57 protein-coding genes and 1 other RNA gene (2 of these 58 running past the window's edge) are annotated in these 57671 nt (G+C 49.9%); 28 read left to right on the forward strand and 30 right to left on the reverse strand.

Features of this window, described 5'->3' with window-relative positions; translation table 11 throughout:
• A protein-coding gene (gene secD / locus JK216_RS05160; RefSeq protein ID WP_212711070.1) for a protein translocase subunit SecD crosses the window boundary here: on the forward strand, positions 1-1581 show its 3' portion. 267 nt of this gene lie to the left of the window's left edge; only the last 1581 of its 1848 coding nucleotides appear in the window; the start codon falls outside the window, past its left edge; it ends in the stop codon at positions 1579-1581.
• A 9-nt stretch (positions 1582-1590) separates the two neighbouring features.
• On the forward strand, positions 1591-2559 hold the full coding sequence (secF, locus tag JK216_RS05165) for a protein translocase subunit SecF (RefSeq protein ID WP_212707910.1): 969 nt from the start codon (positions 1591-1593) through the stop codon (positions 2557-2559).
• Between the two features lie 569 nt (positions 2560-3128).
• On the opposite strand, the gene JK216_RS05170 is transcribed toward secF, so the two are convergent.
• The 7 genes from JK216_RS05170 to lysM all read right to left on the reverse strand — a co-directional run bounded on the left by JK216_RS05170 (position 3129) and on the right by lysM (position 8517).
• The gene (locus JK216_RS05170; RefSeq protein WP_212707911.1) at positions 3129-3968 is read right to left on the reverse strand and encodes a transporter substrate-binding domain-containing protein; all 840 of its coding nucleotides are present in this window, start codon (positions 3966-3968) and stop codon (positions 3129-3131) included.
• 11 nt (positions 3969-3979) lie between these two features.
• Positions 3980-4681, reverse strand: a complete 702-nt coding sequence (locus JK216_RS05175; protein WP_212710683.1) for an ABC transporter permease subunit — start codon at positions 4679-4681, stop codon at positions 3980-3982.
• 1 nt (position 4682) lies between these two features.
• On the reverse strand, positions 4683-5357 hold the full coding sequence (locus JK216_RS05180; protein ID WP_212707913.1) for an ABC transporter permease subunit: 675 nt from the start codon (positions 5355-5357) through the stop codon (positions 4683-4685).
• 1 nt (position 5358) lies between these two features.
• Positions 5359-6111: an amino acid ABC transporter ATP-binding protein gene (locus tag JK216_RS05185; protein WP_212707914.1), complete on the reverse strand. Its 753-nt coding sequence runs from the start codon at positions 6109-6111 to the stop codon at positions 5359-5361.
• A complete protein-coding gene (locus tag JK216_RS05190; RefSeq protein WP_212707915.1) occupies positions 6111-7100 on the reverse strand; it encodes an LLM class flavin-dependent oxidoreductase in 990 nt (329 codons plus the stop codon). Before JK216_RS05190 ends, JK216_RS05185 begins: the two co-directional genes overlap by 1 nt.
• Positions 7101-7530: 430 nt before the next feature.
• Positions 7531-8046, reverse strand: coding sequence for a DUF3251 domain-containing protein (locus tag JK216_RS05195; protein WP_212710680.1), 516 nt, complete (start codon positions 8044-8046; stop codon positions 7531-7533).
• Between the two features lie 36 nt (positions 8047-8082).
• Positions 8083-8517 (reverse strand): peptidoglycan-binding protein LysM, encoded by a 435-nt coding sequence (lysM, locus tag JK216_RS05200; RefSeq protein WP_212707971.1) that lies wholly within the window; start codon positions 8515-8517, stop codon positions 8083-8085.
• Positions 8518-8701: 184 nt separating this feature from the next.
• On the opposite strand from lysM, the gene nrdR reads away from it, so the two are divergent.
• The 6 genes from nrdR to pgpA all read left to right on the forward strand — a co-directional run bounded on the left by nrdR (position 8702) and on the right by pgpA (position 12802).
• Positions 8702-9151, forward strand: a complete 450-nt coding sequence (nrdR, locus tag JK216_RS05205; RefSeq protein WP_212707917.1) for a transcriptional regulator NrdR — start codon at positions 8702-8704, stop codon at positions 9149-9151.
• Between the two features lie 4 nt (positions 9152-9155).
• Complete coding sequence (ribD, locus tag JK216_RS05210; RefSeq protein WP_212707918.1) at positions 9156-10259, forward strand: bifunctional diaminohydroxyphosphoribosylaminopyrimidine deaminase/5-amino-6-(5-phosphoribosylamino)uracil reductase RibD; 1104 nt, start codon at positions 9156-9158, stop codon at positions 10257-10259.
• A gap of 93 nt (positions 10260-10352) precedes the next feature.
• On the forward strand, positions 10353-10823 hold the full coding sequence (gene ribE, locus JK216_RS05215) for a 6,7-dimethyl-8-ribityllumazine synthase (protein WP_212707919.1): 471 nt from the start codon (positions 10353-10355) through the stop codon (positions 10821-10823).
• A gap of 16 nt (positions 10824-10839) precedes the next feature.
• The gene (gene nusB / locus JK216_RS05220; RefSeq protein ID WP_212707920.1) at positions 10840-11259 is read left to right on the forward strand and encodes a transcription antitermination factor NusB; all 420 of its coding nucleotides are present in this window, start codon (positions 10840-10842) and stop codon (positions 11257-11259) included.
• A 69-nt stretch (positions 11260-11328) separates the two neighbouring features.
• Positions 11329-12306: a thiamine-phosphate kinase gene (thiL, locus tag JK216_RS05225; protein WP_212707921.1), complete on the forward strand. Its 978-nt coding sequence runs from the start codon at positions 11329-11331 to the stop codon at positions 12304-12306.
• Positions 12284-12802 carry a phosphatidylglycerophosphatase A gene (gene pgpA, locus JK216_RS05230; protein WP_212707922.1) on the forward strand — a complete coding sequence of 173 codons (519 nt, stop codon included), beginning with the start codon at positions 12284-12286 and terminating at the stop codon, positions 12800-12802. The genes thiL and pgpA overlap by 23 nt, the downstream gene beginning before the upstream one ends.
• A gap of 65 nt (positions 12803-12867) precedes the next feature.
• Here the strand turns inward: pgpA and dxs are convergent, their stop codons facing one another.
• The 3 genes from dxs to xseB are packed head-to-tail and all read right to left on the reverse strand — an operon-like array spanning position 12868 to position 15894.
• Positions 12868-14733: a 1-deoxy-D-xylulose-5-phosphate synthase gene (gene dxs, locus JK216_RS05235; RefSeq protein WP_212707923.1), complete on the reverse strand. Its 1866-nt coding sequence runs from the start codon at positions 14731-14733 to the stop codon at positions 12868-12870.
• Between the two features lie 19 nt (positions 14734-14752).
• Positions 14753-15652, reverse strand: a complete 900-nt coding sequence (gene ispA / locus JK216_RS05240) for a (2E,6E)-farnesyl diphosphate synthase (protein WP_212707924.1) — start codon at positions 15650-15652, stop codon at positions 14753-14755.
• Positions 15652-15894: an exodeoxyribonuclease VII small subunit gene (gene xseB / locus JK216_RS05245; RefSeq protein WP_212707925.1), complete on the reverse strand. Its 243-nt coding sequence runs from the start codon at positions 15892-15894 to the stop codon at positions 15652-15654. The genes ispA and xseB overlap by 1 nt, the downstream gene beginning before the upstream one ends.
• Positions 15895-16129: 235 nt before the next feature.
• Between xseB and thiI the strand changes: the two genes are divergently transcribed.
• Positions 16130-17578, forward strand: a complete 1449-nt coding sequence (gene thiI, locus JK216_RS05250; protein WP_212711071.1) for a tRNA uracil 4-sulfurtransferase ThiI — start codon at positions 16130-16132, stop codon at positions 17576-17578.
• 52 nt (positions 17579-17630) lie between these two features.
• On the opposite strand, the gene yajL is transcribed toward thiI, so the two are convergent.
• Both yajL and panE read right to left on the reverse strand, forming a co-directional pair.
• Positions 17631-18236, reverse strand: a complete 606-nt coding sequence (gene yajL, locus JK216_RS05255; RefSeq protein WP_212707927.1) for a protein deglycase YajL — start codon at positions 18234-18236, stop codon at positions 17631-17633.
• Positions 18193-19110, reverse strand: coding sequence for a 2-dehydropantoate 2-reductase (panE, locus tag JK216_RS05260; protein WP_212711072.1), 918 nt, complete (start codon positions 19108-19110; stop codon positions 18193-18195). Before panE ends, yajL begins: the two co-directional genes overlap by 44 nt.
• 130 nt (positions 19111-19240) lie before the next feature.
• Here panE and JK216_RS05265 point away from each other — a divergent pair, with 130 nt between their 5' ends.
• Positions 19241-19732 (forward strand): YajQ family cyclic di-GMP-binding protein, encoded by a 492-nt coding sequence (locus JK216_RS05265; protein WP_212707929.1) that lies wholly within the window; start codon positions 19241-19243, stop codon positions 19730-19732.
• Between the two features lie 77 nt (positions 19733-19809).
• Here the strand turns inward: JK216_RS05265 and JK216_RS05270 are convergent, their stop codons facing one another.
• From JK216_RS05270 to JK216_RS05305, 8 genes are all read right to left on the reverse strand, one after another.
• Positions 19810-21186 carry an MFS transporter gene (locus JK216_RS05270; RefSeq protein WP_212707930.1) on the reverse strand — a complete coding sequence of 459 codons (1377 nt, stop codon included), beginning with the start codon at positions 21184-21186 and terminating at the stop codon, positions 19810-19812.
• A gap of 136 nt (positions 21187-21322) precedes the next feature.
• Complete coding sequence (gene cyoE / locus JK216_RS05275; RefSeq protein ID WP_212707931.1) at positions 21323-22213, reverse strand: heme o synthase; 891 nt, start codon at positions 22211-22213, stop codon at positions 21323-21325.
• 14 nt (positions 22214-22227) lie between these two features.
• Positions 22228-22557, reverse strand: a complete 330-nt coding sequence (locus JK216_RS05280; RefSeq protein WP_212707932.1) for a cytochrome o ubiquinol oxidase subunit IV — start codon at positions 22555-22557, stop codon at positions 22228-22230.
• A complete protein-coding gene (locus JK216_RS05285; protein WP_212707933.1) occupies positions 22557-23171 on the reverse strand; it encodes a cytochrome o ubiquinol oxidase subunit III in 615 nt (204 codons plus the stop codon). The genes JK216_RS05280 and JK216_RS05285 overlap by 1 nt, the downstream gene beginning before the upstream one ends.
• Entirely contained in the window at positions 23171-25153 is a 1983-nt protein-coding gene (gene cyoB, locus JK216_RS05290; RefSeq protein WP_212707934.1) for a cytochrome o ubiquinol oxidase subunit I, read from the reverse strand. The genes JK216_RS05285 and cyoB overlap by 1 nt, the downstream gene beginning before the upstream one ends.
• Positions 25154-25157: 4 nt before the next feature.
• Positions 25158-26084, reverse strand: a complete 927-nt coding sequence (cyoA, locus tag JK216_RS05295; RefSeq protein WP_212707935.1) for a cytochrome o ubiquinol oxidase subunit II — start codon at positions 26082-26084, stop codon at positions 25158-25160.
• 388 nt (positions 26085-26472) lie between these two features.
• Complete coding sequence (gene ampG / locus JK216_RS05300; RefSeq protein ID WP_212711073.1) at positions 26473-27942, reverse strand: muropeptide MFS transporter AmpG; 1470 nt, start codon at positions 27940-27942, stop codon at positions 26473-26475.
• A gap of 45 nt (positions 27943-27987) precedes the next feature.
• Positions 27988-28566 carry a lipoprotein gene (locus JK216_RS05305; protein WP_212707937.1) on the reverse strand — a complete coding sequence of 193 codons (579 nt, stop codon included), beginning with the start codon at positions 28564-28566 and terminating at the stop codon, positions 27988-27990.
• Positions 28567-28837: 271 nt separating this feature from the next.
• Between JK216_RS05305 and bolA the strand changes: the two genes are divergently transcribed.
• From bolA to JK216_RS05345, 8 genes are all read left to right on the forward strand, one after another.
• Positions 28838-29152 (forward strand): transcriptional regulator BolA, encoded by a 315-nt coding sequence (gene bolA / locus JK216_RS05310; RefSeq protein WP_212707938.1) that lies wholly within the window; start codon positions 28838-28840, stop codon positions 29150-29152.
• Positions 29153-29446: 294 nt separating this feature from the next.
• Entirely contained in the window at positions 29447-30751 is a 1305-nt protein-coding gene (gene tig, locus JK216_RS05315; RefSeq protein ID WP_212711074.1) for a trigger factor, read from the forward strand.
• Between the two features lie 341 nt (positions 30752-31092).
• Positions 31093-31716 (forward strand): ATP-dependent Clp endopeptidase proteolytic subunit ClpP, encoded by a 624-nt coding sequence (gene clpP / locus JK216_RS05320; RefSeq protein ID WP_212707940.1) that lies wholly within the window; start codon positions 31093-31095, stop codon positions 31714-31716.
• Between the two features lie 121 nt (positions 31717-31837).
• Positions 31838-33109 carry an ATP-dependent protease ATP-binding subunit ClpX gene (gene clpX, locus JK216_RS05325; protein WP_212707941.1) on the forward strand — a complete coding sequence of 424 codons (1272 nt, stop codon included), beginning with the start codon at positions 31838-31840 and terminating at the stop codon, positions 33107-33109.
• Positions 33110-33303: 194 nt separating this feature from the next.
• Positions 33304-35658 carry an endopeptidase La gene (gene lon, locus JK216_RS05330; protein WP_212709855.1) on the forward strand — a complete coding sequence of 785 codons (2355 nt, stop codon included), beginning with the start codon at positions 33304-33306 and terminating at the stop codon, positions 35656-35658.
• Positions 35659-35847: 189 nt separating this feature from the next.
• On the forward strand, positions 35848-36120 hold the full coding sequence (gene hupB / locus JK216_RS05335; RefSeq protein ID WP_212707943.1) for a nucleoid-associated protein HU-beta: 273 nt from the start codon (positions 35848-35850) through the stop codon (positions 36118-36120).
• Between the two features lie 235 nt (positions 36121-36355).
• The gene (gene ppiD / locus JK216_RS05340) at positions 36356-38224 is read left to right on the forward strand and encodes a peptidylprolyl isomerase (RefSeq protein WP_212711075.1); all 1869 of its coding nucleotides are present in this window, start codon (positions 36356-36358) and stop codon (positions 38222-38224) included.
• Between the two features lie 138 nt (positions 38225-38362).
• Positions 38363-38689, forward strand: coding sequence for a helix-hairpin-helix domain-containing protein (locus JK216_RS05345; RefSeq protein WP_212707945.1), 327 nt, complete (start codon positions 38363-38365; stop codon positions 38687-38689).
• A 74-nt stretch (positions 38690-38763) separates the two neighbouring features.
• On the opposite strand, the gene queC is transcribed toward JK216_RS05345, so the two are convergent.
• A complete protein-coding gene (queC, locus tag JK216_RS05350; RefSeq protein ID WP_212707946.1) occupies positions 38764-39459 on the reverse strand; it encodes a 7-cyano-7-deazaguanine synthase QueC in 696 nt (231 codons plus the stop codon).
• A 93-nt stretch (positions 39460-39552) separates the two neighbouring features.
• Positions 39553-40590: a PLP-dependent cysteine synthase family protein gene (locus tag JK216_RS05355; RefSeq protein ID WP_212707947.1), complete on the reverse strand. Its 1038-nt coding sequence runs from the start codon at positions 40588-40590 to the stop codon at positions 39553-39555.
• A 115-nt stretch (positions 40591-40705) separates the two neighbouring features.
• Between JK216_RS05355 and JK216_RS05360 the strand changes: the two genes are divergently transcribed.
• From JK216_RS05360 to amtB, 5 genes are all read left to right on the forward strand, one after another.
• Positions 40706-41167 (forward strand): Lrp/AsnC family transcriptional regulator, encoded by a 462-nt coding sequence (locus JK216_RS05360; protein WP_212707948.1) that lies wholly within the window; start codon positions 40706-40708, stop codon positions 41165-41167.
• 21 nt (positions 41168-41188) lie between these two features.
• Entirely contained in the window at positions 41189-42958 is a 1770-nt protein-coding gene (locus JK216_RS05365) for a SmdA family multidrug ABC transporter permease/ATP-binding protein (RefSeq protein WP_212711076.1), read from the forward strand.
• Between the two features lie 21 nt (positions 42959-42979).
• Entirely contained in the window at positions 42980-44728 is a 1749-nt protein-coding gene (locus tag JK216_RS05370) for a SmdB family multidrug efflux ABC transporter permease/ATP-binding protein (RefSeq protein WP_212711077.1), read from the forward strand.
• Positions 44729-44986: 258 nt separating this feature from the next.
• Positions 44987-45325, forward strand: coding sequence for a P-II family nitrogen regulator (gene glnK / locus JK216_RS05375; protein ID WP_038018716.1), 339 nt, complete (start codon positions 44987-44989; stop codon positions 45323-45325).
• Between the two features lie 31 nt (positions 45326-45356).
• Complete coding sequence (gene amtB / locus JK216_RS05380; RefSeq protein ID WP_212707951.1) at positions 45357-46643, forward strand: ammonium transporter AmtB; 1287 nt, start codon at positions 45357-45359, stop codon at positions 46641-46643.
• 40 nt (positions 46644-46683) lie between these two features.
• Here amtB and JK216_RS05385 read toward each other — a convergent pair whose 3' ends face one another.
• Positions 46684-47562 (reverse strand): acyl-CoA thioesterase domain-containing protein, encoded by an 879-nt coding sequence (locus JK216_RS05385; protein WP_212711078.1) that lies wholly within the window; start codon positions 47560-47562, stop codon positions 46684-46686.
• A gap of 191 nt (positions 47563-47753) precedes the next feature.
• Here JK216_RS05385 and JK216_RS05390 point away from each other — a divergent pair, with 191 nt between their 5' ends.
• Positions 47754-48236, forward strand: a complete 483-nt coding sequence (locus JK216_RS05390; RefSeq protein ID WP_212711079.1) for a YbaY family lipoprotein — start codon at positions 47754-47756, stop codon at positions 48234-48236.
• A 20-nt stretch (positions 48237-48256) separates the two neighbouring features.
• Here JK216_RS05390 and JK216_RS05395 read toward each other — a convergent pair whose 3' ends face one another.
• Positions 48257-48571: an MGMT family protein gene (locus JK216_RS05395; RefSeq protein WP_212711080.1), complete on the reverse strand. Its 315-nt coding sequence runs from the start codon at positions 48569-48571 to the stop codon at positions 48257-48259.
• Between the two features lie 153 nt (positions 48572-48724).
• Here JK216_RS05395 and ffs point away from each other — a divergent pair.
• An RNA gene (gene ffs / locus JK216_RS05400) (signal recognition particle sRNA small type) lies at positions 48725-48821 on the forward strand.
• 370 nt (positions 48822-49191) lie between these two features.
• Here the strand turns inward: ffs and JK216_RS05405 are convergent.
• Entirely contained in the window at positions 49192-49410 is a 219-nt protein-coding gene (locus tag JK216_RS05405; RefSeq protein ID WP_212707955.1) for an HHA domain-containing protein, read from the reverse strand.
• A gap of 17 nt (positions 49411-49427) precedes the next feature.
• Positions 49428-49808, reverse strand: a complete 381-nt coding sequence (tomB, locus tag JK216_RS05410; RefSeq protein WP_212707956.1) for an Hha toxicity modulator TomB — start codon at positions 49806-49808, stop codon at positions 49428-49430.
• A gap of 768 nt (positions 49809-50576) precedes the next feature.
• Between tomB and JK216_RS05415 the strand changes: the two genes are divergently transcribed.
• From JK216_RS05415 to JK216_RS05425, 3 genes are read left to right on the forward strand one after another with little or no spacing between them, the layout of a single operon-like run.
• On the forward strand, positions 50577-51251 hold the full coding sequence (locus tag JK216_RS05415; protein ID WP_212707972.1) for an ABC transporter ATP-binding protein: 675 nt from the start codon (positions 50577-50579) through the stop codon (positions 51249-51251).
• Positions 51242-52087 (forward strand): metal ABC transporter permease, encoded by an 846-nt coding sequence (locus JK216_RS05420; protein ID WP_212707957.1) that lies wholly within the window; start codon positions 51242-51244, stop codon positions 52085-52087. Before JK216_RS05415 ends, JK216_RS05420 begins: the two co-directional genes overlap by 10 nt.
• An 18-nt stretch (positions 52088-52105) precedes the next feature.
• Positions 52106-52984, forward strand: coding sequence for a zinc ABC transporter substrate-binding protein (locus tag JK216_RS05425; RefSeq protein WP_212711081.1), 879 nt, complete (start codon positions 52106-52108; stop codon positions 52982-52984).
• 47 nt (positions 52985-53031) lie between these two features.
• Here JK216_RS05425 and ykgO read toward each other — a convergent pair whose 3' ends face one another.
• The 4 genes from ykgO to JK216_RS05445 all read right to left on the reverse strand — a co-directional run.
• Positions 53032-53172 (reverse strand): type B 50S ribosomal protein L36, encoded by a 141-nt coding sequence (gene ykgO / locus JK216_RS05430; RefSeq protein WP_212707959.1) that lies wholly within the window; start codon positions 53170-53172, stop codon positions 53032-53034.
• Between the two features lie 5 nt (positions 53173-53177).
• Positions 53178-53441: a type B 50S ribosomal protein L31 gene (locus tag JK216_RS05435; protein ID WP_212707960.1), complete on the reverse strand. Its 264-nt coding sequence runs from the start codon at positions 53439-53441 to the stop codon at positions 53178-53180.
• A gap of 169 nt (positions 53442-53610) precedes the next feature.
• A complete protein-coding gene (locus JK216_RS05440; RefSeq protein WP_212711082.1) occupies positions 53611-56745 on the reverse strand; it encodes an efflux RND transporter permease subunit in 3135 nt (1044 codons plus the stop codon).
• 40 nt (positions 56746-56785) lie between these two features.
• On the reverse strand, positions 56786-57671 hold the 3' portion of the coding sequence (locus tag JK216_RS05445) for an efflux RND transporter periplasmic adaptor subunit (RefSeq protein ID WP_212707962.1). 284 nt of this gene lie beyond the right edge of the window; the window shows 886 of its 1170 coding nt (coding positions 285-1170); the start codon falls outside the window, past its right edge; it ends in the stop codon at positions 56786-56788.

Here is a 57671-nt window from a genome sequence, read left to right on the forward strand (position 1 = left end):
GCACTGGTCAGCGGATTAGGCGAAAACTATGTTGTCGCCCTGAACCTGGCTCCGGCGACACCGCCATGGTTAGCCATGCTGTCTGCCGAACCGATGAAACTGGGGCTGGATTTACGGGGCGGTGTTCACTTCCTGATGGAAGTTGATATGGATACTGCACTGGGCAAGCTGCAGGAACAGAACTCAGACAGCCTGCGCAGCGAGTTGCGTGACCAGAAAATCCCTTATACCACCATTGGTAAAGCCGATAACTATGGTGTCACGATCAGTTTTGCTAACCAGACTGACCGTGACCGTGCCATCAGTTATCTGAGCCCGCGCCATAATGACTTAGTGATTAAGAGCAACGGCAGCACTGGTTTAAGTGCCGTGATGACCGATGCCCGGATGAGCGAAGCCCGTGAGTATGCGGTACAGCAAAATATTAATATTTTGCGTAACCGTGTGAACCAACTGGGTGTTGCCGAACCTCTGGTTCAGCGTCAGGGTTCTGATCGGATTGTGGTCGAACTGCCGGGTATTCAGGATACGGCCCGTGCTAAAGAAATTCTTGGTGCGACGGCTACCCTGGAATTCCGTCCGGTCAATACCAGTGTCGATGCGGCTTCTGCGGCGCAGGGACGTATTCCCGGCGACTCAGAAGTGAAAATGACCCGTGATGGCCAGCCGGTTGTGCTGTACAAACGAGTGATTCTGACCGGTGACCATATCACTGACTCTACCTCCAGCATGGATGAGTACAATCAGCCTCAGGTAAATATTTCCCTCGACAGTGCCGGTGGAAACATGATGTCTGATTATACCAAAGATAATATCGGCAAACCGATGGCGACCCTGTTTGTGCAGTATAAAGACAGTGGTAAGAAAGATGCCAAAGGCCGTGCGATTCTGGAGAAAGAAGAAGAAGTGATTAACGTGGCGAATATTCAGTCACGTCTTGGAAACAGCTTCCGTATCACCGGTATCAATAATCCGAACGAAGCCCGCCAGTTATCTTTACTGTTGCGTGCCGGTGCGCTGATTGCACCGATTCAGATTGTTGAAGAAAGGACCATTGGCCCGACGATGGGACAACAGAATATCAACCAGGGTCTGCATGCCTGCCTGTGGGGACTGATTGCATCCATTCTGTTTATGGTTATCTACTACAAAAAATTCGGTGTTATTGCCACCTCGGCGTTAATTGTAAACCTGATACTGATTGTCGGTATCATGTCCCTGCTGCCGGGTGCGACACTCACTATGCCGGGTATTGCAGGGATTGTATTGACCCTTGCGGTGGCAGTAGATGCTAACGTATTGATTAATGAACGTATTAAAGAAGAACTCAGAAATGGCCGCAGTGTTCAGCAGGCGATTCATGAGGGATACCGTGGTGCGTTCTCCAGTATCGTTGATGCCAATGTCACAACCCTGATCACCGCGATTATCCTGTATGCAGTCGGTACCGGATCAATCAAAGGATTTGCGATTACGACGGCCATTGGTGTGGCGACCTCCATGTTTACAGCGATTGTGGGCACACGTGCTATCGTGAACCTGCTGTATGGCGGCAAACGTATCAATAAGCTGTCAATTTAGGAGTGGGTAATGGCACAGCAATATGATGTTGAGCAACTAAATTATGGCCGTAAAGTGTATGACTTCATGCGCTGGGATTATCTGGCCTTCGCCATTTCCGGGTTACTGCTGGTAGCTTCTGTGATTGTTATGGGCGTCCGTGGCTTTAACTGGGGCCTGGACTTCACCGGTGGTACTGTTATTGAGATCACTCTCGAAAACCCCGGTGAACTGGATACTATGCGCCAGGCGTTGCAACACGCCGGCTTTATGGAGCCCCAGGTCCAGAACTTTGGCAGCAGCCGTGATGTCCTGGTGCGGTTATCGCCAAACGCCGGTAATTCCGGCCAGGAATTAGGCAATAAAGTGGTGTCTGTGATTAATCAGGCAACCCATCAGACGGCGGTGGTCAAACGGATTGAGTTTGTCGGTCCGAGTGTCGGCAGTGACCTGGCGCAGGCCGGGGCAATGGCGCTGCTGGTGGCACTGATTTGTATCCTGGTGTATGTCGGTTTCCGTTTTGAATGGCGTCTGGCGCTGGGGGCGGTACTGGCCCTTGCCCATGATGTCATCATTACTATGGGGATACTGTCTCTGTTCCATATTGAGATTGACCTGACGATTATCGCGTCTCTGATGTCGGTGATCGGTTACTCTCTGAATGACAGTATTGTGGTATCGGACCGTATCCGTGAGAACTTCCGTAAAATCCGTCGCGGAACGCCTTACGATATCGTCAACGTATCACTCACCCAGACCCTGAGTCGTACCATTATGACGTCGGCGACCACCCTGGTGGTTGTTCTGATGTTGTTCCTGTTTGGTGGTGAGTTGCTGAGAGGCTTCTCTCTGACCATGCTGATTGGTATTACTATCGGTACTGTGTCCTCTATTTATGTGGCTTCCGCGCTGGCGCTGAAGCTGGGCATGAAACGTGAACATATGCTGGTGCAGAAGGTCGAAAAAGAAGGTGCTGATCAGAAATCGCTGCTTCCTTAGTCGCGGTTTCCAGCGGTTCTGATAAAAAAGGCAGCCTGATGCTGGTCACTTAAGGTGACCAGCATTGTTTTTAAAGGGGGCCCCCCGGGTTGCCTGTTCGTGTTCCGGCTGACGTCCCGGCGGCAGTTTCAGCATTCCCGGATGGCGGTACATGTGTTTCAGATGCTCCGGAACACCCCGATGAAACAGCCGTAATATCACTCTGCTGATACTCAGTTGGCAGGCCAGACAGTCCCCCTGACAGTTTTTATCTGGCCATTTCCGGTAATTTACTTCGCTGCGTTCACCGGTTACCAGACTCTGTCTGCTGTGCCAACGCTGACTAAACATGAAACCCTTTTATACCAGACAGTGGATCGTTTAACCGCTCGTTAAACGATCGGCATGGGTCTGTGCTGGCTGAACTGATGAGCAGGTTAATAAATCAGTAACGGAGTTTCTGTATAAGACTGAATCAGAGAGTGAGGATCCGCCGGTTTCGGTAACCCACAGTAAACAGTGATGTGAATAGTGATAAACAGGGCACTGACGGTGCCCTGATCGTTTTTTTAAAGAATGACTGACAGACTCTAAAGATCGTTTTTCACGACCACCTTATCCGCACCCGGCAAAGAATACACATTTTCCTGATACCACTTCTCAGACAATTTCGCCAGCGTACCATCTTGTTTTAGCGACCGGAGGATATTATCAATCTTACTGATCAGTACCGGGTCTTCCCCTTTTTTGTACAGAACAATGGTCGGAAACAGACCGACACTGGCTGAAGCTTTGATATTTAAAGGTACTTTCCTGATCAGTGACAGGTAGCCACCGATAGGATAGACAGCAGCGTCATATTCACCTGAATCGACCGAGCGGAACATATCTAAAGCGGATTCTTCACCTGAAGGTGTCAGCGTAATCGGGGTTGCCGGATGCGCACGGTTGTACTGCTCAATGACAGTATAACGGGCATCATTAACATTAATCGGGTTTAGTTTTTTATGCTTTTTGGCAATATCGTCCAGCGAGTTGATACTGTTATCATCTTTTCTTACAATCAGCCTTAAATCACTGATGCCGGTAGGCTGATGTGAATAATCAAAACTTTTTGCACGATCTTTATTCAGATAAAAATGGTTTGATGAAAGATCGTAAGCGCCCGTTTTGAGTCCGGTCAGAATAGCATCCTGAGACACGGTGCTGTAGGTGAATTTATATTCCGGCAATTTCTTCTGAATAATTTTCAGCAGATCACCATCATAACCTGAAATGACTCCGTTCTCATCCACATAAGAGAATGGATAGTTATTGCTATCCATAGCGACATTTATCTGTTGCGTAGCTGCCTGAGCAAAAGAGTAAAACGATGATAATGCCAGCCCTGAAACTATCAGAGCGCTTGCAAGTGACTTTTTAAATGACATGAGTATTCCTTTTAATATTTTGCCAGTGTTTTTTTAATAATAAGATCGATAGCGTTTGAAAAAAACAAACCCAGGACAACAAACACAATATAAACAATCAGGTAGGAGCCGACATAATTAAATGTCCGGGCTGAAATGATATTCGATTTAGCAACCACATCAATGACCCCGATGGTGGAAGCTAATGCCGAGTCTTTAATCAAATCCATTATAACGTTACAAAATGCCGGACTATTCGTGGCCATCATTTGTGGAAAAATAATTCGCCGAAAACTGCTGAACTGGGGAAGATTAACGGTTCTGGCAGCTTCTGATTGCCCGCTGTCTACTGAAAACCAGGCAGAACGAAAAAACTCAGAAAAATAACCAGAGTATACAAATACCAGTGAAGCAATTGCCGCCACATCCGCGGGTAATTTCAGTTTCCAGGCAGATACTCCGTGAATACCCATCATGTTAAATACCGCAACCAGCAGATAAGGCAGGGTATAAAATACCATATACATCAGAACAATAACCGGGATGGAACGGGTCAGTGACAGGTAAAGGAAAATAATATTCTGCCAGCGACGGTGTTTTACCTTCAGACTTATAAGGCAAACCACTCCGCCGGCAATCAGTGAGAATAACAATGATAACAGAATAATTTGCAGCGTTTCGCCTAATCCGCTAAGGATAAATGGCGTGGCGCTGAATAAAAATGACATATTCATACTATTTACCCGTAATGATCTGGTATTTATTTTCCAGAATCTTCAGCAGACCAGCAATGATCATACTGAGTAACCAGTAAATCAGTAGCGTGCTTATAAATGACTGAATTTGTAGCATTCCATAACTGGCATTAGAAATTCGCTTCGCCAGACCGAACACATCATTAATCCCCACCAGATTCACCACGGAAGTCATTTTTACAATGGTAATCAAAAGATTGGCAAAGCTTGCCACCGAAATTACACAAGCCTGCGGTAAAATGATTCTAAGAAACCCGGTCAGTGGCGGAATATTACTGGCAGTAATAGCTTCTGCCTGCCCGCTATCAACCGACCGAATTCCCGAGCGGATAATTTCAGAAAAATAAGCCCCGGCAATCGCCGCAATTGCCCCGATGGCATACCAGATGTCACGGACAGCAGTGATGTCAGCGCCGGCTTTCTGCAACAGGAATTTGCCGCCAAAATAAAACAGCAGGATAACGATCGGTATAGGCGAAGCTCTCATCACTCCGGTATACAGGCCATACAGAGTTCTGCCCGCCACACCGCATGACCTCAGCGCCAGCAGCAGCAGTCCAGTCACAAAACCAGTCAGCACCGAAAACAGGATAATTTCCAGCGTGGTTCCCAACCCGAGCAATAATTTAATAAAAACTTCGCTGAAGATTTCCATATTAGTAATGCGTTACTTTATCAACAAAGTTACGGGTACGTTGATTTTTCGCCCCATGAAAAATTACCTGCGGCGTGTCAGATTCAATAATTTTCCCGTTTTCCATAAACACCACCTTACCGGAGACTTTTTCGGCAAAGGAAAATTCATGAGTCGAGATGATCATGGTCTGACCCGCAGCGGCAATCTTGCGGATAAGCTGTAAAACACCACCAATATTTTCAGGATCCAGCGCCGATGTGGGTTCATCAAGCAGTAAGATTTCTGGTTGCAAAGCCAGTGCTCTGGCGATACCTACCCGCTGTTTCTGGCCACCGGATAAATTTCGAGGGTATTCGTCGGCTTTGTCAGTCAGCCCCACTTCTTTTAAATAATTAACCGCAATTTCTTGTGCCTTGCGTGCTGCAATTTTCTTGCCGTAAATAATACCTTCGGTAATATTTTTCAAAGCGGTTAGATTATTAAATAAGTTATAGTTTTGAAAGACCATACCCGTTTTCTTCCGGATCTGTCCTTCCTGTTTTTTATTTTTAACCTCAAAGTCAATAGTAGTTCCTGATATTTCAAGGATCCCGCTATCGGCCGGTGATAATAAGTTAAGTGTTCTTAGGAGAGTTGTTTTCCCCGAACCACTCGGGCCAATCAGTGTGATTATTTCTCCCCGCTTTGCTTCCAGTGATACCTGACTGAGAATCTCTTTATTAGCTATTTTTTTCGTAAGGTTACGGGCAGAAAAAATTGTTTCCTGCGACATTATTCGTCTCTCCAGCCAAGATCTTTTGCCACCACGTCGATCAGTAGTTCCAGTGAACGGTTACTTAATCGGTAATCAGGCTCAATAGTGTGTGACTGGAAGGCGATATGAGTCGCACGCTCCAGCACACTGTCTTCCGCCAGTAAACGACCTACCTGGTCCGGGGTACCGTAATAAGCATCTTTAATGGTGGAAAATTCATTCAGGGCACAGTAATCCTGGCTGGCCGGATCGGTATATTTCTCTTCGAATTTTTTGATAAATCTTTCCAGCCATTGCTGGCCCTGACTGTGCTCATCGACGACCAGTACGGTGCGGGACACCATAATTCGCGGTTCCGTCCCTGCGGGTAATGCAGCCAGATAGCTGTCAATAATCCGATGCTGGATAGCCAGTAACGACATCTCTCCTCCGGCCACACGTGGCTGGGTCCGGGATAGCATCAGACCATATCCCGCGGCTCCTGCCTGAGCAGCGCCTTGCTCAGAAAACGTTGCCAGCCAGGTTTTCTGCTGCAAATTTTCCGGCGCCGGATAGAGTTGCTGTTTATTACGCAAAATTTCCTGAAACCGGGCAAAGTTATCACCAAAGATTTTCCGGCGATTCGCGGCCTGTAAACCGAAACCGTTAAACGTGGCATCGGTGGCTCCGCTACCCAGGCCCAGCTCCAGACGCTGGTTATGCAGTAAATTGAGTACGGTAGCGTCTTCAATCACCCGCAGAGGGTTTTCAAAGGACAGGGTAATTACTGCGGTACCGAGAGTAATGTTATTTGTGACCTGACCAGCGGCTGACAGCAGGACAAACGGTGACGGTAAACCACCTTCTTCACGGTCAAAATGGTGCTGTGCTATCCAGGCATTATCGTATCCCAGCTTTTCCGCGAGTATAATTTGTTGCAGTGCAATCAGATAACGTTGCTGTGCAGAGGTATCATCCAGCAGACGGGTAAGAAAGCCTAACTGTTTTTTTTTGCTGACTAAAGACATAACCATACCATTAATTATTTCATTATTTATTTTCCTTTTTTAAATTATCAGTATTAAAAACCTGCCGCAATCCACTGCTAAATAACCTATTTTTCTATTGTTATGTGTTTTTTTGCTTTAGAGGTTTTTTTGATTTTGCTGATTTGTTTTTATGAGCTATTTGGTTTATTCCGTCATTGAATGTGTATTTATTTCACGAAGGATTTGATGCCGGATAAAGATAAAAAATCACCCCGCATTGTTTTTAAAGGGGGGCGCGGATTACTCCGGCTGACGTCCCGGCGGCAGTTTCAGCATTCCCGGATGGCGGAATGTCAGTTCCATTTAAAAAGGGCTCCATGATAAACATGGAACCCTTTTATACCAGTCAGTGGATTTTTTAACCGATAGTTGAATGATTGGCAGTAGTCTGTGCGGGCGGCTTTTTTAATCAGCGGGCCGGCGGATAATCGGGCCGGAACTGATGCACATTGACCAGCAGAGATTGCTGTGACCGGAGTGCTACCCCGTGCAGAGTAAAACGGACTTCACTGCCGGGAGGCAGCCTTTCCGGCTGGTACAATTCCTGCGGTGCCTGTTTCTGTGGCTGTGGGGTGCGGTAGTCCTGTGCCGAAGAGACTACCGACACGATTGCGCTGAGCTGAAAGGGCGGTAATACCTGCGTTCCGCTATTTTTCACCTGCAGCACCGGCTGGCTGCTGTCACTGTCAGACGTCAGTTGCAGTAACAACCTCGCCCTGTCAGCTTCCAGCACTACCGGGCTGCCGGCGGCCGGTAACAGCCAGGCTCCGTGGGTCGATTGTGCATTCAGCCGGTGCTGAAAGGCCAGGGCTGCTGATTGCTCAGACAAATGGCTCAGGGACTGGTTAAGCTGTCCGACCGTTGTGCCCAGCGTCTCTGCCGGACGGACGTTATGACTGCATCCGGCCAGCAGAAGTGAGGACATCACTACACCCGGTAGCGTTTTTTTCATCATCCGGGGTTAATCGCGCGGAATACGCAGTGCCTGGCCGGGGTAGATTTTGTCCGGGCTGGAGAGCATTGGCTTATTCGCGTCAAAGATTTTGTTATATTTACCGGCATCCCCGTAACAGTGCCTGGCAATTGCACTCAGAGTATCGCCGGATTTGACCGTATAAAACTCCGGTGCAGTTTCCGTATCGCTGCTGCTGATTTTGTCATCAACATGGGTGATACCCGCAACATTACCCACCGCAACCAGAATTTTTTCTTTCAGCTCCTGGCTCAGGCCGTCGCCGGAAACAGTGGCTGTGCCGTCGTTTACGGTCACTTTTACTTTGTCGCTGTCCGGTATTCCCAGTTTAGTCAGGTGATCCTGGATTTTAGTCCCTGCATCTGCAGAGACTGCATCCCATAGTTTCTCGCCTGCTTCTTTAACAAAACTAAATAATCCCATCATTCCTCCTCAGGTTTCACGGTCTGTAAAATCGGGCTGCTACTCGTTAAGCATAGCGACTTATGGTTATAAGTAACAATAAGATGATTAGCCAAAAACAATATTACAGTCGCTGAATACATTTAGTTAACCCTGACTTCGCGTTACACTAGCGCTATTCAATATCAGTCTCCGGGAATATGCCATGCATTGTCCGTTTTGTGCCGCAGTGGACACCAAAGTTATAGACTCACGTCTGGTCAGCGAAGGATCATCTGTCCGGCGTCGCCGCCAGTGTCTGGTTTGTCACGAACGTTTTACCACTTTTGAAGTGGCTGAACTGGTGATGCCCAGAATTGTAAAAAGTGATGATGTCCGCGAACCTTTTGATGAAGAAAAACTGTTGCGCGGCATGATGAAGGCGCTGGAAAAACGGCCGGTCAGTGCTGATGATTTGGACAGTGCAGTTCACCGGATCAAAGCTCATTTACGGGCAACCGGCGAACGTGAGGTACCCAGTAAGATGCTGGGTAACCTGGTCATGGATGAATTAAAAATGCTGGATAAAGTCGCGTATATTCGTTTTGCTTCTGTATATCGCAGTTTTGAAGATATTCGTGAATTTGGTGAAGAGATTGCCAGACTACAGGACTGACAGCATGTCTGATGAAAAATATATGGCCCGGGCCCTTGAGCTGGCCAGCCGGGGACGTTTCACCACCGCACCTAACCCGAATGTAGGTTGTGTGATTGTCCGTGAAGGTAAGGTCGTGGGAGAGGGCTGGCACCAGCGTGCCGGTGGTCCTCATGCGGAAGTGCACGCTCTGCGTGCCGCCGGCGAACAGGCAAAAGGGGCAACCGCCTATGTGACCCTGGAGCCCTGCAGCCATTTTGGCCGTACGCCGCCGTGCTGTGATGCCCTGATTGCTGCCGGGGTCTCGCGGGTCGTTGCCGCTATGCAGGATCCGAATCCTCAGGTCGCTGGCCGTGGGTTGTACCGCTTACAGCAGGCGGGGGTTGAGGTCCGCCATGGCGTCATGTCACAGGCGGCAGAGGACATTAATCGCGGCTTTCTGAAACGGATGCGTACCGGTTTTCCCTGGCTGCAACTGAAATTAGGCGCCTCTCTGGACGGACGCACGGCGATGGCCAGTGGCGAAAGCCAGTGGATTACGTCTGCGGAATCCCGTCGTGATGTACAGCGTTTCCGTGCTGCCAGCCATGCGATCCTCAGCACCAGTGCCACAGTGATTGCCGATGACCCGGCACTGACCGTCCGGGCTCAGCAACTGGACAGTGACAGTCTGGCTCTGATGGGCGATAGCCGGGATATTCGTCAGCCAGTCCGGGTGATTATTGACCGTCAGCAGCAGTTATCTCCGGCATTACAGGTATTTTCTCAGCCGGGGGAAAGCTGGCTGATGCGCTCACAACCTGCCGGAGAATGGCCTGAGGACGTGCGACAGTTTGTTGTGCCTCAGCACCAGGGGGGCACCGACCTGGTAGCAATGATGATGCTGCTGGGACAACAACAGATAAACAGTGTCTGGACTGAAGCCGGGCCGACCCTGGCCGGAGCATTGCTGCGTGCCGGGCTGGTAGATGAAGTGATTGTTTATCTTGCCCCGAAGCTGTTGGGGAATGAGGCCAGAGGGCTGTGTGCTTTACCCGGCATGACCGCGTTAAAGGATGCGCCGGCCTTCCGTTTTGAAGATGTGCGCCGTATTGGCCCTGATTTGCGGGTTATTTTACGTCCTGATTAAGAGTTTGCGCAAAAGCGAGAGCAGAGCGCTAAAGAGTATGCTAAAATTCGCCCCCCTTGCCGGGCGACCCAACTAATACCTGAAAGGAAACCTATGAAAATTATTGAAGCTGCAGTAGCAACACCCGACGCAAATATTGCCATTGTGATTGCCCGTTTTAATAACTTTATTAATGACAGCCTGCTGGAAGGTGCGATTGATGCGCTGAAACGTATTGGTCAGGTGAAGGCTGATAACATTACTGTGGTCTGGGTTCCGGGCGCTTATGAATTACCACTGGCAGCCCGTGCGCTGAGTAAAACCGGCAAATATGATGCGGTGATCGCACTGGGAACGGTAATCCGTGGTGGTACGGCTCACTTTGAATTTGTCGCCGGTGAAGCCAGTTCAGGTATCGCCAGTGTGGCAATGAACAGTGATATTCCGGTGGCATTCGGAGTATTAACAACCGAAAATATCGAGCAGGCTATTGAGCGTGCTGGTACTAAAGCGGGTAATAAAGGTGCCGAAGCGGCACTGACCGCACTTGAAATGATTAATGTATTAAAAGCTATTAACGCCTGATTTTAAGGGGAATTTTGTGAAACCTGCTGCTCGCCGCCGTGCCAGGGAGTGTGCCCTTCAGGCACTGTACTCCTGGCAGTTATCCAACAATGACATTGCCGATGTGGAATACCAGTTTCTGGCGGAACAGGACGTCAAAGATGTTGATGTTAACTACTTCCGTGAATTACTGGCAGGTGTCGCGACCAACAGCGCCTATCTTGATGATTTGATGAAACCTTACCTGTCCCGTCGTCTTGACGAGCTGGGGCAGGTGGAAAAAGCGGCCCTGCGTATCGCGCTCTATGAGTTAAGCAAACGCTCGGATGTGCCTTATAAAGTTGCTATCAATGAGGCTATTGAACTGGCGAAAGTGTTCGGTGCGGAAGACAGCCACAAATTTGTAAATGGTGTTCTGGATAAAGCAGCGCCACAAATTCGTCCTAATCGCAAGTAACGATCTTAAGGCCGGTTCTCCGGCCTTTTTTATACCTGTTTTTAACTTACCTGCTGAGTGAACCCGCTTATGTCCTGTGGCGAATTTGAGCTCATTGCTCGTTATTTTAATCGTGTCACCAGTTCCCGTCGCGATGTGGTTAAAGGCATCGGTGATGACTGTGCTTTGCTGGCAGTCCCTGAAAAAAAGGTACTTGCTATCAGTACTGATACTCTGGTGGAAGGTATACATTTTTTACGGGATATTCATCCGTCAGATCTGGGTTACAAAGCGCTGGCTGTTAATCTGAGTGATCTGGCGGCGATGGGGGCTGACCCGGCGTGGCTGACTCTGGCACTGACCCTGCCATCCGCGGATGAAGACTGGCTGCAGGCCTTCAGTGACAGCTTATTTGAGCTGCTGGATTACTACGATATGCAGCTGATTGGCGGGGATACCACCCGAGGTCCGCTGAGCATGACGCTGGGGATCCATGGGCTGGTACCGACAGGACGGGCACTGAAACGCTCAGGTGCTAAACCCGGCGACTGGATTTTTGTTACCGGAACCCTGGGAGACAGTGCTGCCGGACTGTCCCTGTTACAACACCATCATAAAATAGCCGATCCTGCTATCCATGAAGCCCTGATCAAACGCCATCTGCGCCCGGTGCCGCGCATCCTTCAGGGCCAGGCCTTGCGTGACCTGGCAACATCAGCAGTCGACATTTCTGACGGCCTGTTATCTGACCTCGGTCATATTCTCAGAGCCAGCCGCGTCGGTGCCAGGCTGAATATTGATGCTATTCCGCTTTCATCGGCGCTGCTGGACGGTTTTGATAAACCGCAGGCCTTGCGCTGGGCACTGAATGGCGGAGAAGATTATGAGCTATGCTTCACCGTGCCGGAAGTTAACCGCGGTGCACTGGCCGTCGCCCTTGACCATCTGGGGACGGGGTATCATTGTATCGGGCAGATAGCCCCTGAAGCGGACGGGCTGGTATTGCTGGAACAGGGCAAGCCGGTTAAAGCTGACCTGAAAGGATATGATCATTTTGGCAGAAAATAGACGACAAATACTTTCACGTATTCATCTGAGTAATCCCTGGCACTTGCTGGCTACCGGTTTTGGCAGCGGACTGAGTCCGGTCATGCCAGGTACTGCGGGGTCACTGGCAGCCCTGCCATTCTGGTATTTGCTGATCCTACTGCCTCAGGATATTTATTATCTGGTGGTCCTGTTCGGGATTTGTGTGGGTGTTTACCTGTGTCACCGTACCGCGAAGGATATGGGGGTCCATGATCATGGCAGTATTGTCTGGGATGAGTTTATCGGGATGTGGATCACCCTGATGGCGATCCCTAATCATCACTGGCAATGGGTGGCGGCTGGCTTTGTCGTTTTCCGGGTGCTGGATATGTGGAAACCCTGGCCTATTCGCTGGTTTGACCGAAATGTCGGTGGCGGGATGGGGATTATGATTGATGATATTGTGGCGGGGATACTCTCTGCTGCGCTGCTGTTTGTCGTGGCCCGTTATTTTCCGACGCTGTTACCGGTCTGACGCTGTCCTCTTGTGTACCGGAAACTGTACGGACAGGGCAGTCAGCCCTGTCCGCCATCAGGCGGTTACTGGTTCAGCCACTCAGTAATTGCTGACTGAATGCCTTCGGCATCCAGGCCCAGATCCTGACGGATTTCTTCCTGAGTTCCCTGAGGAATAAATTTATCCGGCAGACCCAGATTTAAAACCGGTATCATACGCCGGGCAGCCATCAATACTTCATTCACTCCACTGCCAGCACCGCCACTGATTGCACCTTCTTCCAGCGTCACAATACTTTCATGCTGTCCGGCGATTTGCAGGATCAGAGCATTATCCAGCGGTTTCACAAAACGCATATCCACCAGGGTGGCATTCAGGGCCTCTGCTGCGGCTTCTGCTTCCGGTAACAGGGTACCGAAGTTAAGAATAGCCAGTTTCTCGCCCTGGCGTTTAATCACCCCTTTACCCAGCGGCAGTAATTCGGCAGCACGGCTATCCAGCCCGCGACCAGTCCCCCGCGGATAACGGACCGCGGCCGGCCCCTGCTGATAGTGGTAGCCCGTATGCAGCATATCCCGGCATTCATTCTCATCACTGGGTGTCATGATCAAAAGCCCGGGGATACAACGCAGGAAAGCAATATCAAATGCGCCCTGGTGAGTCTGACCGTCAGCACCGACAATGCCGCCACGATCGATAGCAAACAACACCGGCAGTTTCTGGATCACCACATCATGGATCAACTGGTCATAAGCACGTTGCAGGAAAGTTGAGTAGATAGCGACTACCGGCTTATATCCACCCACAGCCAGACCGGCAGCAAAGGTCACCGCATGTTGTTCAGCAATCGCAACATCAAAATATTGCCGCGGATATTCCCGTGAAAAACGCACCATTCCGGACCCTTCACGCATCGCCGGAGTCACAGCCATCAGCTTACTGTCTGTCGCCGCAGTTTCGCATAACCAGTCACCGAAAACCTGCGAGTAGGTTGGCGTGCCACCCTTGCTCTTGGGTAACTCCCCCCTCGCCGGGTCAAATTTAGGCACAGCATGCCATGCAATAGGATCTTCTTCTGCCGGGGCGTAGCCTTTGCCTTTTTTAGTAATGATATGCAGGAACTGTGGTCCTTTCAGGCTGCGCATATTGGTTAATGCGCTAACCAGTCCTGTGACATCGTGCCCGTCCACCGGACCAATATAGTTAAAGCCCAGTTCTTCAAATAACGTCCCCGGAGAAACCATCCCTTTCAGGTGCTCTTCGGTGCGTTTTACCAGTTCTTTAATCGGGGGCAGGCCGGTCAGTACCCGTTTCCCGCTTTCACGCAACCATGAATAAGTTTTACCGGACAGGATCTGTGCGACACGGTTATTCAGTGCGCCGACATTTTCTGAGATAGACATGTCGTTATCGTTCAACACAACTAACATATCAGGCTTGATATCACCCGCATGGTTCATGGCCTCAAACGCCATTCCGGCGGTCAGGGCTCCATCGCCAATCACACAGACAGTACGGCGCCCGGCGGCTTCTTTTTCTGCGGCAACCGCCATTCCCAGCCCGGCACTGATGGAGGTGGAAGAGTGTCCGACACTCAGCACGTCATGCTCACTTTCTTCACGCCACGGAAACGGATGCAGGCCATTTTTCTTACGGATAGTCCCGATGCGGTCACGGCGACCGGTCAGAATTTTATGCGGATATGCCTGATGCCCTACGTCCCAGATCAGGTGATCAAAAGGGGTGTTATAGACATAATGCAAAGCCACCGTCAGTTCCACGACCCCCAGGCCTGAGGCAAAATGTCCGCTGGACTGGCTGACACTGTCAAGCAGGTACTGGCGTAACTCATTGCACAGGGCCGGGAGTTTCTCTTTTGGCAATAGACGTAATTCCTGCACTGTGCCTGCCAGCGCCAGTGTCGGGTATTGGGTGGTATCAAAACTCATCAGTGACTCATTATAGATGTTATTTATCACGTTCAATTATATAACCCGCCAGGGCCCTTAATAAGGCCGTATCTAAAGATTGTGCGGCGAGTCGATCCAACGCTTCTATGGCTTCCTGGTGTAAAAGCCGGGCTTTCGCCCGCGCACCGTCCAGCCCCAGTAATGCCGGATACGTGCTTTTTCCCAGCGCCAGATCAGCGCCCTGGCGTTTACCGATAACGTCTGTATCGCCGACAACATCCAGAATGTCATCCTGCACCTGAAAGGCAAGGCCGATGGCATTGGCGTAACAGTCGAGGTCCGGCAGCAGGGCTCTGCCGCGTTCACCGGCAGATAAAGCCCCGAGCCGGACGGCGGCGCGGATCAATGCGCCGGTTTTATGGCGGTGGATAGTTTCCAGCGCCTCTAAAGAAACGGACTGACCTTCGGCGGCCAAATCCAGTGCCTGACCACCACACATCCCGCCGGCACCACTGGCGGCAGCCAGTTCAGAAATCATTGCCAGCCGTGACTGGTCTGAAACACCCGGCATTGGCTTGTCAGCCAGTGCCGTAAAGGCGACAGTTTGCAGGGCATCACCGGCGAGTATTGCTGTATCTTCACCGAATGCGATATGGCAGGTGGGTTTACCCCGGCGCAATGCATCGTCATCCATTGCCGGTAAGTCATCATGGATCAATGAATAGGCATGAATACATTCAATGGCCGCCGCCGGAATATCCAGCGCCTGTGGCGGTGTTCCCAGCATTTCGCCGGTGGCATAGACCAGAAACGGACGCATCCGTTTGCCGCCTAACAATACGCCGTATTGCATTGCCTCTGCCAGAGGAGAACTCTGAAAAGGCAGGTCACGCAGTAGTATTGTTAATGCATTATCTACCCGCTGACGGCAGGTGGTGAGTAAGGTCGAAAAATCCATTAATTCTTTTCCGGGCTAAAAGCAGTTAACTCAGCGTCATTATCCGGTTTGAGCAGGATTTGTACCCGTTGCTCGGCTTTTTGTAACGTTTGCTGACCGGTTTTTGCCAGTTTAACCCCTTTTTCGAATTCATTCAGGGCTTCTTCTAACGGTAATTCCCCCGTCTCCAGACGCCGGACGATAGTTTCCAGTTCCTGTAAAGCGCTTTCAAAGCTGACAGAGGGTTCGGTTTTTTTTGGCATAGTCAGTACCGGCTCAATGAGTTATTTAATCATTTGTGGTCGCTTATGGTAGCTGACCATGAACGATTAGCAAAATGATCAATGTGACGGAGGTAGCAGAAGCAGACTCTTAACAAAGGTGATATACTTGTGCATCCTGGACGCGGGACAAGAAATTGCCGCCCGCAGTACCCTGATTTTAACAGTTAAGTGTGTATTTATTAACACTTATTTCCCAGAATAAGCCTGTGCCGCCATGAAGTTTATCATAAAACTGTTTCCGGAAATTACGATTAAGAGTCAGTCCGTACGACTGCGTTTTATTAAAATTCTTAACGGAAATATTCGCAATATCCTGAAAACCATCGACGAAGAAATTAAAATCGTTCGTCACTGGGACCATATTGTTGTCCGCTCTAAGCGGGAAGATCTGAAACCGGTTATCGCCGAAGAACTGACCCGTATCCCCGGAATCCATCATATTCTGGCGGTTGAAGAACAGACCTATACGGATGTCCATAATATCTTTGAGCAGACTCTCGCTTTATACGGTGACAGCCTGCAAGGGAAAACATTCTGTGTGCGCGTAAAGCGTCGCGGTAAACACGATTTCAGTTCCCAGGACGTGGAACGTTATGTCGGTGGCGGTCTGAACCAGAATATTGCCTCTGCTTCCGTGAAACTGACCCATCCGCAGGTGACCGTTCATCTGGAAATTGAAGATGACCGCCTGTTACTGATTACTGAGCGTTATGAAGGTATCGGTGGCTTCCCTATCGGTACCCAGGAAGACGTATTATCCCTGATTTCCGGCGGGTTTGATTCCGGGGTTTCCAGCTATATGCTGATGCGCCGTGGCTGCCGTGTACATTACTGCTTCTTTAACCTCGGCGGAGCAGCCCACGAGATTGGCGTACGTCAGGTCGCACACTATCTGTGGAACCGTTTTGGGCGCTCGCACCGTGTGCGCTTTGTGGCGATCGATTTTGAGCCGGTAGTCGGTGAAATCCTCGAAAACGTTGATGACGGTCAGATGGGGGTGGTACTGAAGCGGATGATGGTACGTGCGGCCTCTATGGTGGCAGAGCGCTATGGTGTCCAGGCGCTGGTGACCGGTGAAGCCATTGGCCAGGTCTCCAGCCAGACCCTGACTAATTTACGTCTGATCGATAATGCCAGTGATACGCTGATCCTGCGGCCACTGATTTCCCATGACAAAGAACATATTATCAATCTGTCCCGAGAGATCGGTACTGAAGACTTTGCCCGCACTATGCCGGAATACTGCGGTGTGATTTCCAAAAGCCCGACGGTCAAAGCCATCAAGAGCAAAATTCTTGCCGAAGAGGAGAAGTTTGACTTCAGTATCCTTGATAAGGTGGTGCAGGAAGCCAGCAACCTCGATATCCGGGAAATTGCAGAGCAGACCGCCGATGAAGTGGCTGAGGTCGAGACAGTAGCATCCTTTGCCGGGAATGACAGTATTCTGGATATCCGTTCCATCGATGAGCAGGAGGACCGGCCTCTGCGTGTCGGAAATGTTGATATTCAGTCACTGCCGTTCTATAAGCTGAGCAGTCAGTTCGCGGGACTTGACCAGAGCCGGACCTGGTTATTGTATTGTGAACGCGGAGTGATGAGCCGTTTGCAGGCCCTGTACCTGCACGAGCAAGGCTACACCAATGTGAAAGTTTATCGTCCTTAACCGTATGTTGTGCTAAAAAAGCCCGCGCCAGTTCACTGCCGCGGGCTTTTTATTAGCTGCCGGTTTCCTGATAATTATAGATACCGGGGGCCAATACCAGTGGCTCAGCAACTGCCCTGGCGGTGTCATGTCCCGCCAGCAAATCAATTAATTTCAGCGCAAAATCTATCGAGGTGCCCGGCCCCTGGCTGGTCAGCAGGTTAACCCGTGGATCCCAGACAACCCGGCGCTCCATCCATTGTTGCGAAGGGATTAATGACTGTAGTCCGGGGAAACCGGTCATGTTTCCGACGGGGAAAAGGTTGTGGGCTGCCAGCACTTTGCCCGGGGCGGCACAGATGGCGGCAACGATTCTGCCGGTCACATGAAACTGACGTACGGTTTCAATTAATAGCAGGCTGTCACTGAAAGTTTCAGCACCCCGATCGCCGCCCGGCAGAACCAGTGCGTCGAAAGGCTGGTCTGCGACCGACACCAGTGTGGTATCGCATTGCAGACGGACTCCCCGCGAACAGATCATCAGTGTTTCGCCGTCACTTTCCACACTGGCTGTGGTGACCTGAATCCCGGCCCTGACCAGCAGATCGATAACCGTTACGGCTTCTGTTTCTTCACTACCATGTGCCAGGCATACCAGCACTGATTTGGGTGTGCCCATGGGCAGACTCCTTAGATTTTACAAGTTGATATAAGGTCCGGTGCGCCGGGAGAGCAATGCCGAATTCCGTGGCCTTACGCAACAGATAACCGGTGATATAGTTAATTTCGGTGCTGCGGCCTGCCTGGATATCCTGCAGCATCGACGAGTAATTTCCGGCGCTGTGTTCTGCTACATGAATCACGTTACTTTGTAATTGCTGTGCATCGGCGTGCAGATTTGCTCTGGCCATCACTGCCGCCAGTTCTTCACAGAGCTGGCGGATCTCGTCCTGATGCTGTAACAGCCCGCCGTTCCTGCAATTATATTTAATGGTTAGCGGGTTAATAACGCAATTTATCGCCAGTTTCTGCCAGCATGCAGGCAGAATATCATTGTGCCAGGCGACATCCGGTAATGCAGTATGCATCAGGTCAGCTAACGGGCTGAGCTGGCTTTCATTACGTGCCACGGGGCCGATATGGGTAATACCGTGGGAGACATGAATAACCTGTCCGCGGCTCCGGTACGACGAGTGAGTGGTGATAGCCCGTAATACGGGCTGATTGAGTGCCGGTAATTCGTCAATAACCCCCATACCATTATGCATCAGCACGATAGTGCACTGGGCCGGCAGCCGCGGCAGCAGCTGCTGAATCGCATTTGAAATCTGTGCGGCTTTCAGGGTGACCAGCAGCAGTTCTGTTTCGGCTAACAAGGCCGGGTTATTGGCCGGAAAAATATGGCGGTATACTTCACCTTCAGGGCTGGTGATATGGACGGTGGTATGGGGATGGGCCACACGTAACCAGCCTTGTACCTGATGCCCCTGACGGCTCAGGGCGGAAAGCCAGATTTGTCCTAAGGCACCGCAGCCCAGTACGGTTATATTCATGGTTACTCCAGGGTGTCAGCAGCGGTAAACCGTTTTTTAGCCAGCGAATGCCCTTTTCTGAAGCGGGGCATTTTTTTACCGCGTCAATCTGCGTATTATGCATGGCAAACCAGAGTCAGGAGAAGTAAAGATGCCATCTTTCGATATTGTTTCTGAAGTAGAACTTCAGGAAGTGCGTAATGCGGTGGAAAACGCCAGCCGTGAACTGTCCACCCGTTTTGATTTTCGTAACGTTATTGCCAGCGTTGAATTAAATGAAAAGAACGAAACCATTAAGGTCAGTTCTGAGTCTGATTTCCAGGTAAAACAGCTGGTCGATATTCTGCGTGAAAAACTGCTGAAGCGCGGCATTGAAGGCGCTGCACTGGAAGTACCGGACGAGATAGAACATAGCGGAAAAAGCTGGACAACAGAGGCCAAACTGAAAAAAGGTATTGAGTCGGATGTGGCGAAAAAAATCGTCAAGCTGATCAAAGACAGTAAACTGAAAGTTCAGACCCAGATCCAGGGCGAATCACTGCGCGTGACGGGAAAATCACGTGATGATCTGCAAGGGGCAATGAATCTGGTACGTAACGGCAATCTGGGGCAGCCGTTTCAGTTTAAAAACTTTCGCGATTAATCGATAGCAGTCATAAAAAAAGCGCGACCCTTCCGGCGTCGCGCTTTTTTTTGCCTGTCGGCTGACAGGGCAGGGCATTAAGCGGGCTGCGGCTGATAGTCTGCAACCAGGGTTTCCAGCGCCTCGCGGCTGGTTACTTTGCTGTCAATTTTCACATAAATGCTGTTTTCTGCCGGTACCATCATCACCGAAGAGACTCCCGGCACCGCCGCCAGTTTTTTTTCCAGTCCTGCGGCATGTTGTAAATTACCGGACACCAGACGCAGGCTACTGACGTAGGGGGGCTCTTGCATGGTCAGGCTGACCAGCAGCCAGACAACGGCCAGCAACGTGCCTGCCAGGAATACGGTTTGAGCATCAATATGGCCAAAAATCCAGCCACCGAGGCTACCGCCAATCGCAACCCCGATAAACTGGCTGGTGGAGTAGACGCCCATTGCCGTGCCTTTATAGCCGGCCGGTGATTCCTTACTGATCAATGAGGGGAGAATGGCTTCCATCAGGTTAAAGGCAAAGAAAAAGACCTGTACTCCGACAACCAGGGTCCAGAAGTGGGTGCCTGCGCCCCACAGAATAATTTCGGCGATCACCAGTAGCGCAACACAGCTGACAAAGACCGCCTTCATCTTACGTTTTGCTTCGGCAATGATAATAAAAGGCAATACGGCGACAAAGGAAATCAGCATGGTGGCCAGGTAGACTTTCCAGTGCTCTGACGGAGGCAGACCGGCATTTTCGAATTGTCCCGGCAGTGCTACAAAACTCGACATCAGCAGAATATGCAGGCACAGGATACCGAAGTTCAGTTTCAGCAGGCGCGAACTGCCAAGGACTTTTCTGAAACTGCCTTTAACCATCCCCGACTCGCGGTTAAGCATATGGCCGGTGGCAGAAGGGACTATCAGTAAAGTAATAACGATACCCGCTGCCGCAAGGATAGCTATCATCCAGAACAGCGCATGTAATCCCAGTAAATGGGTGACTACCGGGCCGACGACCATCGCAATAGCAAAGGTGATGCCGAAGCTGATACCGATAAAAGCCATCGCTTTGGTACGATTTTGTTCGCGGGTTAAATCTGATAACAGGGCCATAACCGCGGCGGCGATTGCTCCGGAACCTTGTAAGGCACGGCCGAGGATGATGCCCCAGATTGAACTGCTGAGGGCCGCAATTATACTGCCGAGGACAAACAATAATAAACCACCGACAATTAATGGCTTACGGCCAATACGGTCTGACAGCAAACCGAAAGGGATCTGGAAGACTGCCTGAGCTAAGCCATAGATACCAATCGCCAGACCTATAAGTGTTTCTGATGCTCCCTGCAGGGCCATCCCGTAAGTGGTCAGCACTGGCAGAACCATAAACATTCCAAGCATTCTAAGGGAAAACACCGTGCCAAGGCCCCATGTCGCTCTTAATTCGAGGGGCGTCATTTTATTATCGTTCATTAAAACCTCTTTTCATTTCCTGACGCTATAGTAAGGGGCGAAGCCTGACGGGTAAAATAATAGTTCTTAACCAGAGGTAACAAAAAAGAAAAAAGGCGCGAGATTCGCGCCTTTTTTGCCTCGGGTCCGAGGGGGGTTACCACACGTAAGTCAGTAAATCTTTCGATGCCGGGGTCATAAAATCGACAGACATCATAACGCTAAGGGCTGTGATAGCGACAATCGAAAATACAAACAGCTTACGTGCCCAGACACGATCGTCATTACTGCTTTTATAGCCGGTCAGGGCCATTCCCAGCCACCAGACGCTGACTGCTGCGGCAACTACCAGATATTTATAGCCTGCATACCCCCCGAGAGACAGCATCAGGGTCGCAATCATAAACGCCAGAATATATAAGGTGATATGATTTTTCGCCACCGAGATACCTTTCACGACCGGCAGTACCGGAATATTTGCCGCCTGATAATCTTTAAAACGGTAGATGGCAATCGCATAGGAGTGGGGCATCTGCCATAAACTAAAGATAGCGAGCAAAATAAGGGCACCGGCATCAAACTCATTACTTACGGCACAATAACCGATCACCGGAGGCGCAGCCCCCGACAGGCTGCCGATTAATGTACCGTACACCGAGTGACGCTTCATATACAGGCTGTAGATACCGACGTATACAATGAAACCAGCCACTGACAACCACATAGCCAGTGGGTTGGCGCCAAAGTACAGCAACGCAAAGCCAGCAATACCTAATAAGGTTGCATAAACCAGACTGGTTTTCGCGGAAATGAGCCCTTTTACCAGCACCCGGTTCCTGGTTCTCTCCATTTTTCGGTCTATGTCGCGGTCAATCACGTTGTTAAACACGCAACCTGATGCAACCACCAGTGATACACCGGCCAGTGATATGAGAAACAGGGTGTAATTAATGCTGCCTTTCGAGGCCAGCAGAAAACCCCCTATCACAGAAATTAAATTTCCGAAAATAATTCCTGGTTTTGTAACTTGCAGGTATTGCTTAATCATTACGGTTAACTCTGTTAGTGGGGCATCATGTTGTAGTTAAGGTTCCACATGATCCACAGTGAGCCAACAACAACAATCAAAATGATGACTGCTGAGAAGACCAGTGCTACCAGGTTCCATCCGCCTTCTGACTTACGGTCCAGATGCAGGAAGTACACCAGGTGAACCACTATCTGTACCACGGCACAGATAACGACCACTGCCAGAATAGTGTTCTTCGCAGCACCGCCATCCATCACCATCCAGAAGGGGATAGCCGTCAGGATGACAGAAAGAATGAAGCCGATAACATATGACTTCACACTCCCGTGAGATGCGCCATGTTCGGTTACTGAATGGTTCATTACATGGCCCCCATCAGATAGACAATGGTAAATACACAAATCCATACCACATCCAGGAAGTGCCAGAACAGGCTCAGGCACATGATACGGGTACGGTTTGTCGCCGTCAGACCACGGGTTCCTACCTGGAACATCAGGACCAGCATCCAAATCAGACCACAGGTCACGTGCAGACCATGAGTACCGACTAAGGTAAAGAATGCTGACAGGAAGCCACTGCGCTGCGGGCCCCAGCCTTCTGCAATCAGGTTATGGAACTCGTTAATTTCCATACCGATAAATCCGAGACCAAACAGGAACGTCAGCAACAGCCAGCCCAGTACGGCGCCTTTACTGTTGCGGTTCATGCCAATCACGGAAAAACCATAAGTAATAGAGCTCAACAGCAGTAAGGCTGTTTCACCCAGTACATAAGGCAGTTCAAAAAAGTCTTTACCTGAAGGGCCGCCAGCCGTGCTGTGGACCATGACCGCATACGTCGCAAACAAGGTTGCAAAGATAATGCAGTCACTCATCAGGTAGATCCAGAAACCAAAAACTTTATTGGCTCCTGCATCGTGATGCCCATGGTCCCCATGGGCGTCGTGGTGTTTAGTGAGAGTTTCAGAAGACATTATTTCACACCCGCTTTGCTAAGTTCTTCAAAGTGCCGGTTTTCGATCCGCTCAATTTCTTCAACAGAGACATAGTAATCCACGTCTTCGTCGAAACTTTTGCCGATCCACAATGCAATCATCGCCAGGAAAGACAGGCCAGCCAGCCACCAGATCCACCAGATCATTGCAAAACCGAAGATGGTTGCAAACAGGGCGATCACGACCGGAATACCACTGTTTTTCGGCATATGAATTTCTTCATAATGGGCCGGTTTTTTATAAGCTTCACCGCGTTCTTTCATTTCCCAGAAAGCATCACGTTCATGCACCTCCGGAATCACGGCAAAGTTATAGAATGGCGGAGGAGAAGAGCATGCCCAGTCCAGGGTACGGCCACCCCATACATCACCGGTCAGATCCCGGTTTTGTTCACGGTCACGGACCGATACCCAGAACATAATGACCTGACAAAGGATCCCGATAGCAATCAGACCGGCACCACAGGCCGCAACAACCAGCAGCGGGTGGAACTGAGGATCAATATTCTGGCTCAGACGGCGGGTCATCCCCATAAAGCCCAGAGCATACAGCGGCATAAAGGCAACGAAGAAACCGATAATCCAGAACCAGAAGGCACGTTTACCCCAGGTTTCATTCAGAGTGAAGCCAAAGGCTTTCGGGAACCAGTAACTGACACCTGCCATACAACCGAAGACCACACCACCGATAATAACGTTATGGAAGTGCGCAATCAGGAACAGGCTGTTATGCAGGACGAAGTCGGCACCGGGAACTGCTAACAGTACCCCGGTCATACCACCGACCGAGAAGGTGACGATAAAGCCAACGGTCCACAGCATCGGTGCCGTCATCTGAATGCGGCCCTGATACATAGTGAACAACCAGTTAAAGATTTTAACCCCGGTAGGAATGGCGATAATCATCGTCATAATACCGAAGAAGGCGTTAACGTTGGCCCCGGCACCCATTGTAAAGAAGTGGTGCAGCCAGACGATAAACGACAGAACGGTAATCGCAACGGTTGCCCACACCATAGAGGTGTAACCAAACATGCGTTTTTTGGCGAAGGTCGCAGTAACTTCCGAGAACACACCAAACACCGGCAGCACCAGAATATACACTTCCGGATGGCCCCAGACCCAGATCAGGTTGACGTACATCATCATGTTGCCACCCATTTCGTTGGTAAAGAAATGGAAGCCCAGATAGCGGTCAAGGGTCAGCAGTGCCAGAGTGACGGTTAATACCGGGAACGCTGCAATGATCAGTACGTTAGTACATAACGAAGCCCAGGTGAAAATAGGCATTTTGAACATTGTCATACCCGGGGCACGCATCTTCAGAATAGTGACGAAGAAGTTAATCCCGGTCAGGGTAGTACCAATCCCTGACAGCTGCAGGCTCCATATCCAGTAATCAACCCCGACCCCCGGACTGTACTCTGCACCTGACAATGGCGGATAAGCCAGCCAGCCGGTCTGAGCAAATTCACCCACACCCAGTGACAGGTTAACCAGCACCACACCGATAGCGGTAAACCAGAAGCTGAGGTTATTGAGGAACGGGAAGGCAACGTCACGTGCACCAATCTGTAACGGAACGGCGATGTTCATCAGACCGACCACGAACGGCATCGCGACGAAGAAAATCATAATCACGCCGTGGGCGGTAAAGATTTGGTCGTAGTGATGAGGCGGCAGAAAGCCTGCTTCCCCGGCAGAGGCCAGCACCTGCTGGCTACGCATCATGATAGCATCGGCAAAACCACGCAACAGCATGACGAAAGCCAGAATGATATACATGATACCGAGTTTCTTATGGTCCACAGAGGTAATCCACTCAGACCACAGATACTTCCACTTACCGAAGTAAGTGATGGCGGCCAGAAGAGCAACACCGCCAATGATAATCGCAGCGCAGGTGACCATGACGATAGGTACGTCCAGTGGTATCGCTGCTAAGCTTAATTTTCCTAACATGCTGTTATTCCCCTGCTCCGGCGGAAGCTGCGTGATCCATGTTCATGCCCTGATGGGAGGACATGTCCATTTTCCCGTCATGTGTCATAAACTTATCAACGACCTGCCTGAACAGATCAGGATTAGCTGTTGAGAAGTACTCCACCGGGTTGTTTTCACTTGGTGCAGCCAGTTTATTGAAGTCATCCATAGTGGTCAGAGTGGCAGGTGCTGCTTTCACTTTGTCGACCCACTGCCGGAATTCCGCATCGTCTTTGGTCGCAATGGCTTTAAATTTCATGCCAGAGAAACCGCGACCACTGAAGTTAGAAGAAATACCGTCAAAAATACCTGGTTCATTCGCAATCAGGTGCAGTCGGGTCTGCATACCTGCCATAGCGTAGATCTGGCTGCCAAGGGTAGGAATAAAGAAGGAGTTCATGACCGAGTTTGAGGTGATTTTGAAACTGACCGGTGTATTTGCCGGGAAGGCAATCTGGTTAACCGTTGCAATTCCTTGCTCAGGGTAGATAAACAACCATTTCCAGTCGAGGGCAATAACGTCAATTTCAACAGGTTTTACATCGGAAGCAATGGGTTTACTTGGCTCGAGAGCGTGGGTTGATTTCCATGTCAACACACCAAGGAAGATGATGATGAGGATTGGAATTGTCCAAACGACAGCTTCAATCTTATTAGAGTGCGACCAGTTAGGTGAATATTTAGCATTCGTATTGGATGCCCGATACTTCCAGGCAAATACGATAGCCATTAAGACTGCCGGGATGACGACCACTAACATTAAGCCAAAGGCTGTCAAAATCAGTGAGCGTTGCTCCAGTGCAATCTGACCTTTAGGATTTAACAATGCACTATCACAGCCACTAAGCAAAATAGCACCGGTGATAAGTGACAAAATCCCCAAACTTTTATTGTATTTCCTGAGTCTCATTTAACGACCTCAATGACAAAGGGCTTATTGTCGTTTAAGTGTGGCGGCATTTTACGGCAAGGTTTATAAACTGTAAACCATATTGAATTTATGTCAGTAAGTTGTGGCTACATATTGCAAGGAATTTAACAAATGTGGTGGGGGCATTGAAATGATCAAGGACATCAAAGGATTGGCTTAATATAACCAGACGACAATAACCCCGTAGTTAATGTTCTTTATTGCTATAAATATCGATATTAATTATCAATTATTTAACACTTTACCTATTTATTTTAACAATAGGTGCTTTTATCGCACCGTATAAAAGCACCGGTATGTACAATTAATAAGCAATCCTGTTTTGTGTGAACAAAGAAAAAACTAAACCGTTAATTATCGCTGATCATTAAATGTCTTTTTTCAGACTCAGGCAGTCCAGTACGACTCCGAGAATGACTGCCAGGCTAATCACCACCATGCCAGCTTCAAACAAGGGAACATCGCGGACGTTACCCGGAAGCCAGCCTGAAGCACCAGATATAAGTGTAGACAACCAGACCAAAAGTACCAGGCAACCGGAAACAAAGAGGCGGAATGCCCAGCGATAGGCGAGAGGAAAACAGCGTCGCGGGGCGAACTGCCCGGCGACTGCCGGCATCAGATTATTGCGACTTATCAGTAGCAGCAGTAACCCCGGCAGTCCTGCGGCGACAGTAAAGGCATAGAATCCGGGCCAGCCCCAGAGTTCGACCAGCCAGCCGGCAGCAGGGCCGACATAAACGCGGCCGACAGCAGACAGGGCAGACAGCAGCGCAAACTGGGTGGCAGAAAAAGAGCTATTGCATAAGGCCATTAACAGGGCCACAAAAGCAGCCGTCCCCATACCACCACACAGGTTCTCGATAAATACTGCGCTGGCCATACTCCATAAATGCACATCAGTGATTGTCAGTAACCAGTAAGCCAGGTTTGACAGGGTCTGTAATATACCGAACCACATTAGTGCGCGAAACAGGCTGAGTTTTTGCATCACCACTCCGCCATACAGGGCACCGACAATGGTAGCCAGTAAGCCGAGAGTCTTATTCACCAGCCCGACGTCGCCGGCATTAAATCCCAGACCGCGGATCAGAAAGGTGGTGGTCAGGGCTCCGGCAAAGGCATCACCCAGTTTATACAGGATAATCAGTGTAATCATCAGCCAGGCATTATTACGGCTAAAGAAATCCAGCAACGGCGCGACTACGGCCTGGCGCAGGGTCAGTGGCCTGACAGCCGGGCCGGCCGGTTCCCTGGCAAGTAATGTGCCTGCAATGCCGGGCAGCATAAGTGCAGCCATCAGCCAGTAAGTGGCATGCCAGCCCAGATAACGATCTGCCAGCCAGAGAGCCAGCCCGCCGGAAACCAGCATCGCCAGCCGGTAACCCAGCACGGTGATGGCTGCACCGCTGCCGCGCTGTTCGGCCGGCAGGACATCGGTTTTCCAGGCATCGAACACAATATCCTGCGAGGCCGAACAAAAGGCGACGATCACTGCCAGTAATGCCAGCAGCGTCAGGTGTCCTGACGGCTGAAGAAAGCCAAGGCAGGCGATAGCCACAATCAGGGCACACTGGGTAAGTAACAGCCATCCCCTGCGGCGTCCGAGCAGCGGCGGGGAGTAGCGATCCATAAAGGGGGACCAGAGGAATTTAAATACATAGGCCTGGCCAACCAGAGAGAAAATACCGATGGTTTTTAAATCGATATTTTCAACCGTCATCCAGGCCTGAAGTGTACCCGATGTCAGGGCCAGAGGCAGGCCCGATGAAAACCCGAGTAACAGCAGAACGGCAAAGTTGCGCTGAGTGAAGATTTTTAAATAGTCTGAACGCATGGCATCCTGGCTGCACGAAGAAAATTCATGCAGCCATCATAACATTCAGTGCGAGTTTTGTTTAATGAACTGGTTAATGCTGGTGTCGCGGGACATATCAGTAATCACATCACTCAGGGTCTGGTTAACCGCCTGAGTAATTTTGTCGTTAGTTGCGCTGAACGGACCTTCAATACTGTAGGTCTGGCGGTAGGTTTTTATCTGTTTATTGCCATTTTTCGCGGTGGCGGTAATAGAAATGTCCGCACTGGTGGTAATACTGTAACGCAGATTCCCCTGAGAGACGTTAGCGTACAGTTTGTTAACCACGATCTGCAGGTCAACAGCACCGTCAGGGCCAATCATATAACCGCGGGCAGTCATCTGCTTTTCAAGCACTTCCTGTAACAGGAAGCGCAGATCACGTGACGGTGTCAGGGTGACCAGCTGGTTATCGCGGGTCACCTGAGCCAGTGCCTGGCTGGTACGTTGATCGGCACCATTAATACTGATAGTCACACCCATCAGGGCCGGATCCTGCTGCGGCAGAGTCATTGTCGGGGTAACATCCAGGGTGTTGCTGCTGGTGGCACATCCGGCAAGGGCCAATACCGCCAGTAAAGGAAAGACTGCTCTTCTTAACATACAAATTTTCTCATCACATGATAACAACAGTCAGCCGGAGGGGCTGCTGTCAGGGAATTTTTTGGCGACACCAGCAGGTATTCGCTGGCTGACTTATAAAAGTCTCTGGATTTCAGCGGCTGACTCATCCATAGTCCGCTGATCGCGCGAAGCTATCATGCGCAATTGGTTATAAAATAGCACGTTTTTTTTGCGCTCTGGCGCAGTGATAATGAAAACACACTACTATTGATCATAAGGGCAGTGCGCTTGCCAGCCAGGAGTGTCAGAAATGATCCGTGAACAGATTGAAGACAAGTTACGTAATGAATTTCAGCCTCTGCATCTCGAAGTGCAGGATGAAAGCTATCGTCACAATGTACCGGCCGGTGCCGAAAGTCACTTTAAAGTCGTGATAGTGTCCGACCGCTTTGAAGGGTTGCGTTTTCTGGCCCGCCATCGTGCTATCTACGGGATTCTGGCTGACGAACTTGCCGGTCCGGTACATGCACTGGCATTACATACTTATACTGCCAGTGAATGGCAGGGGCTACAGGATACTGTACCGGCCTCCCCTGATTGTCGCGGGGCCGGATTACAGGCCTGACGGCGGGCTACCCGGCAGGTATTTATACGTCCGAAAGGCCGTTTTTTTGAAAAAAAAGCCACTGACAGGCAAAAACCCGCAATATCACAGGTTTCGTCTGCGTGTGGCTTCTCGACTCATTCAACCGATGTCGCTATAATGCTGCGTCTATTTTTCCGGAATGTCTTCGGGACGCTTCTGGTAACAGGGATCGGAGTTTTCTTCACGGAAGCCGTCCCGGTTGTTAGATAGTGCGTATTTTATAATGCGTGATGTCTGAAGTTGACCGAGCACGTGATTTTTTGAGGTAACAAGATGCAAGTTTCAGTTGAAACCACACAGGGCCTTGGCCGTCGCATTACCATCACAGTCGCTGCTGACAGCATTGAGACTGCGGTAAAGAAAGAACTGGTAGAAGTATCTAAGAAAGTCCGTATCGATGGTTTCCGTAAAGGCAAAGTGCCTAAGAACATCATTGAACAGCGTTACGGTGCATCCGTGCGTCAGGATGTACTGGGCGAGCTGATGTCACGCAACTTTGTTGATGCGATCATCAAAGAAAAAATCAATCCGGCGGGCGCACCTAAATATGTACCGGGTGAATACAAGCCGGGTGAAGACTTCACTTACTCTGTAGAGTTTGAAGTGTATCCGGAAGTTGAACTGAAAGGTCTGGACACTATCGAGGTTGAGAAACCACTGGTAGAAGTGAAAGACGAAGACGTTGATACCATGCTGGATACCCTGCGCAAGCAGCAGGCTGACTGGAAAGAAACGGATGCTGCCGCGACTGCTGAAGATCGCGTCACTATCGATTTCTCTGGTTCAGTTGACGGTGAAGAGTTTGAAGGCGGTAAATCGTCTGACTTCGTTCTGGCAATGGGCCAGGGCCGTATGATCCCGGGCTTCGAAGAAGGTCTGGTTGGTCATAAAGCCGGTGAAGAATTCACCATCGACGTGAAATTCCCTGAAGAATATCACGCTGAAACTCTGAAAGGTAAAGATGCTAAATTTGCGATTGTTCTGAAAAAAGTAGAACAGCGTGAACTGCCTGAATTTACCGAAGAGTTCGTCAAGCGTTTTGGCGTTGCTGATGGCTCTGTTGCCGGTCTGCGTACCGAAGTTCGTAAGAACATGGAACGCGAACTGAAAGGCGCAGTGCGTAATAACATCAAAACTCAGGCGATTGATGGTCTGGTGAATGCTAACGATATCGAGGTGCCTGCGGCACTGATCGACAGCGAGATTGATGTTCTGCGTCGTCAGGCAGCCCAGCGTTTTGGCGGTGATGAAAAACAGGCACTGGAATTACCTCGTGAACTGTTTGAAGAACAAGCGAAACGCCGTGTTGTTGTTGGTTTACTGCTGGGTGAAGTTATCCGTACCAGTGAATTAAAAGCTGACGAAGACCGCGTTAAAGGCCTGATCGAAGAAATGGCATCTGCTTATGAAGATCCTCAGGAAGTGATCGAATTCTACAGCAAAAACAATGAGCTGATGAATAACATGCGCAATGTTGCACTGGAAGAGCAGGCGGTTGACGTATTGCTTGAAAAAGCAAAAGTTACCGAAAAAGCGGCTAACTTCCACGACCTGATGAACCAGGGCCAGACTGCATAAGTCTGACTTAACGGTTCTCAGGTGAAGCCCGTGATCAGATTGGTCACGGGCTTTTTTACTTTTATAGCTAAAACTCCGTAACCCGCAGTGCTTTTTGTCGGTATTTCAGAGATTAACCGGCAGATTATCGGGTAATCTCTGGTGTAATATTCGCGAATTATCAAAAGATTGTTATGCTTGAAATATCGGTAGTTACCCCCATATACAGGGGAGTGTAAGATGAGACTGACTGATTAACCGTCCTGACGTTGTCGGAAGGAGGCAGGCTTCGGGGATTCGTAGCTTTCCTAACGTAAAATCGGTACAGAGTATTACCAATGTAATTTATTCAGGAGACGGTTATGTCATACAGTGGCGAACGTGAAATGATGGCATCACAAATGGCGCTGGTGCCAATGGTGGTTGAACAGACTTCACGCGGAGAGCGTTCTTACGACATTTTTTCCCGCTTACTTAAAGAGCGTGTGATCTTTTTGACAGGGCAGGTTGAAGACCAGATGGCCAACCTGATTGTCGCTCAGATGCTGTTTTTAGAAGCCGAAAATCCTGAGAAAGATATTTATCTGTATATTAACTCGCCGGGTGGCGTGATCACTGCCGGAATGTCGATTTATGACACCATGCAGTTTATCAAACCTGATGTCAGCACCATTTGTATGGGCCAGGCATGTTCGATGGGGTCATTCCTGTTGACGGCCGGGGCAGAAGGTAAACGTTTCTGCCTGCCAAATTCACGGGTTATGATCCATCAGCCACTGGGCGGTTTCCAGGGCCAGGCAACAGATATTGAAATTCATGCCCGCGAAATCCTGAAAGTGAAACAGCGGATGAATGAGTTAATGGCGAAGCATACAGGCCAGTCGCTGGCACAGATTGAAAGCGATACTGAACGTGACCGTTTCCTCTCAGCAGCAGAAGCGGTAGAGTATGGTCTGGTCGATTCTATTCTGACGCAGCGTAAATAAGGCTGTTTGCTACACTGCTTAAACCGCAGGCTGAAACCCGGGTAAATAGTGTATTGACGATGCCAGTCTGCTGCACGTTAAGTCGTGTTGCAGATTATCGAAACAATTAAAGAGGTAACTGATGACAGAAAAGCGCAAAGACGGTTCAGGTAAGTTGCTGTACTGCTCTTTTTGCGGCAAGAGCCAGCATGAAGTGCGTAAACTGATTGCCGGACCGTCAGTGTATATCTGTGATGAATGCGTTGATTTATGCAATGACATCATCCGTGAAGAGATTAAAGACGTCGCGCCTCATCGTGAACGTAGCGCACTGCCTACACCACGTGAAATCCGCGTTCATCTCGACGATTACGTGATTGGCCAGGAAAAAGCCAAAAAAGTGCTGTCAGTAGCGGTGTATAACCACTACAAACGCCTGCGTAATGGTGACACCAGCAACGGTGTTGAACTGGGCAAAAGTAACATTCTGCTGATTGGTCCGACCGGTAGCGGTAAAACCTTACTGGCGGAAACCCTGGCGCGGTTACTGGATGTGCCTTTCACTATGGCTGATGCCACCACCCTGACCGAAGCGGGTTATGTGGGGGAGGATGTGGAAAACATCATCCAGAAATTGTTGCAGAAATGCGACTATGATGTGGAAAAAGCCCAGCGCGGTATCGTCTATATTGATGAAATCGACAAAATCTCGCGTAAGTCTGATAACCCGTCAATAACCCGTGATGTGTCCGGTGAAGGGGTTCAGCAGGCATTACTGAAACTGATTGAAGGTACTGTGGCCGCTGTTCCGCCGCAGGGCGGACGTAAGCATCCGCAGCAGGAGTTTTTACAGGTAGATACCTCTAAAATCCTGTTTATCTGTGGTGGTGCTTTTGCCGGACTGGACAAAGTGATTGCTCAGCGTGTTGAAACCGGCTCAGGTATCGGTTTTGGTGCAACGGTAAAAGACAAGTCACAGAAAGCGACTGAAGGTCAGTTACTGTCTCAGGCAGAGCCGGAAGATCTGATTAAATTCGGTTTAATCCCTGAATTTATTGGCCGTCTGCCGGTAGTGGCGACGCTGAACGAATTAAGTGAAGAGGCATTAATTCAGATTCTGCGTGAGCCGAAAAATGCTTTGACCAAGCAGTACCAGGCATTATTCAGCCTGGAAGGCGCTGAACTTGAGTTCCGTGATGAGGCGTTAACCGCAATTGCCAAAAAAGCGATGGCCCGTAAAACCGGTGCCCGTGGCTTACGTTCAATTGTTGAAGCCGCACTGCTGGATACCATGTATGACCTGCCTTCGATGGAAGGCGTGGAAAAAGTGGTGATTGATGACAGTGTTATCGAAGGGCAGTCAGAACCTATGCTGATTTACGGTAAGCAGGAAGCTCAGGCGTCTGGCGAATAAATCAGCAAAATAGCCATCTGTTAGTTAATAAAGGGGAAAATCTTTTCCCCTTTTATTTTTTCTCGCATTTATGACATTGAATGTCTTGTCATCATCCCCATATACTCAATAACCTTTGGGCCTGAAGCACCCTGACGCTGTAAAAGGGTAGCTGAGCCCATCACCTGGCGGAAATTAAACTAAGAGAGAGCTCTATGAATTCTGAGCGTTCCGAACGCATTGAAATCCCCGTATTGCCGTTACGCGATGTGGTGGTTTATCCGCACATGGTTATTCCGTTGTTTGTCGGACGTGAAAAGTCGATTCGCTGTCTGGAAGCGGCAATGGACAACGATAAAAAGATCCTGTTGGTGGCACAAAAAGAAGCTTCCACCGATGAACCCGGCGTTAATGATCTTTTTTCCGTCGGTACAGTTGCCTCTGTGTTGCAGATGCTGAAACTTCCCGATGGCACCGTCAAAGTGCTGGTGGAAGGCCTGCAGCGTGCGCGTATCGATACCCTGTCCGATAACGGTGACCATTTTGCAGCCCGTGCAGATTATCTGGAATCTGCAGAAATTGAAGAGCGTGAGCAGGAAGTGCTGGTACGCACGGCGGTGAATCAGTTTGAAGGTTACATCAAACTGAATAAAAAAATTCCGCCGGAAGTCCTGACGTCGCTGAACAATATTGATGATGCGGCCCGTCTGGCTGATACCATTGCTGCTCATATGCCCCTGAAACTGGCTGATAAACAGTCAGTTCTGGAAATGACAGATATTAATGAACGTCTTGAATATTTGATGGCGATGATGGAATCGGAAATCGATCTGTTACAGGTCGAAAAGCGTATCCGTAACCGTGTCAAAAAACAGATGGAAAAAAGCCAGCGTGAGTACTATCTGAATGAGCAAATGAAAGCCATTCAGAAAGAACTCGGCGAAATGGATGATGCACCTGACGAATTTGAAGCGCTGAAGCAGAAGATTGAAGCGGCGAAAATGCCGAAAGAGGCGAAGGAAAAAACTGAAGCCGAGCTGCAGAAGCTGAAAATGATGTCCCCTATGTCGGCGGAAGCGACAGTCGTCCGTGGCTATATCGACTGGATGGTTCAGGTGCCGTGGAACGGTCGCAGTAAGGTTAAAAAAGATCTTACCCGCGCCAAAGAAACCCTGGATACGGACCATTATGGTCTGGACCGGGTAAAAGACCGTATTCTTGAGTACTTAGCCGTTCAGAGCCGGGTCAATAAAATTAAAGGTCCTATTCTGTGTCTGGTCGGACCACCAGGGGTCGGTAAAACCTCTCTTGGACAGTCAATTGCTAAAGCAACCGGCCGTAAATACGTACGTATGGCGTTAGGCGGGGTGCGTGATGAAGCGGAAATCCGCGGACATCGTCGCACCTATATCGGTTCAATGCCGGGCAAACTTATCCAGAAAATGGCCAAAGTCGGGGTGAAAAACCCACTGTTCCTGCTGGATGAAATTGACAAAATGTCGTCTGATATGCGCGGCGATCCGGCTTCTGCACTACTGGAAGTGCTGGACCCGGAGCAGAATATCGCATTTAACGATCATTACCTGGAAGTCGATTACGACCTGTCCGACGTTATGTTCGTGGCGACCTCGAACTCGATGAATATTCCGGCTCCGTTACTGGATCGTATGGAAGTGATCCGTCTTTCCGGTTATACGGAAGATGAAAAGCTGAATATTGCCCGTCGTCATTTACTGCCGAAGCAAATTGAACGTAATGCGTTAAAACCGAAAGAAATTACGGTTGAAGACAGTGCACTGATGGGCATTATTCGTTACTACACCCGTGAAGCCGGGGTACGTAGCCTGGAACGTGAACTGTCAAAGCTGTGCCGTAAAGCAGTGAAAGCCCTGTTGCTGGATAAGCAGCAGAAACACATTGCGATTAATGGCGACAACCTGAAGGATTATCTCGGGGTGCAGCGCTTTGATTACGGCCGTGCTGATGAGCAAAACCGGATTGGCGAAGTGACCGGTCTGGCATGGACCGAAGTCGGTGGTGATTTACTGACCATTGAAACTGCCAGTGTCCCGGGTAAAGGTAAACTGACCTATACCGGTTCTCTGGGTGAGGTGATGCAGGAGTCTATCCAGGCAGCAATGACGGTGGTCCGTGCCAGGGCAGAGACGCTGGGGATTAACAGTGATTTCTACGAAAAGCGTGATATCCACGTGCACGTCCCGGAAGGCGCCACACCAAAGGATGGTCCGAGTGCCGGTATTGCTATGTGTACTGCGCTGGTGTCCGCGCTGACCGGCAATCCTGTGCGGGCTGATGTCGCGATGACCGGTGAGATTACGTTGCGTGGTCAGGTACTGCCGATTGGCGGATTAAAAGAAAAGCTACTGGCTGCTCATCGTGGTGGTATTAAAACCGTACTGATCCCCGATGAAAACAAACGTGATCTGGAAGAGATCCCTGATAATGTGATAGCGGATCTGAAAATCCATCCGGTTAAATGTATCGAAGAAGTGCTTAAACTGGCACTGGAACGTGCACCGGAAGGATTTGAGGTTGAAACAGCGAAATAATCTCGTTGCGTCAGCGCGGTTATTACCGTCAAATAGCGGCGGTAATAACCCGGATGCCGGCATTGTTATCACGGCGGCATAAATTCAGAGTAATACCGTTGTGTATGGCTGCGATGCTTGTTATAACGGGCTGTTCTTTATCGGCAGTTATTCTGCCGGTAAGGTAAAAAAATAAAAGGGGATGATAGAGTGAATAAATCACAGTTGATTGACCAGATTGCTGCTAATGCGGATATCTCCAAAGCAGCAGCCGGACGTGTTTTAGATGCATTTATGAGTGCAGTAACAGAGTCACTGAAAGAAGGTGATGAAGTGGCTTTAGTCGGCTTTGGTACTTTCTCCGTGCGTGAGAGAGCAGAACGTACCGGCCGTAACCCACAGACCGGAAAGGAAATCACTATCCCGGCAGGTAAAGTTCCTGGCTTCCGTGCCGGCAAAGCACTGAAAGATTCTGTTAATTAATCGTATTTAACTCTGTGAAAGGATTTTCTTTCATGGATTGAGGACTGTACTGCCGTTCTCATGTAACATACTGGCACATCATGGTGATGTGCCTTTTTTATGCCGGTTAGCGGCTGCATAAGACGGTGACATCACCAGACAGGTTCGAAAATCAGTACCTGTTTATTGCTGATTTTTGAGTTGAACGGCGACGGTAAAGCGTCATATTTACACTACAGCGGAGTGTTGCCATACCATGATGGACAATTTACGCACGGCCTCTAGCCACATCGTATTGAAGATTATACTGGGATTGATCATTGTTTCATTCGTGCTGACCGGCGTGGGTAACTATTTGATTGGTGGTAATAGTGATTATGCCGCCAAGGTTAACGGTATCACTATCAGTGGTCCTCAGCTGGAGAATGCGTTCAATAATGAGCGTAATCGTCAGCAACAGCAACTGGGCGCACAGTTTGCTCAACTGGCAGGCAATGAACAATTTGTACAGCAAATGCGCCAGCAGGCGATGTCGGATTTGGTCGACCAGACACTGCTACAGCAGTATGTTAAGTCACTGGGACTGGATGTCAGTAACGATCAGATTAAACAGGCTATCTTTGCCCAGAAGGCTTTCCAGACCGACGGCCATTTTGATAATGCCCGTTTTACCGGCCTGATTAACAGTATGGGATATACCCCTGACCAGTATGCAGTGGCATTACGTAAGAGCCTGAGTACTGGTCAGCTGATTAACGGGATCACGGATACTGATTTTATGCTGAAGAATGAAATCAGCCAGCTGGTGAGCCTGGTGGCACAGCAACGTAATGTCCGTGAAGCGGTCATTAGCACTGATGCGCTGGCGGCGAAGCAGACTGTTTCAGATGACGAAGTGAACAGTTATTATCAGCAACATAAAGACAGCTTCCTCGCGCCTGAACAGTTCCGTGTCAGCTATATCAAACTGGACGCGGCCAGCCTGCAAAAAATACCTTCCCCGCAACAGGTACAAGCCTGGTATGACAGTCACAAAAGTGACTACACCACGCCGCAGCGTACCCGGTTTAGTGTGATTCAGGTAAAAACACAGGCTGATGCCGACGCTGTGCTGGCACAACTTAAACAGGGAGCCGATTTCGCAGCTTTGGCTAAAGAGAAATCTATTGACCCGATTTCTGCCCGTAAAGGCGGTGACATGGGCTGGCTGGAGCCGGATACTCTGCCAGATGAACTGAAAAATGCCGGTCTGACAACCAAAGGTCAGATTTCTGGTGCGATTAAAAGTTCGGTCGGCTATCTGATTGCGCGGGTGGATGATATTCAGCCGGAACAGATCCAGCCACTATCGGCTGTTTATACCACTGTTGCTCAAAGCGCAGAGCAGGATAGTGCCGTCAGCGAGTTCTATCAGCTGCAGCAAAAAGTTAGCGATGCCGCCAGCAATAATAATGCATCCCTTTCCGGTGCAGCCAGTGTTTCCGGGGTTAATGTGGTCGAAACCGGCTGGTTTACCCGTGACACGCTGCCTGCGGACCTGAATTTTGATCAGGTAAAACAGGTTATCTTCGGCGGAACGCTGCTGGGAAGTAACGGTGCTGCCGGTAATAACTCGGATATTATTACCGTAGAGGGTGACAGAGCCTTTGTGGTTCGTATCAGTGATCATAAACCTGAAGCAGTACAACCGCTGGTTCAGGTAAAACAGCAGATTGTTGATGCGATTAAACATGACAAAGCACTGCAACAGGCACGTACTCAGGCAACGGCGATTGTTGACCAGCTGAAACAGGGGAAAACCACAAGCTTTGATGCTGCCGGTCTGAAATTTGCGGCCTCAGAAACGCTTGAGCGTAATAACCCGAATGCTGTGACATCTACTGTCTTCGCCTTACCACAGCCACAGGCAGACAAACCTTCTTACGGTATCGGGGAAGATATGCAGGGTAATGTTGTGATTTTAGCGCTGGATAAAATCAGTGAAGGCACATTACCGGAAGCTCAGGTAAAACAGATGGTCGCTGGTGTGACACAAAACAATGCGCAACTGGTATTTGCCGCACTACTGCAGAATCTGCGTCATAATGCGAAAATCAAATACGGTGCGGCTGCTCAAATGCAGTAACAGTCCGCAACCCGTGTTGTGATGTTGTAATAACAAAGGCTGCCTTGTGCAGCCTTTCTGTTTTCTGTGCGACGTCCTCTGCGCACCGCCTCATTTTTCTGACATGCTGCCGCTGAATGTTATCCAGGGAGAATTAATATGCAATCAGGACTTATACGCATGCTGTGTACTTCACTGTTTTTACTGTCTGCTGTCAGTGTGTTGCCGGCAGGGGCCAGTGATGCAGTTCCGCGCCTTACGGGTAAGATCAATACTGCTGAGACTGTGACGACGAAGGTCAGTGTGAATCAGGCAACCGCAGAAATGCTGGCAGAGGCTATGAACGGGGTGGGTCTGAAAAAAGCCCGCGCAATCGTTGAGTACCGGGAGCAGTACGGCCCTTTCAGTTCTGTTGAACAGCTGGAGGAAGTCCCGGGGATTGGTGCGGCTCTTGTAGAAAGAAATATGTCGCGTTTAACACTGTAACCCTGCGGGACTTATCAGGGAGCATGCGGAGGGGAATAACGCCGGGCAACAGATACCTTCTGTTGCCCGTGATGTTACACCAGGCCGGTTTTTTGCTTCATGGCCGTCATCACCGGTTGCGGTTGTTGCTGGTATTCTTCCAGTCCGCGGGCACGCAGATGGCAGGCCGCACATTCACCGCAGCCGTCACCGGTTATCCCGTTGTAGCAGGTCAGGGTGGAGTGACGGATCAGTGGCAGTTGCTGCCAGTAGTCTGCCAGTGCCCAGGTCTCGGCTTTATTCAGCCACATCAGCGGCGTTTCAAAGCGAACATCTCTTGCCATTCCCAGCTGAACAGCATTATTCAGTGCTTTGACAAAATCATCCCTGCAGTCGGGATAACCGGAAAAGTCCGTTTCACAGACCCCGGTGATCACTGCTTCGGCGTTTACCTGGTAAGCATAGATAGCAGCCAGTGTCAGAAACAGAATATTCCGGCCCGGAACAAAAGTACTGGGCAGACCGTCCGCTGCGGCATCGTAGGCCGGTACCGGGATGTTATCCCGTGTCAGGCTGCTGATTGCCAGCTCGTTGAGTAGTGTCACATCCAGGACTTTATGTGCTCTGGCCCCCAGTTGCTGGCTGAGCTGACGTGCGACCTCTATTTCCTGGTGATGGCGCTGGCCATAGTCGAAGGTGACACAATGGACTTCATCATACTGGTTAAGTGCCTGGATCAGGCAGGTGGTCGAATCCTGTCCGCCACTAAAAACAACTACTGCTCTTTTCATTATCGTTATTCCGCTCAGATTACGCCGGTATGTTAACCTCTGGCGGGCAAAAGGACAAAGCCCGCGGCACGCAAGGTAAACCGGAGAAGATGGTCAGCAATTCAGTTCAGATTGCCAGTGGCTGATATCACCGATATTCTGGCCGACCCAGTGGGGATTATAGTAAGTATCCGGATAACGTTCTCCGCTGTCACAGATTAACGATACCAGTGCGCCCTGCTGACCCCGGGCTTTCATTTGCCGGGCGACATGGATCATACCGTAAAAGTTAGTGCCGGTAGACGCCCCCACGCGGCGACCAAGGATTTTTTCCAGTGCATAGATAGCGGCTACAGAGGCTGCATCCGGTACTTTAAGCATATTATCTATCACGCCGGGCAGAAATGAGGGTTCGACACGGGGCCGTCCTATGCCTTCAATCCGGCTGCCGGTCTGGCAGGTGAGGGTTTTGTCACCCTGTTGCCAGTAGTCATAAAACACCGAGTTCTCCGGGTCGACAGCCAGTAACTGTGTTTCAAAGCCGCGGTAGTGAATATAACGACCCAGGGTGGCTGTTGTCCCGCCGGTACCGGCGCTCATAATCAGCGTATGGGGTATCGGAAAAGGCTCATCCTGTAACTGACGGAAGATGCTTTCGGCAATATTATTATTACCCCGCCAGTCGGTTGCTCTTTCTGCATAGGTAAACTGATCCATATAATGGCCGTTCATCGTTTCTGCCAGTTGTGCCGAGCGGGCATATATCTGAGCCGATGAGTCGGTAAAATGGCATTCGCCGCCGTAAAAACGGATCTGTTCCGTTTTCCTTCTGGCAGTGGCGGACGGCATAACAGCAATAAATGGCAGCCCAAGCAGCCTGGCAAAATAGGCTTCGGAAACGGCGGTGCTGCCAGACGAGGATTCAATTACCGGAGTATCGCGTTTTATCCAGCCATTACTCAGCCCGTAAAGAAACAGAGACCGCGCCAGCCGGTGTTTCAGACTGCCACTCGGGTGGGTGCTTTCATCCTTCAGATAAAAGTAAATCCCCGGAAATTCCTTCAGGGTAAAACGGATTAAATGGGTATCTGCCGAACGCCGGAAGTCTGCATTTATCTCGTTGATTGCTTCTCTGACCCATGGGTCTGCCATGATATGTACCCTGTAAATTTAAAAAGGCAGCATAAAGCACCCGGCGGAAAATAACGTGATTAAATAGCGGTTAATATGCCCCTGTAAGAGAAAAATATTCTCCGGAGTTAGTTATATGGTAGATAAAATAGATCGTAAATTGCTGTCTTTGTTGCAGGAAGACAGTACATTATCTTTGCAGTCATTAGCCGATGCGGTAAACCTGACATCAACCCCTTGCTGGAAACGGCTGAAAAAGCTCGAAGATAATGGCATTATTCGCGGCCGGGTGACATTACTGGACGGGGATAAGCTCGGGTCAGGCCTGATAGCATTTATGTTTATCAAGACCCAGCAACATAATAAACAGTGGTATCAGGATTTTGTGTCACTGATCCATGAGTTACCGGAAGTGATGGGCTGCTACCGGATGTCGGGACAGTATGATTATTTGCTGCGTATTCAGATTGCGGATATGAAAAGTTATGATGCGCTGTATAAAAAGCTGGTGGAAGGTATTTCCGGACTGACAGAAGTGACGTCCAGCTTTGCAATGGAAGAAATTAAATATACCACTGCTATACCGCTCAATCTGTAGTCACTGATAGTGAGATCCTGAGTGCTTTTATTTAGTCAATTACGTGAATATTTCGCGTCAGAATGGCGGCGGTACACCGGTGCGGTCAGCCTGCTGGTGCTGGTTGCGCTATTACAATTACTGCCGCCGCGGCTGGTGGGGATTATCGTTGATGGTGTCACACATCATACCTTGTCACATCGTCAGCTGACCCTATGGATTGGCGTTATTCTGGCTATTGCGGTGGTCACTTATTTTTTACGCTATGTCTGGCGGGTGTTGCTGTTTGGCGCGTCTTATAAGCTGGCAGTGGTATTGCGGGAAAAATATTATCATCAGCTCAGTCGGCAGAGTCCGCAGTTTTATGCCCGTTACCGGACCGGTGACCTGCTGGCCAGAGCAACCAATGATGTCGACCGGGTGGTATTTGCCGCCGGAGAAGGGGTACTGACGCTGATTGACTCGCTGGTGATGGGGCTGGCGGTGCTGGTGGTGATGAGTACTCAGATCAGCTGGCAACTGACACTGATAGCTTTAGTCCCGATGCCGGTAATGGCATTGATTATTAATCGTTGCGGGAAAAAACTTCACCGTCGCTTCCGCTCGGCACAGGCGGCTTTTTCTTCTCTGAATGATCAGGCCCAGGAGAGCCTGACCAGTATCCGGATGATTAAAGCCTTTGGCCTTGAGCAATACCGTTCCGCTCAGTTTCTGAAAACGTCACAGCAAACCAGCACCGATAACTTCCGTGTCGCGAGGGTGGATGCCTTATTTGAGCCGGTAATTTATCTGGCGGTTGCCTGTTCTAACTTTCTTGCGATTGCCGGCGGAGGCTGGATGGTCTGGCATCAGCAGTTATCCCTCGGCCAGTTAACCAGTTTTGTTATGTATCTCGGGTTAATGATTTGGCCAATGCTGGCACTGGCCTGGATGTTTAACATTGTCGAGCGAGGCAGTGCGGCATGGGTGAGGATTGAGGCTCTGCTATCACAGGCCCCGGAAATTGCTGACGGCCTGCACCGGCTGCCGGCAGGACGCAGTGATTTACGGCTGAATATTGCATATTTCCGCTATCCGCAAAGTGATAATGATGTGTTACACAACATGGAAATAACCATACCGCCCGGCAGTATGCTGGGGATCTGTGGTCCGACAGGTAGCGGAAAGTCGACTCTGCTGGCCCTTATCCAGCGGCATGTCGAACTCACAGCAGGACAGGTGACTTATCACGGACAGCCTCTGTCATACTGGTTACAGGATGACTGGCGGCAGCGTCTGGCGGTGGTAAACCAGTCGCCGTTTCTGTTTTCAGACACGGTTGCCGGCAATATTTCTCTGGGTAATCCGCAGGCCAGCCGTGAACAGATTGCTCAGGCGGCTAAGCTGGCCTGTGTCGAACAGGACATTTTACGCCTGCCACAGGGTTATGATACGGATGTCGGCGAGCGCGGCGTTATGCTATCCGGCGGACAGAAACAACGCATTTCTCTGGCCCGTGCCCTGCTGATGAATGCGGAAATTCTGATCCTTGATGATGCTTTATCAGCCGTCGATGGCGGTACTGAGCACCGGATACTGACAAACCTGCGACAATGGCGGGGGAATAAAACCGTGATTATGACTGCGCATCGTTTATCTGCGCTGGCGATGGCTGATGAGATTATTGTGCTGCAACAGGGGGAAATTACCCAGCGCGGGACTCCGCAGCAACTGGAAAATGCCGGCGGCTGGTATCAGGATATGTATCAGTATCAGAAAATAGCAGCATCACTCTCCGGCAATTCAGGCCGTCAGCCACCACAGGAGGTTTGAGTGTCTCAGCCGGTATCATTTATGAAAACCTTAACACGGTTACTGGCGTATGGTCTGCCGTGGAAAAAACAGTTAATTTCAGCGGTGGTATTGCTGGTTCTGGCGGCGGCAGCACAGGTCGCAGGGCCGATGCTGATCAGCTATTTTATCGACCATTTTATCAGTGCTGAGCAATGGCAGTGGCGGGCAGTATTGCTGACGGGGGCAGGATTTTTGCTTTTGCAGCTACTGGCCGCGATATTTAATTACCGCCAGTCTCTGTTATTTAACCATGCGGCGATTGGTGTGGTGCGCAAACTCCGTTGTGAGGTGATGGACGCGGCATTGCGCCAGCCACTGAAAGCATTTGATACCCAGCCGGTCGGACAGCTGGTTTCCAGAGTCACCAACGACAGTGAGGTGGTACGCGATCTGTATATCACTGTGGTCGCCAGCGTGTTACGCAGTACGACCCTGATTATTGCAATGCTGGTCGCCATGTTTGCCCTGAACGTGGAAATGGCATTGATTGCGTTATGCATTTTCCCGATGGTGCTGGGTGTGATGATTATTTATCAGAAACACAGTACAGGGATTGCCCGCCAGGTGAGAACCCGGCTGGCAGATATTAATAACGGTCTTAATGAAGTGATTAGCGGTATGACGGTGATCCGGCAGTTTCGCCGCCAGCAACATTTTGCTCAGTTGCTGAAACGGCACAGCGAAAATCATTACCGCTCAAGAATGAAAATATTGCGTCTGGACGCCTTTCTGTTACGGCCATTGCTCAATCTGTTCAGTGCTGTGATTCTGGCTATGCTGGTACTGGTGTTTAGCCTGGCGAGCCCCGGTCACTTCGAAGTCGGGGTATTGTATGCATTTATTGCTTATCTGGGCCGGATTGAAGAGCCGTTAATTGAACTGACGACCCGCCAGTCGTTATTACAGCAGGCAGTTGTCTCCGCTGAACGTATTTTTGAACTGATGGATGCGCCGGCACAGCAATACGGTACTGATAACCGGCCACTGGCCTCCGGACAACTGACGATCAGGCAGTTGTATTTTGCGTATCAGCCGGAACGTGATGTCTTGAAAAACATTAACTGTCAGTTAAAAGAGGGCGGTTTTCTGGCACTGGTCGGGCATACGGGCAGCGGTAAAAGTACTCTGGCTAATCTGCTGATGGGGTATTACCCAATCACGCGCGGAGAGATTATCCTCGACGGGCGGCCGATCAGCGATCTCAGCCACCGGGTATTGCGTAAAGGGATCGGTATGGTGCAACAGGACCCGGTGGTTCTGGCGGATACATTGCTGGAAAATATCCGGCTGGGCCGGGAGATCTCCGAAGATCAGGTAACAGATGCCCTGGCCAGGGTCCGGTTAACTGACTGGCTACACAGTCTGCCGCAGGGGATTTATACCCCGATGGGGGAGCAGGGTAATAGCTTATCGGCCGGGCAAAAACAGTTACTGGCGCTGGCACGTATTCTGGTGGATGTACCTGCATTACTGATCCTCGATGAAGCGACGGCCAATATCGATTCCGGTACCGAACGGGCTATTCAGCAGGTACTCTCTGAAGTGCGAAAAACGACTACCCTGGTTGTTATTGCACACCGGCTGTCGACGATAACGACGGCAGATACTATTTTGGTGTTAGAGCGTGGAGAGGTCACTGAAAGGGGCACTCATCAGCAATTACTTGAGCAGGGTGGCCGTTATCAGCAAATGTACCAGTTACAGCGTGCGGGTCATGAACTATCAGACAGCAACCTTGCGGCAGGATAATCTCTCAGTGCACTCTGTTAGTACAATTTAATCAGAGAACCCTGGCTGCTGCACCACGACAACACTGACTGCACCTTAATGGTGCAGTCGCTGCCCGCCATTTTTCTCCCGCGTTAATTCCTCCGGTAACAACCTCCGCCCGGCCGCTGATTTGCTGCATTTTCCGAAAATAGCCATCACTGAATAAATGGCATGTTGTTTGCTTATGCTAGAGAAGGTTCAGTGCAACTTATAATTTCAATACCCGGAGGGAGTAATATGAAGCTGGTGACCGTGGTCATAAAGCCATTTAAATTAGAAGACGTACGTGAAGCATTATCTTCCGTGGGTATCCAGGGACTGACTGTGACCGAAGTAAAAGGGTTTGGTCGCCAGAAAGGGCACGCTGAACTGTACCGTGGTGCTGAATACAGTGTGAACTTTTTACCTAAAGTTAAAATTGATATTGCTATTGCCGATGATCAGCTAGATGAAGTCGTTGATATTATTAGTAAAGCAGCCTATACCGGAAAAATTGGTGACGGAAAGATTTTCGTTTCTGAATTGCAACGTGTTATTCGTATCCGTACCGGTGAAACAGACGAAGCTGCGCTTTAATTTAGCCTTGGATTACTGAGGGAAGGGAAAAATGAATAAATTTCTGACTAAACTGGCTCTGGCGGGGGCAGCGCTCGCGCCATCGTTTGCCTTTGCCGCACCTGCCGTTGCCGATCAGGCGGATAACGGATTTATGATGATTTGTACTGCTCTGGTGCTGTTTATGTCAGTACCGGGCATCGCTCTGTTTTATGGCGGACTGATCCGCGGTAAGAACGTATTATCCATGCTGACACAGGTTTCGGTGACTTTCTCTCTGGTTGCTGTTATCTGGGTAATTTATGGCTACTCACTGACCTTCGGCGATGGCAATAACTACGTTGGTGGCTTCCAGTGGGTGATGCTGAAAGGGATTGAACTGAAAGCGCTGATGGGCACCATTTATCAGTATATCCATGTAGCATTTCAGGCATCTTTTGCCTGTATTACCGTAGGCCTGGTGCTGGGCGGATTGGCTGAGCGTGTGCGTTTCTCTGCAGTACTGATTTTTACGGTTATCTGGGTCACTCTGTCTTATTTCCCTATCGCGCATATGGTGTGGGGCAACGGCTTACTGGCTCAGGACGGAGCTCTGGATTTTGCCGGGGGGACAGTGGTGCATATTAATGCTGCGATTGCTGCGCTGGTCGGTGCTTATATGCTGGGTAAACGCGCTGGTTTTGGCAAAGAAGCATTTAAACCACATAATCTGCCGATGGTCTTCATTGGTACGGCGATCCTCTACATCGGCTGGTTTGGCTTTAATGCCGGTTCTGCTGCTTCAGCTAACGAAATCGCTGCGCTGGCGTTTCTGAATACGGTTGTTGCTACCGCGGGTGCAGTATTGTCCTGGACGTTTGGTGAGTGGCTGGTGCGTGGCAAGCCTTCATTACTGGGTGCCTGTTCCGGGTTTATTGCCGGCCTGGTTGCCATTACCCCTGCTTGTGGTTATGTCGGCGTAGGCGGTGCACTGATCATTGGTCTGGTTGGCGGGCTGGCAGGTATCTGGGGTGTGACATCACTCAAACGTTTCCTGCGTGTCGACGATCCTTGTGATGTGTTCGGTGTTCATGGTGTCTGCGGTATCATCGGTTGTATCCTGACAGGGGTGTTTGCCTCTTCTTCACTGGGTGGGGTGGGTTACAGTGCCGGAGTCACTATGGGCCATCAGGTCTGGGTTCAGATCCTCAGTTGTCTGCTGACGCTGGTCTGGTCTGGCGTTGCTGCGTTTATCAGCTTTAAAGTGGCGGATATGGCGGTCGGGCTGCGTGTTCCGGAAGACCAGGAGCGTGAAGGTCTGGATGTTAACAGCCACGGTGAGAATGCTTACAATCAGTAATGCGAACTCAGGGCTGTAATTAACGGTAGAAAAAGGGCGGTTACCGCCCTTTTTTACTGTGTTTTTTCTGACGTATTATCCCTTCCTGTACTGCAGATGCCACCAGTTGTCCGTCCTGACTGTAGAATTCTCCGCGTACAAACCCCCTGCCTCCGGAAGCTGAAGGGCTGATCACGCTGTATAACAACCATTGACTGAGGTTTACCGGACGGTGAAACCACACAGAATGGTCAATGGTGGCAACCTGCATATCCGGCTCCAGAAAACCTTTGCCATGGGGCTGTAATGCGACCGGTAAGAAATTAAAGTCAGAGGCATAACTGAGCAGTGATTGCTGCAGGGGTTGATCATCTGGCAACCTGCCGTTAGCTCTGATCCATACCTGGCGTACAGGCTTACTGATCTGCCCTTGTAACGGGGTATGTTGCTGAACCGGACGAATTTCCAGCGGGCGGTCGGAACTTATCAGGGATTTTAACGCCGCGGGTACGCAAGACCCCGGTCTTCTGGCCAGTTGTTGTTCGCCGGGCAGATTTTCCGGGCCATTGATGTCCGGCATTGGGCTCTGGTGTTCGAAGCCTTCAGCGTCCGCCTGAAATGAAGCTGTCATGGAGAAAATCACCACATCATTTTGTTGTGCCGTTATCCGCCGTGCACTCAGGTTCTGGCCGTCACGCAGAATTTCCACATCGTAAATCACCGGCAGTTCACTGGACGCTGGCCGCAGAAAATAGCTGTGAAATGAGTGTGCATACCTTCGGCTGTCGGTGGTTTGTTGTGCCGCACTGAGTGCCTGTGCCACCAGTTGTCCGCCAAAAACCTGAGGTAATCCCAAATCTTCACACTCAGCGCAGAACCGCAGACCCTCCTGTTTTACAGGCTGTAGCAAGGTTAGTAAATTTTCTAATGGATTAGCCATAGAGACCTCAGTATATGGCGCGGGGATTTACCAGGAATTTTCTTATAATTTGCCCGCATAATGGTTTTGGCATAAATAAACAGGAATAAACCCGATATTCTGCCAGAATTATCAGAGCACGGTGGCAAGAATGTACTCTTGGGTAATAGCAGAGCACCGTGGTTCATTCTGTTCATAAGGAGACGACATCAATGAAATCTATGCATATTATTAGTGGATTAGTCATAGCATTGTCTGTGACGGCATGTGCCGATAATACCGGTGTTCCTGCAGGATCGCCTCCGGCACCGGGCATCAGTGTTGCTGCCGCACAACCGGTTATTTCCGGGGCTGTCTATATCCGCCAGCGTATTGCTCTGCCGGAAGATGCCGTACTGACGGTGACCTTAGCTGATGCTTCCGGGGGAACCGGACCAACGCGGGTGATTGCACAGAAAACAGAACGCCTTGCCGGTCAGCAGGCACCTCTCCACTACACACTGCCGTTTACTGGCAGAGAGGTCAGTCCTCAGGGACAGGTATTCCTCAGTGCAGCTATTACTCTGAATGGCCGGGTGATCTTCTCTTCTGAGTCCCTGCAACCAGTCACATCGGGAGTGACGCAACGTAAAGACCTGATGCTGGAAGCTGTACCTCAGGTTGCTGTTCCGGTTGCGGTCTCTGCTGCTGGCTGATGACAGCTGGTCAGCGGGTATTATTGCCCTGACCAGCGATATTTTTGCAGGCAGATGAGATGTTGCTGGCTGACGTCAATTCCTTCGGCCAGTAATGCCTCACGTTGTCGCAGCAGGTCTGTACCCTGCAAAGAAATTCCTCCCTGCCGGTTTACTACACGATGCCAGGGCAGCTCAGAACCTTCAGGTAATCTTTTTAAGACCGCCCCCACTTGTCTGGCGGCTCTGGAATTTCCTGCCAGCCTGGCAATGTCTCCGTAGGTCGATACCTGGCCGTAAGGGATGGCGGCCACGATTAACCAGACCCGTTCGCGAAATGCTGGTTCGTCTGTCATTGTTTATCCTGAAGAGTGGATCAGAGTAATACAGACAATAACCCGGTCAGGTGTTCAAGAAAACAACGGTTGGCTGTCGCAGGCTTGCAATTAGCCTCTCCATCACTGATAATGCCTGCGCTTTGAGAGATCAGGGCTTTTCAATGGGGACTCTGCTGGTTCTCCCGCAATGCTAACTTGTGAACCCGGTCAGATCCGGAAGGAAGCAGCCGCAGCAGGTGACGCATGTGCCGGGATGTCGCTGGCAGAGGCCCCACCCAAAAGATTCAGTTTCAATACTCCCTGCCAGTTTATCCCTTACTTACCAGACAGTTTCTGTCTCAGAAAATTATTCATCAGTATTTATTAACAATTATCGTTATTACCGTGATGTGCTTTTTATTGTTTGCGGGCACTCGACAGACAGCATAAAGAAATGCGTGCTTTGCTGGTAAGGGCACAGTATACCGGAAAGTCAACCGGTGTGTCCGCCTGACGACCCGCTGTTTTGTTATCTGAATTCCCCGCGAGAAATAATTAACCCCCGCAGGTTTTTTCATTTAATCGTAATAGTGGCCGGGAAAGCAGTTTTTCACTTCAGGCAGGTACTTTGTACAGCATGACGGGAGAGTTAAGATCCGTTATCGTACATACTTCCATACAGTTGCTGGCACTTTATCGTACAATTTATTCATCGTCAGTTCCGCCAGACGGTGGTCTGCTGCTGAATAAAAAACCACCAGATCTTCATCTGATAATTCGTATTTATTTTTTTCGATAACTCTTTCCAGAGTATCAATTGAACGACAGCGTCTCAGACGCATCAGATAATCTGTTTTGGTTAAAGTAGTGTTGCTCATAATAAAACTGCTCCTGGCTAATGTATGACACTATGCCCGTTTTTTTCGCTGAGACGGGTGTCAAAAAATAATCTAAACAACTGGTTTGATGAAGTTTTCCAGAAATTAAAATCCTGTTTATTTACTGTGTAGCCGCTAAATAATGTAAAAGTATCGTCAAGATATTTATCAACCTGTTGAATCAGTAACTCATCTTCACTATGTTTTAATTTATAGAGAATACTGAATGCTGCAATGTGTTCAATCAGATCATGCAGTTGCAGACTTTCTGCCGACGCGGGATCGTTAATCCAGCAGGCTTGTTGCAGGTTGAGAGTTGCAATACTTTCATCAAATAAGTTTTCACACAGGAACTTCAACTGCGCCACATCATACCTTTTAGGTGAGTATTCATCCATCTTTTCCACCTCTTACGAATCTGGCTGAAGACAATTTCAGCTAAAATAGAAAGCTACGGAAGATTCTCAATGACTGATACGCGTTAATCTGAAACTGACATGACCAATACAGGGTTATTGTGTAAATAACACAAACCATATCACTGTGAACAGCGGGCATGTAATTCTGACCGCGGATAAAAAAATAAGTTTAACTGTCTGCTGAATTTTTATTACGGATACAGCAACTGGTTTTTATTTTATTAAAAACTGACATTACAACGGAGACAAACCTTAGTCAGTGTTTATCCGGATGATAAAGGCTGATAGCTTATAGTATGTACCCTGTTTAAGCAGAGCGCCAGACTGACTGCCCAAAACCGTCATTTTAAACTAAAGCTACCACCTGCAGCCTGAATCTATCAATAAAGACTTTTCTTAAAATACAACGAAGTTAAACGGCCTTACACGCTGCAATTAAAATTACACAATACAGATCTGGTTGTGGTTGTTTATATTTCACAGTTACAAGCTAAACACCGGGCTGTGCCGTGACTTCGGCAGTTTACCCGACATCTGCTGCCAGCGGAAGACTATGATATTTAGATACACTTATTTTCTTTATTTCACCGCTCTCAATGCTTAATATGTAATGTTATAACGTTATTTTGTCATGCCATGGTGTTCTATGATAAGCAGTCCATTACTCTGTTCCGCATTACTGCGTTTATTGATGGCCAGCGGGGTGATCTGTGTTTTGATTATCGCCGTAAGCTGGGGTGTGAACGGATGATCAGGTTTAATGCCTGCCAGGCAGGCTACGGGAAGCAGGTGGTGACACCGGTGGTCGACGGGGAAATCCTCCCCGGAACGCTGACGGCACTGGTCGGTGTGAATGGCTGTGGAAAATCTACCCTGTTAAAAACAGTGGCCGGATTATTACCGGCGGTTTCCGGTGAATGCAGGGTATCACTGGCGCGGAAAAAAATTGGCTGGCTTCCGCAGCGTAGCGAATTAGAACGGCAGTTTCCGTTAACCGTTTTCGAACTGGTGGCTATGGGGTGCTGGCCGGCAACCGGGTGGTTTCGTGGCATCAACCGTCAGTTACGCCACCAGATTATGCAGGCTCTGGCGGCAACAGGTATGGAAAATTTTGCAGATGCAAGACCGGCGATGTTATCCGGCGGGCAACTGCAGCGGGTTTTATTTTCGCGTTTACTGATGCAACAGAGTGAATTATGGCTGCTGGATGAACCTTTCAGTGGTATTGACCAGCAAACTATCATTTCACTGATGACATTAATTCATCAGCAGCAGCGCTCAGGAACCACCATTGTGGTGGTATTGCATGACCAGCGACTGGTTGAGCAGAATTTTCGTCAGGTATTATCGCTGGAAGGAGAGAATGCCTGCTGGTATAGCTCTGAAAGTGAGCAGCAAGGGACATTGCGTTTATGTTGTTAGTTCAGCCTTTTATCGAATTTGCTTTTATGCGCAAAGCACTGGTTGCCTGTGCTGCTATTGCGATCAGTGCCACCCCGCTGGGGGTATTTCTCTCTCTGAGGCGGATGAGCCTGGTGGGCGATGCCCTTTCTCATGCTGTATTACCCGGCGCCGCGTTGGGATATCTGATTTCCGGACTGTCACTGGTCGCCATGGGGATTGGCGGATTGATCGCCGGGCTATCTGTTGCCCTGTTATCCGGGGTCGTCAGCCGTTTTACTCCGTTAAAAGAAGATGCCAGCTTTTCCGGATTTTATCTGGGTGCACTGGCACTGGGCGTGACTCTGATTTCATTGCGCCGCTCAGGGGTTGATTTATTAAATGTGCTTTTCGGTTCTCTGCTGGCAGTTAATAGTCAGGCACTGATTATGGTGGCTGCTATTTCTGCGGTCAGTCTGCTGGTCCTGGCGGTGATTTACCGTCCGCTGGTGATTGATGCATTTGATCCGCATTTCCTGCAGATGCAGGGCAGGTGGCATGCTCCGCTGGTGCACGGTATTTTTCTTATTCTGGTCGTGATGAATCTGGTGGCCGGATTTCAGATCCTCGGGACGTTAATGTCTGTCGGGTTAATGATGCTGCCGGCAGCAAGTGCCAGATTCTGGAGTCAGCGGCTGGAAAAAATACTGCTGACCGGTATTTTTATTGCCATTCTCTCTGCGTGGTTAGGTTTATCTGCATCATGGTATCTGTCTTTACCTGCAGGCCCTGCCGTTATTTTATGTGCCACAGGGTTTTTCTTTATTTCGGTATCTATTGGTCCCTGTGGCGGGATCTTCCGGCGTACCGCGGGCTGATAATTACAGGAACATCTGATGAAAAAATTGATTCCGGCCTTACTGGCTTGTTGCGCTGTTTTTACTCCGGCAGCAATGGCCGGTACCGTCCACGTCGTCGCCAGCTTTACAGTACTGGCAGATATGGTCAGGCAAATTGGCGGGCAGTATGTTGAGGTTAAAAGCCTGGTCGGGCCGGACGGCGACCCTCATACCTTTGAACCGGCACCACAGGACAGTGTTGCTCTGGCTAAGGCCGATGTGGTGGTAATCAGCGGATTAGGTCTTGAAGGCTGGATGGAACGTCTGATCCGGGCATCCGGTTATCAGGGGAAAGTGATTGTTGCTTCTCAGGGGATTACTCCGCTGACCATGACAGAAAACGGCAATAAGGTGACGGATCCCCATGCCTGGAATAGTATGGCTAACGGGGTGATTTATGCGCGTAATATCAGTCAGAGTCTGCAACAGGCAGACCCGCAGGATGCTGCTGAGATCCGGCGACAGGGGGATGCCTATATCCGGCAACTGGAAAGTCTGGATCATTGGGCACAGAGTAAATTTGCCGCTATTCCGGCCAGTAAACGGCTGGTATTAACCAGTCATGACGCCTTTGGCTATTTCGGCGACCGTTACGGGGTAAAATTCGTCTCGCCGATTGGCTTTAATACTGATGAAGAAGCCAGCGCATCCGGTGTGGCGGCCCTGATTAATCAGCTAAAAAGTACCGGCATTCATCGCTACTTTATAGAAAATCAGACCGATCCACGGCTGGTTCAGCAAATTGCCGCCGCAGCCGATGCTACTCCCGGCGGAGAACTGTACCCTGAAGCGTTATCTGACGGGCGAGGACCGGCAGCGACTTATCAGCAGGCTTTCCGTCTGAATGTCGATCAACTGCTGAAAAGTATGCAGTAACTGCGCCTGTAAAAAAGCGGCCTTTAGCAGGCCGCTTTATATCGTGTTCAGCGTTTCTTTTTTCTGCCCTGGACAGCGTTAAAGCGCGGGTTTGATTTACAGATCACAAATACCCGGCCATGGCGACGGACCAGTTTACAGTCAGGGTGTCGCTGTTTTGCAGACTTCAGGGAACTGAGTACCTGCATATCTGTTACTCCGCGGTTTTACTTCCCAGGAAACGGCCGTAACGCTGCTGGAATTTGGCGGCGCTGCTGTCCTGAGAAATAGTTTTCTGTTTGCCCGTATAAAAGCTGTGAGACGCTGAAGAGACGTCTAAGGTGACATATGGGAAAGTTTCCCCCTGGTATTCAATGGTCCGTTCGGTTTTGATGGTTGAACCGACCTTAAAATATTCATTCGCTGATGTATCGTGAAACACTACCGGGCGGTAGTAAGGATGGATATCTGGTTTCATTACTGCCTCTTAATTGTTATGTTATAACATAACTACATTATGGCGATGACCACGGATGAAGGCAAGTGCTAAAAACGATTGTTTTACAGCATCAGGGGGGAGTGACTGAATTAAAGGAAAAAAAAGAGGCTGCATCTGCAGCCTCCTGAGTGTGTTTTACCGGAAACGGTTATTTCTCTGTGTGTTGTTCCGTGGTTTTACTGTTGCCAAAACGGCGGCGAACCACAACAAAGAACACCGGAACCAGGAAGATAGCCAGGCAGGTTGCGGTAACCATACCACCGATAACCCCGGTACCTACTGCATTCTGGGAGCCGGAACCTGCACCGGTACTGATGGCCAGTGGCAGTACCCCAAGGATAAAGGCCAGTGAGGTCATCAGAATTGGGCGCAGACGCATACGTACGGCTTCCAGGGTCGACTCAATCAGTCCTTTACCGTCTTTATCCATCAGGTCTTTAGCAAACTCAACGATCAGTATGGCGTTTTTCGCTGACAACCCGACGGTAGTCAGTAGTCCGACCACGAAGTACACGTCATTACTTAATCCCCTGAGAGTGGTGAACAGCAAGGCACCAATAATACCCAGCGGAACCACCAGCATGACAGAGAACGGGATAGACCAGCTCTCGTACAGTGCTGCCAGGCACAGGAACACGACTATCAGCGAGATAGCATATAACGCCGGCGCCTGGTTACCTGACATCCGTTCCTGATAAGACATACCGGTCCACTGGTAACCGATACCGGCAGGCAGTTTCGACGCCATTTGCTCCATCAGTGCCATGGCTTCACCAGAGCTTTTGCCTGGTGCCGGCTGTCCGAGGATTTCCATTGATGGTAAACCGTTATAGCGCTCCAGGCGTGGCGAACCGTATTGCCATTTCGCCGAAGAGAAGGCAGAGAAGGGTACCATCTGTCCGCCGGAGTTACGCACGTACCATTTATTGATATCGTCCGGCAGCATACGATCGCTGGCCTGTGACATCACATAGACTTTTTTCACGCGACCGCGGTCAATAAAGTCGTTGACGTAACTACCGCCCCAGGCAGAGCCCAGTGTGGTATTGATATCAGAAATAGATACGCCAAGTGCGTTAGCTTTTTCCTGATCAATCATCAGTTTGTACTGCGGTGTATCTTCCAGCCCGTTAGGGCGGACACCCACCAATACATCCGGATGCTGGGCAGCCATACCTAACAACTGGTTACGTGCTTCAGTCAGTTTTTCATGGCCCAGGTTTGCCTGGTCGATAAGTTCAAAGTCAAACCCGGTGGCATTACCCAGTTCGATAATTGCTGGCAGGTTAAACGGAATAACAAAAGCATCTTTGATCTGACCTAAAGCGGCCATTGCCCGTCCGGCAATCGCCGGTACCTTATTGTAACTGCCGGAGCGTTCATCCCAGGGTTTCAGGCTGACAAAGGCAATACCGGTGTTTTGTCCGCGGCCGGAGAATCCGAAACCGTTAACCGTAAACACAGACTGCACATTATCTTTCTCTTTGGTCAGGAAGTAGTTGGTGATCTGATCCATGACCTTCTGAGTACGTTGCTGGGTGGCTCCGGCCGGTAACTGCGCCTGGGCCAGCAGCAGGCCCTGGTCCTCATCCGGCAGGAAGGAACTTGGCAGTTTGGCAAATAACCATACCATCCCGACAACAATGACCAGGTAAACCACCAGATAGCGCCCGGTACGGCGAATAATGTGGCTGACACTGTTAACGTAGTGGTTAGTACTCTTGTCAAAAATACGGTTAAACCAGCCAAAGAAACCTTTGTCTTTGGCATGATCACCGGGTTTCACCGGTTTCAGGATAGTTGCACATAATGCAGGCGTCAGAATTAAGGCAACCAGCACTGACAGCACCATCGCAGAGACAATAGTGATGGAGAACTGACGGTAAATAACCCCGGTAGACCCGCCGAAGAAAGCCATCGGGATAAATACGGCCGACAGAACCAGTGCGATACCGACCAGTGCTCCCTGAATCTGTTCCATCGATCGTTTGGTGGCTTCTTTCGGGGGGAGCCCTTCTTCAGCCATCACACGTTCGACGTTCTCCACCACCACGATGGCATCATCCACCAGCAAACCGATGGCGAGTATCAGCCCGAACATCGTCAGGGTATTTATCGAGTAACCGAAAGCATTCAGGATGGCAAAGGTACCCAGTAATACCACAGGAACCGCGATCGTCGGGATCAGCGTTGCGCGGAAGCTCTGCAGGAACAGATACATGACCAGGAACACCAGCACGATAGCTTCGAACAGGGTTTTTACCACTTCAAAGATAGAAATCTTAACAAATGGCGTGGTGTCATACGGGTAAACGACTTTCAGGCCGTGGGGAAAGAAAGGTTCAAGCTTAGTCAGCTCTGCTTTCACCGCAGCCGCAGTGTCCAGCGCATTCGCCCCGGTAGCCAGTTTAATCCCTAAACCTGCAGCAGGCTTGCCATTATAGCGGGCGATAACTTCATAGTTTTCCCCCCCCAGTGCAACCTTCGCCACATCTCCCAGCGTCACCCTTGAACCATCGGTGTTAACTTTTAACAGGATTTTGCTGAATTCTTCAGGAGAGGTCAGCCGGGTCTGGGCAATGATTGATGCATTAAGCTGCTGACCAGGCACGGCAGGAGTACCACCTAACTGTCCGGCCGCTACCTGGGCGTTCTGGGCTTTAATTGCAGCAATAACATCAACCGGAGTCAGCTGATAGTTATTCAGTTTTGCCGGGTCCATCCAGATACGCATCGCATACTGGGCGCCGAACAGCTGGGTATCACCTACCCCGGGAGTACGGCTGATAGGATCCTTAATGTTGGATGCCACATAGTCGGCAATATCATTCTGGTCCATGCTGCCGTCAGTGTTGACGAAGCCGGCAACCATCAGGAAACTGCTGGAAGACTTCTCAACGCTGATCCCTTGTTGCTGTACTTCCTGAGGCAGTAATGGCGTTGCCAGCTGAAGTTTGTTCTGTACCTGAACCTGGGCGATATCCGCATCGGTTCCGGCAGAGAATGTCAGGGTTAACTGCAATGTCCCGGAAGAGTCACTGCTGGAAGACATATACAGTAAACCATCAAGCCCGTTCATATTTTGTTCTATGACCTGGGTAACGGAATCCTGTAAAGTTTTTGCATCAGCACCCGGGTAAGTTGCCTGAATCTGAATGGCCGGAGGAGCAACCGCAGGGTATTGCTCAATCGGGAGATTCAGAATCGACAACGCGCCCGCCAGCATCACAATGATGGCGAGGACCCATGCAAAAATCGGGCGATCGATAAAGAACTTAGCCATGAATCAGTGGCTCCTGTTAATACGAAAATTTTTCAGAGAATTACTGTGCATTACTGTCAGAGGTCGCGTCTGGTTTCACTTCCTGTGGTGTGACCTGAGCACCTGCTCTGGCACGCTGCAGGCCGACAGTAATGACTTTGTCACCGGATTTCAGTCCCTGAGTCACCAGCCACTGATCGCCAATGGCCTGGGCTGCCGTTACCTGACGGACTTCGACCTTATTATCACTGCCAACCACCATCGCCGTTGCCTGTCCGGTCGGAGTACGGGTTATGGCTTGCTGTGGTACTAACAAGGCATCAGGGTTGGTCCCTTCTTCCAGTCTGGCGCGGACAAACATACCGGGTAACAGTGTATGGTCAGGGTTCGGGACAATTGCCCGTAAAGTAATGGAACCGGTGGTCTGGTCAACAGTGACGTCGGAAAACTCCAGAGTCCCGGTATGCTTAAAGACAGAACCGTTATCCAGAACCACAGAGACTTTAGCTTTGCCATTGACCTGCTGTAACTGGCCGGATGCCAGCTCGGAGCGCAGGCGCATAAACTCATCACTCGACTGGGTAACATCGACATACATCGGGTCCAGTTGCTGAACGGTTGCCAGCGCAGTGGTCTGACCATTCTGCACTAACGCACCTTCAGTCACAGAAGATTTACCGATACGCCCGGAAATAGGAGAGCTGACTTTGGTATAGGCGAGGTTAATACGGGCCGATTCTACCGTGGCTTTTGCTGATTGTACTGCGGCAGCATTTTGTGCCGCGGTGGCAACCGCCGTATCATAATCCTGCTGACTGATATATTTGGTGCCAAGTAATGGCTGATAGCGGCGTACGGTCAGATTAGCGATACGGGCATTCGCCTGAGCTTTGGCTAAATCACCGAGGGCACTGTCATACGCGGCCTGGTAGGTTGCCGGGTCAATC

Source organism: Tatumella sp. JGM94, assembly GCF_018257595.1.
Classification (GTDB): domain Bacteria; phylum Pseudomonadota; class Gammaproteobacteria; order Enterobacterales; family Enterobacteriaceae; genus Tatumella; species Tatumella punctata.

Coding starts and splice junctions, on each gene's coding strand:
- secF (WP_212707910.1), top strand. CDS start 1,591: ATGGCACAGCAATATGATGTTGAGCAACTAAATTATGGCCGTAAAGTG.
- JK216_RS05170 (WP_212707911.1), bottom strand. CDS start 3,968: ATGTCATTTAAAAAGTCACTTGCAAGCGCTCTGATAGTTTCAGGGCTG.
- JK216_RS05175 (WP_212710683.1), bottom strand. CDS start 4,681: ATGAATATGTCATTTTTATTCAGCGCCACGCCATTTATCCTTAGCGGA.
- JK216_RS05180 (WP_212707913.1), bottom strand. CDS start 5,357: ATGGAAATCTTCAGCGAAGTTTTTATTAAATTATTGCTCGGGTTGGGA.
- JK216_RS05185 (WP_212707914.1), bottom strand. CDS start 6,111: ATGTCGCAGGAAACAATTTTTTCTGCCCGTAACCTTACGAAAAAAATA.
- JK216_RS05190 (WP_212707915.1), bottom strand. CDS start 7,100: ATGTCTTTAGTCAGCAAAAAAAAACAGTTAGGCTTTCTTACCCGTCTG.
- JK216_RS05195 (WP_212710680.1), bottom strand. CDS start 8,046: ATGTCCTCACTTCTGCTGGCCGGATGCAGTCATAACGTCCGTCCGGCA.
- lysM (WP_212707971.1), bottom strand. CDS start 8,517: ATGGGATTATTTAGTTTTGTTAAAGAAGCAGGCGAGAAACTATGGGAT.
- nrdR (WP_212707917.1), top strand. CDS start 8,702: ATGCATTGTCCGTTTTGTGCCGCAGTGGACACCAAAGTTATAGACTCA.
- ribD (WP_212707918.1), top strand. CDS start 9,156: ATGTCTGATGAAAAATATATGGCCCGGGCCCTTGAGCTGGCCAGCCGG.
- ribE (WP_212707919.1), top strand. CDS start 10,353: ATGAAAATTATTGAAGCTGCAGTAGCAACACCCGACGCAAATATTGCC.
- thiL (WP_212707921.1), top strand. CDS start 11,329: ATGTCCTGTGGCGAATTTGAGCTCATTGCTCGTTATTTTAATCGTGTC.
- pgpA (WP_212707922.1), top strand. CDS start 12,284: ATGATCATTTTGGCAGAAAATAGACGACAAATACTTTCACGTATTCAT.
- dxs (WP_212707923.1), bottom strand. CDS start 14,733: ATGAGTTTTGATACCACCCAATACCCGACACTGGCGCTGGCAGGCACA.
- ispA (WP_212707924.1), bottom strand. CDS start 15,652: ATGGATTTTTCGACCTTACTCACCACCTGCCGTCAGCGGGTAGATAAT.
- xseB (WP_212707925.1), bottom strand. CDS start 15,894: ATGCCAAAAAAAACCGAACCCTCTGTCAGCTTTGAAAGCGCTTTACAG.
- thiI (WP_212711071.1), top strand. CDS start 16,130: ATGAAGTTTATCATAAAACTGTTTCCGGAAATTACGATTAAGAGTCAG.
- yajL (WP_212707927.1), bottom strand. CDS start 18,236: ATGGGCACACCCAAATCAGTGCTGGTATGCCTGGCACATGGTAGTGAA.
- panE (WP_212711072.1), bottom strand. CDS start 19,110: ATGAATATAACCGTACTGGGCTGCGGTGCCTTAGGACAAATCTGGCTT.
- JK216_RS05265 (WP_212707929.1), top strand. CDS start 19,241: ATGCCATCTTTCGATATTGTTTCTGAAGTAGAACTTCAGGAAGTGCGT.
- JK216_RS05270 (WP_212707930.1), bottom strand. CDS start 21,186: ATGAACGATAATAAAATGACGCCCCTCGAATTAAGAGCGACATGGGGC.
- cyoE (WP_212707931.1), bottom strand. CDS start 22,213: ATGATTAAGCAATACCTGCAAGTTACAAAACCAGGAATTATTTTCGGA.
- JK216_RS05280 (WP_212707932.1), bottom strand. CDS start 22,557: ATGAACCATTCAGTAACCGAACATGGCGCATCTCACGGGAGTGTGAAG.
- JK216_RS05285 (WP_212707933.1), bottom strand. CDS start 23,171: ATGTCTTCTGAAACTCTCACTAAACACCACGACGCCCATGGGGACCAT.
- cyoB (WP_212707934.1), bottom strand. CDS start 25,153: ATGTTAGGAAAATTAAGCTTAGCAGCGATACCACTGGACGTACCTATC.
- cyoA (WP_212707935.1), bottom strand. CDS start 26,084: ATGAGACTCAGGAAATACAATAAAAGTTTGGGGATTTTGTCACTTATC.
- ampG (WP_212711073.1), bottom strand. CDS start 27,942: ATGCGTTCAGACTATTTAAAAATCTTCACTCAGCGCAACTTTGCCGTT.
- JK216_RS05305 (WP_212707937.1), bottom strand. CDS start 28,566: ATGTTAAGAAGAGCAGTCTTTCCTTTACTGGCGGTATTGGCCCTTGCC.
- bolA (WP_212707938.1), top strand. CDS start 28,838: ATGATCCGTGAACAGATTGAAGACAAGTTACGTAATGAATTTCAGCCT.
- tig (WP_212711074.1), top strand. CDS start 29,447: ATGCAAGTTTCAGTTGAAACCACACAGGGCCTTGGCCGTCGCATTACC.
- clpP (WP_212707940.1), top strand. CDS start 31,093: ATGTCATACAGTGGCGAACGTGAAATGATGGCATCACAAATGGCGCTG.
- clpX (WP_212707941.1), top strand. CDS start 31,838: ATGACAGAAAAGCGCAAAGACGGTTCAGGTAAGTTGCTGTACTGCTCT.
- lon (WP_212709855.1), top strand. CDS start 33,304: ATGAATTCTGAGCGTTCCGAACGCATTGAAATCCCCGTATTGCCGTTA.
- ppiD (WP_212711075.1), top strand. CDS start 36,356: ATGATGGACAATTTACGCACGGCCTCTAGCCACATCGTATTGAAGATT.
- JK216_RS05345 (WP_212707945.1), top strand. CDS start 38,363: ATGCAATCAGGACTTATACGCATGCTGTGTACTTCACTGTTTTTACTG.
- queC (WP_212707946.1), bottom strand. CDS start 39,459: ATGAAAAGAGCAGTAGTTGTTTTTAGTGGCGGACAGGATTCGACCACC.
- JK216_RS05355 (WP_212707947.1), bottom strand. CDS start 40,590: ATGGCAGACCCATGGGTCAGAGAAGCAATCAACGAGATAAATGCAGAC.
- JK216_RS05360 (WP_212707948.1), top strand. CDS start 40,706: ATGGTAGATAAAATAGATCGTAAATTGCTGTCTTTGTTGCAGGAAGAC.
- JK216_RS05370 (WP_212711077.1), top strand. CDS start 42,980: ATGAAAACCTTAACACGGTTACTGGCGTATGGTCTGCCGTGGAAAAAA.
- glnK (WP_038018716.1), top strand. CDS start 44,987: ATGAAGCTGGTGACCGTGGTCATAAAGCCATTTAAATTAGAAGACGTA.
- amtB (WP_212707951.1), top strand. CDS start 45,357: ATGAATAAATTTCTGACTAAACTGGCTCTGGCGGGGGCAGCGCTCGCG.
- JK216_RS05385 (WP_212711078.1), bottom strand. CDS start 47,562: ATGGCTAATCCATTAGAAAATTTACTAACCTTGCTACAGCCTGTAAAA.
- JK216_RS05390 (WP_212711079.1), top strand. CDS start 47,754: ATGAAATCTATGCATATTATTAGTGGATTAGTCATAGCATTGTCTGTG.
- JK216_RS05395 (WP_212711080.1), bottom strand. CDS start 48,571: ATGACAGACGAACCAGCATTTCGCGAACGGGTCTGGTTAATCGTGGCC.
- JK216_RS05405 (WP_212707955.1), bottom strand. CDS start 49,410: ATGAGCAACACTACTTTAACCAAAACAGATTATCTGATGCGTCTGAGA.
- tomB (WP_212707956.1), bottom strand. CDS start 49,808: ATGGATGAATACTCACCTAAAAGGTATGATGTGGCGCAGTTGAAGTTC.
- JK216_RS05415 (WP_212707972.1), top strand. CDS start 50,577: ATGATCAGGTTTAATGCCTGCCAGGCAGGCTACGGGAAGCAGGTGGTG.
- JK216_RS05420 (WP_212707957.1), top strand. CDS start 51,242: ATGTTGTTAGTTCAGCCTTTTATCGAATTTGCTTTTATGCGCAAAGCA.
- JK216_RS05425 (WP_212711081.1), top strand. CDS start 52,106: ATGAAAAAATTGATTCCGGCCTTACTGGCTTGTTGCGCTGTTTTTACT.
- ykgO (WP_212707959.1), bottom strand. CDS start 53,172: ATGCAGGTACTCAGTTCCCTGAAGTCTGCAAAACAGCGACACCCTGAC.
- JK216_RS05435 (WP_212707960.1), bottom strand. CDS start 53,441: ATGAAACCAGATATCCATCCTTACTACCGCCCGGTAGTGTTTCACGAT.
- JK216_RS05440 (WP_212711082.1), bottom strand. CDS start 56,745: ATGGCTAAGTTCTTTATCGATCGCCCGATTTTTGCATGGGTCCTCGCC.